This window comes from Pseudomonas sp. CFII64 (genome assembly GCF_000416235.1).
Taxonomy (GTDB): Bacteria; Pseudomonadota; Gammaproteobacteria; order Pseudomonadales; family Pseudomonadaceae; genus Aquipseudomonas.
On sequence record NZ_ATLO01000035.1, the window covers coordinates 167385 to 225055 of the forward strand.

The window sequence follows — 57671 nt, forward strand, 5'->3', positions numbered from 1 at the left end:
TGGGCAGGGCGGTAAACGCCAGGCCGACGGCGCGGCGAAACAGCGAGGCATTGTGGTGGGTCGGGCTGACCAGCAACAGACGACTGAGCAAGAAGGCCATCAAGCCGTAACAGGTCAGGACCACGCCAATACCCAGCACATCGTCGGCCAGGGAAGCGGGTTGATGCTCGGCGACGGCGACCACCGCCACCAGCGCCAGCACCACCAGGCCCAGACGGCGAACCCAGCGTTGCAGGAATTCGACCTGCGCCTTTTCCCAGCGGAAATGCAGTTGCGCCACGCCGCCCGGCGCCAATATGCGGTAGGCCGTGTAGAACACCAGCCACGCCAGGGCGATTTGCAGCAAGGCCGCGCCCAGATTGGTGTTTTGCCCGCGTGCATCGATCTGCAGCGCATAACCACACAGCGCCAAAGCGAGAGCCAGCGGCATGGCCAGCAGCACATTGATCAGGATCGCCAGCGGCGTTTGCCACTGACTGTCACGCTTGAAGTGGCCGATGTCGGCGTGCAGCCGGTTGAGCTTGTGGTAGAGCGCCTTGCGTTTCCACGTCAGTACGCCGATCAACAGCAGCAGGGGCAGGAACAGCAGCGGGCGCTGGGTCAAGCCATCACTCAGCTCGCTGATACTCGATGCCCAGGGCAGGGTCGTGACCTGCTTTTCCAGGCGCGGCCAGATCCCTTGAAACCACTCCACGTCCAGCGGCTTGTTGCTGGGGATCCAGAACATCTGCTCGTCCAGCGTCTCGCGCAGGCTCATGGCGGTGCTGACCAGCTGCTTCTGATTGAGCTGCAGCGTGATGGACTCGTTAAGCAACGAACTCAGCTCGCGGTTCAGGCGTTCGAGCAGATCGCTGCGGGTAACGGCCATGTCCAGCAGGGTTTTGCGCAGTTGCGGGGTGATTTCCTCGGGCGGCTGCGTGGCCAGCAGCTTCTCGACGTAGGCCGCCGGACTGCTCATCTGCTCGCGCTGCTGATTGACCTCGAACTGATAGAGGCGAATGTCGGCGATTTCGTCAGCCAGGCCTTTGTCCAGTTGCAGGTGTGGCAGTGCCTGTTTCTGTTTGTAGAGGATTTTCGACAGCAGCAGGCTGCCGCGCAGCACGTTGATCTGTTCGTCCAGCGCCTGATCGCTTTGGGTCAGGTTATCCAGTTGTTGCTTGGTCTTGAGGTTTTGCTGCGTCAACTCATTGAGGCGGTCGGTGCCGCGCAGCAAATAGTCGGAAAGCTTGAGGTTGGCGGCGCTTTCGGTGGCCAGCAGGCTGCTGCTGCCAGCTTTTTCCGCTGCCAGGGATTGCTGCGTCACGGTCTGTTGCGACTGAGCGCGGCGCTTGTCGTTGATCAGGGTTTGCAGCTCCTGGATTTCCTGCTCCTGACGCGCGACTTTTTCGGTCAGCAAGTCATGCTGGCTGTTGCCCAGATCCTGCAATTGGCTGTTGCCCGCCAGTTCCTGGCGACGCAGTACCGTCAGTGCATTGATCGCCGCCAGCTCGGCATTGAGCTGGTTGCGCTGTTCGGTGCTGAGGCTTTTGCCGTTGTCCTTGCCCATTTTCAAGAGCGTGTTGATTTGCTGGATGCGCGTCTGGTTGGTGCTGATTTCCGCCTGGGCGCGCTCGGGACGGGTCTGGGCGGTGATCACCAGACTGCTGGCGTCATTCAGGGCTTTTTGCAGGTCGCTTTGCTGGGTGCTGCGTTGACTCAGCAATTGTTCGAGCTGCGGCACGTCCAGATTGTTATAGCGCTGCGCCACCGGGATGACTTTGCTGGCTTTCAGGCGCACCAGTTCACGCTGGTTTTCGCCGGTCTGCTTGGGCGCTTCGGCCAGTTGCTGCTTGAGCGACGTCAGCTTCTGCTCGCTCTCGCGCTTGTTGGACAGGAACGTCAGGGTCTGCTCGAGCACCTGTCGCAAGGCTTTTTGATCAGCGTCCGGCAGTTTGCGGTCGGCGATTTTGTCCAGGCTTTGCTGCACCGCTTCGCTGGTGGGCGGGTCGGCAGCCAGAACTGGGAATGAAGACAGGCACAGGCCGAGCAGAATGGCAGCAAAGAAATTACGCAGGGGCAACATAGACACCGGTCGAGCTGATCGAATAGAAGGGCAGTTTAGAGGAACAACCCGGGACCCGGGCGGCTTCCTTCCGGGAATCTGACGCCGACTTTGAGGATCTTGTTCCCCTCCATCACCGCAACAGTCCAAATAGTTCCATTCCATTCAATCTGGTCACCGACCACCGGCTCGCCGCGATTCTTCTGCACGATGAATTTGCTCAGCGGCATGTTCGAGTCCAGGCCGTCCAGCTTCAGACCATACAAAGCCGCCACCGCGCCCAGCTGGGCGTCGCCTTCGAGGACAAAGTCGCCGAAGAAACGCAGATCCAGACCCCGTTGTGGCGCCTGGCTGAACAGTTTGCCCAGCGCAGCCAGGTTATGTTCATGGCCGATTACGCAGAGCAGATCGTCCACTTCCAGCGTGGTACTACCCGACGGATGGAGCAGTTGCTGGCTGCGAAACAGCGCCGCAATACGCGTGCCTTCCGGCATTTTCAGTTCCCGCAGCGCGGCACCGATACACCATTTTTCTGCGCCGAGACGATAAACGAACAGCTCCCACTCGCTGGTCGGGTGAACCTCCAGCGGCGCACGGGAAATCGGCGCGGGTTCTGGTGGCACCGTGACTTTCAATAATTTGGCCATCCACGGCAGGCTGGTGCCTTGCAGCAACAAAGAGACGAGCACGATGAAGAACGCCAGATTGAAGTACAGCTGCGCATTGGGCAGGTTCGCCATCAGCGGGAACACCGCGAGAATGATCGGTACCGCGCCACGCAAGCCGACCCAGGCGATAAAGGCTTTTTCGCGACCATGAAAGGCCTTGAACGGCAACAGACCGACCATCACCGACAACGGCCGCGCCACCAGAATCATCCACAGCGCCAGACCCAGCGCCGGGACTGCGATGGGCAGCAAGTCGTGGGGCGTGACCAGCAAACCCAGCACCAGGAACATGCCGATCTGCGCCAGCCAGGCCATGCCGTCGAGCATGTGCAGAATGCCGTGGCGGCTGCGGATCGGGCGGTTGCCCATGACCAGGCCGCACAGATACACCGCCAGGAAGCCGCTGCCGTGAATGGCGTTGGTCAAGGCAAACACCGCCAGGCCGCCGGCAATCACCAGGATCGGATACAGGCCGTTGGCCAGATTGATCCGGTTGACCAGTTGCAGCATCAACCAGCCGCCGCCCAGGCCGATGATGCCGCCGATACCGAATTCGCGAAGCAGGTGCGTCAGCAGGCTCCATTCCAGGCTGGTCTGGCCGCTGGCGAGCATGCCGATCAGCGTGACGGTAAGAAACACCGCCATCGGGTCGTTACTGCCGGATTCGATTTCCAGGCTGGCGGTGACCCGCTCGTTCAGGCCTTTGCCGCCCAGCAGGGAAAAGACTGCGGCGGCGTCGGTCGAGCCGACGATGGCGCCGATCAGCAGGCCCTGAATCATGTTCAGGTTGAATAACCATGCGGCCATCATGCCGGTCAAGCCGGTGGTGATCAGCACGCCAACCGTGGCCAGCGACAACGCCGGCCAGAGCGCGACCCGGAAACTGGACACCCGCGTACGCAGCCCGCCGTCGAGCAGGATCACGGCCAGGGCGAGGTTGCCCACCAGATACGCCGTGGCGTAATTGTCGAAAATGATGCCGCCGCCGTCGACGCCCGCGACCATGCCCACGGCCAGGATGATCACCAGAATCGGGATGCCCAGGCGTGACGACAGCGAGCTGACCAGGATGCTTGCCCCAACCAGCAACGCGCCGATCAAGAACACGCTGTTGATGGTCGCAGCATCCAAGGGCGGTACTCCAGACAAAATATGACGATAAAAAAAATGAGGGCGCGAAATGACCATGCAGTCCGCGTGCCAAGGATTCTAACCTGTTGAAATGGCTGGCTGTCAAAAAAGGTTACAACATTAAAGCGCAGTAAATATATAGGGGCCCGCATCCGCGGTTTTTTGATCACGTGCATGACTTCTCCATTAGCAAGGAACGAAGTCATGCCTGCGATTGACACCTCCACCTCGACTGCGACTGTCGAGAATCCAGCGCTCAACGATGAGTTGCGCCTGAAGAAAATTGCCCGGCAGTACATTCAGGACTACCCGGATGCCCACGGTCTGGCGTATGCGACCGCGCTGCATATCTTGAAAAAACATACGAACAAACGCCTGAATCCCACCCAGGTCTACTGGCATCGCTTCAGCGGCGCCATGAGCAGCAGCCGAACCTTCACCGGTTGGGAGCATTCAGGGGTGCCCACCGAGTCCATGACGCTGGTCGAACTGGTCATGCATCGGTTCAGTGCCCGGGATCAGGACGCCAACGATGACTTGCAGGTCTATGGCGGCTTCTACACCGACGGCCCGCAGCATGGGGTCTATAACGAGCGCAACGAAGTGGCGATGCTGCCGCAAGTCGTCTTGCGGGATTTCTGGGCGCTGGATTTGAGCGCGGTGTATCAGCGCAAGATCAAGCAGTTCTGGACCGCCCACGGTGAAAATTTCCGAACCCTGAGCAAGGCGCATTTCCTCGGCGCAGCGGGGCAGGCGCAGCGCGGTGGCGCGTTGTCGGACGCCGACTATCTGACGGTCATCCGCGCCGTTGCCGAAACGCTGCCTCCGGTCATGACCTTGTGCGCCCTGCAGTCACGGGTTGCGCCACAACCCGGCATCAGCTTGCGCAGCTTCGATATTGGCCAATACGTCGCCCACGACGTGGTACGAATCGTCGACAGCAGCGGTGGGCAGATTCTCTACGTGCCGGGCGAAGTCCCGGCCTTTCATCGGTTTGCCAACGATGACCAATTGCGCGCCTGGGTGCTGGAGCGTTGTGCAACCGAGGCATCACGAACGGCTTTTACCTTGCATTTTTTCTCCTCGCAGACCGCCAAGGATCAGGATGGCGGCACCTTCGACCGCTGGATCGGGCAGTTGCAACGCAATGAATGGTCTGACGAAAAGGTCATCAATCGTCTGGATAAGGTCATCGCCGGCGATGTGTTCGAGCACTTGCGCGAACAGGCGCTACACAACATGCACGAGCAGGCGCAATTTCTGACATCCAATGCCAGCCTGCGCAAACAGATATGGATCGGCTATCTGAACGCCTTCATTCGGGTGTTTGGTGCCGTCGCGCCGCTGGGCTGGCCGGTTGCGCTCACGCTGGTGGGCGCAGGGCTCGCCAATGTCGGCTTGAACATCGATCAAGCCGTAAATGGCAATACGCCACGGCTGCGCAAGGCGGGTGTGCTCGGTGCTGTATTCAACTCGGTGTTTGTTGCCTTCAACTTGCCGATTCCGGGCGCAATCGGCGCCGAGGCGTCTGTCGAAGACTGGCTGCCGGTGCTCGACAGCGGCGAATCGTTGGCAAATCTGGAGGGCAACCTGATTTTGCCCGCTGCGGCTCCCAAGGCGATGGGGCGCTTGCAAGGCGTGCACGTGCTGGCCGATGGCGAAACCTGGATCGAGATGCGCGGCGTGCCTTATCGGGTGCTTTATAAAGAAGAGCTGCACAGCTGGGCCGTTGTCGATCCGCAAAACCCCTTCGCCTTCCAGGGCACTCAACCTGTACGGCTCAACGCGCGTGGCGAATGGGAGCTGCTGGCACCGCCGAAACTGAAAGCTGGCGCACCGATGCAGGAAATAGCGGGTTCGTCGTCAGCCGCAAGTGTTTGCGACACATCGTTTGCCAGGACAGAATCGCCGTTCTGGGACACTTACATGCGTTTCGACCTGAAGGAGGAGGAGCGTTTGTCCGAGGTGGCCCTTGCCCGGCAAAAATCCGTAGTGGACGAAAGCGTAAGAGAATATGGGCCTGACTCAGGCTCGGACACAGACTCGGACCTGGACGCCGATGAGTTCGTCACCACCAACGAAGCAGGCGACAGAATCCTCATCGACGCCTGGGGCGACGAACACCGGCTGTTCAAGATTGGCGACGAATACGTCGGCGGACGTGTTGCCGACTACACGCAATACGACGAGATGTTCAACGTCTACCTGCGCAATGGCCAGCCGCAATCCGGTAATCAGGCGCAGCTTATCGAAGAGCTTGTCGAAGACCTCGACAGCATCGGTTACAACAACGATGTGGACCTGTATCGCGGCGGCAGCGGCCATCGTGGCACCTCGGGGGTCACCTTTCGTTCCGGCCAGATAAAAGTTGGCGATATTCTGGTGAGCACCGATTTCACCTCATTCAGCGAAAACCCTTATCTGGCGCGGGTTTTTTCCAGCAGCCAGGCGGGTGAGCAGTCGCACCGGTTTATCCACGACATGGCTGCTGGCGCCGAGATCACCTTTGACGACACGTCCGTGGTCTTTGAGCTGGCGAAGAAAACCTACCAGAGTGCAACGCCTATCGCGCCCTTTTCCGGTGACTGGCAGGAGGCCGAATCCCTCTTCAAGCCCGGCACCTGGTTTCAGGTCGACCGCATCGAGGAAGTGGTGGGTGACCACTTCAAGTTCGTCAAGGTACTGCTGAAGGAAAAACACCGCGCGCTGGAGAAATCCGGTCAATGGGCAGGCAAGACCTTCCATTTGCGCACGGGCGAGCCGTTCAGTCGCGATGACTTCGCCGCCAAGCTCGGGCCGCAAGGCGAGGCGCTGATCGACTTGTTTTTCCCGTTGTGAGGTTCGCCGGATGAGCGTCTAGAACCATTCATCCTGCATCGCCAGACACGTGTCATCACGGGCTTCGAGAATTGCCAGCTCGTGATGGCAGCCGGGTACTTCCCACGTCAGGAAATACCGGGCGGCCTGCAGCTTGCCTTTATAGAAATCCGTATCCGCCGGGTTGCCTGCCGCCAGACCTTGCTCGGCGTGGATGGCTTGTTCCAGCCAACGCCAGCCGATCACCGCATGGCCGAAGGCCTTCAGATACAGCGCAGAATTGGCCAGCGTCGAAGTGACCTTGCCCTGGGCCAGATCAGTCAGTAAACCCAGCGTCACCGTTTGCAGGTGCGCCACCAATTGCTCCAGCGGTGCGCGCAATGCAGTCAGGCTTGCGTGGGATTTGGCCCGTTCACAGGTGTCGGCAATCAGGCGGATCAATTGCTTGAGCCCGGCGCCACCGTTTTGCGCCAGCTTGCGGCCCAGCAAGTCCAGAGACTGAATGCCGTGAGTGCCCTCGTGAATCGGATTCAAACGATTGTCGCGGTAATACTGCTCCACCGGATATTCGCGAGTGTAGCCATGGCCGCCGAGAATCTGGATCGCCAGTTCGTTGGCTTTCAGGCAAAACTCCGAAGGCCAGGATTTGACGATGGGCGTCAGCAGGTCGAGCAGTTCCTGAGCCTTGCTGCGAACCTCTTCGGTTTCGCCGGTGGTGGTGTCATCGAATAAACGCGCGGCATACAAACCCAGATCGAACGCGCCTTCGACGTAGGCTTTCTGGGTCAGCAACATGCGCCGCACATCGGCATGCTCAATGATCGCCACCGGCGCGCTGTCCGGGCTTTTGTTGTCCGGCAAGCGACCTTGCGGGCGTTGCCGCGCGTAATCCAGGGAATACAGATAACCCGCGTAGCCGAGCATGACCGCACCCATGCCGACGCCGATGCGTGCTTCGTTCATCATCTGGAACATGTAGCTCAAGCCCCGATGCGGCTTGCCCACCAGATAGCCGACACACGCGCCGTTATCGCCGAAGTTGAGCGCCGTGGACGTCGTGCCGCGCCAGCCCATCTTGTGAAACAGGCCGGCCAGCAGCACATCGTTGCGCGGGCCAAGGCTGGCATCGTCATTGACCAGAAACTTGGGCACGATGAACAGCGAAATACCTCTCACCCCGGCAGGCGCATCCGGCAACCTGGCCAGCACCATGTGCACGATATTCTCGGCCAGACCGTGATCGCCGCCGGAGATAAAAATCTTGTTGCCCCGCAGGCGATACGTGCCCTCCTCGGCAGGCTCGGCGCGGGTGCGAATGTCCGACAGCGACGACCCGGCATGAGGTTCGGTCAGCGCCATGGTGCCGAAGAACCGGCCTTCGATCATAGGCTGTAAAAAATGTTGTTTCTGTTCATCGCTGCCAAAGCTTTCAATGAGATTGGCCGCGCCCATGGTCAGGAACGGATACGCCGTGGATCCAGCATTCGCGGCCTGAAAATGCGCAAAGCAGGCTTGCGACAGCAGCGTCGGCAACTGCATGCCGCCCGCCTCGAAACTGCGCGTGGCATTGAGAAATCCCGCATCGAGAAACGCATCGACCGCCGGTTTGACCTCAGGAATCAGCACCGCCTCGCCATTTTCATAACGCGGCTCGTTTTCATCAGCCTTCCGGTTGTGCGGCGCGAAATACCTCTCGGCAATCGTCCGCGCCGTGCCAATGGCCGCATCGAATGTCTCACGATTGTGCTCGGCAAACCGTTCCCGCCGGGTCAAAGCCTCGGCGTCGAGCACTTCATACAGCTCGAAAGCCAGATTGCGCGAACAGAGCAGCGTCTCGGACATGGTGACAAACCTTGTGTGGGGATGCGTCGAGTCTAGGATTGAAGGGCGGGGGTGAACAGGAAGATTGATTTGGGTGATGGTGGGGAAAAGGTTGTAGGTGAGCCCCGTAGGACCGGCTTTAGCCGGGAGGGGGTAGGCAACCCAGCGCGTTTGTATCGTCAGAAATACCGCCCTCCCGGCTGAAGCCGGTCCTACGGATTCATTTCAGCGTAGGAGGGGACTCGTCCCCGAAGGCGGTCGTCCAGGCGGCGTTAACATTGCGGTTTTTTTCGTCAGGGCAATCGCTTTCGGGGACGAGTCCCCTCCTACAGGTCATTCGATTTACCGCGCTTCAACACTCACCAGCGATCGATCCAGCTCGGTACGGGCCATTTCAATCAGGTGCACAGCCGAAAACGCCAGGTCGCGTTTCGGGCCATTGAGGCTGTCGCCGGTTTCGTAGGCAGTTGCAGCGGCGCAGCGCAGCAGATCGCTGATGTGGAGAAGGGATTGTTCCAGAGATGTTTCGGATGATGCCTTGTTCATTTTTTGGCTCCTTGGATTTAGCGGAGCCACCGGAGATTCGCTGCTAACCGAATGAAAGGTGGCGGCTTTGTCGCGGGTTAGCAGACCAGGTATCCAAGGCAACCCAGCGCACTCGAAAGTGCCCCGCGCAAAGCCGCCATAGAGCGGCACTTGCGAGCCTTGGATGTTGGACAGGCTGCTAAACCCGATCACTGATGTTCAGCGACCGACCCAGCCTAGAGCCTCGAAATCCCCGGCGCAAGCGGTCAGGATTCTCTCGGAAAGTTCACGCAGAAGAAAGGGAAAAGACACCGGCAGGGCGGTGTAGGAAAGGGTGTTTTGTTAGCTGAGGTAACGATTTTCTCGGGTCGGGCGCGAATCCCGTAGGAACGAGGCTTGCCCGCGAAGAGGCCGTTACATCGCTGCATCTCTGCCGGATGAACAATTGCTTTCGCGGGCAAGCCTCGCTCCAACGGAGCCAGGATCGCCCTTATTGCAAACGCTTTACCCGATGGTCATCAAGCTAGCATTACCACCCGCCGCAGCGGTGTTGACGCTCAATGCGCGTTCGATCACCAGACGCTCCAGTGCCACGTTGGTTTCGCCGTGGGACAGGCCGTTGACGCCGATGATTGCGCCGGCACGTTGCGCCACTTGCTGGCAAACCGAGCGCAGTTGATCGGAATCGCCGTGGTGCAGAACCGCGTCGATGATCACCTCGTCCTTGGTCCAGTCGGCAACCAGCTTGATCCGCGCTTGCACGTCTTTGGGCAGGCGCGTGCGCAAGGTTTTGCTCAGCTCGTTGTCCGGCAGGATCGCGGTGCTGCCAACGGCCAGAACCGCAGCCAGTTGGGTCAGCAAATCGCTTTCTGCTTCCGCCAGGCACAACACGTGTTCCCGAGGCAGGATGCTGTAGCTGTTGCGCTCGCCGGTCGGGCCGGTCAGCAGGCGGGTGATGCCGCTTTGCGATTGCTCGGCAAACTGGCTGCACAGCGCATCCAGCTCTGGCTGTTGATTGCTGGATGCCCAGGTTTTCAGGGCCTGCAACGGTTTGCTCAAGGCTTCGCGCATCCGCGTGTCCGGTGCTGTCAGGGCATCGCCGCGCACGAAGGATTGCTCGATGGCGTCCACCGGGCGTGTCGACAGCAGGCGATACAGATACAGCGGACCGCCAGCTTTCGGACCGGTGCCGGACAAGCCTTCGCCGCCGAACGGCTGCACGCCGACCACGGCACCGACGATGTTGCGGTTGACGTACACGTTACCGGCGTTGACGTTGTCGATGACCTTGGCGATCGTCTCGTCGATACGCGTGTGCACGCCGAGGGTCAGGCCGTAGCCGGAAGCGTTGATCTGGCCGATCAGTTGATCAAGCTCTTTACGCTTGTAGCGCACCACGTGCAGCACCGGGCCGAAGATCTCCCGTTGCAGTTCGTCGAAGCTTTCCAGCTCGATCAGGGTTGGCATCACGTAGGTGCCGCGCTTGATTTCGGCGCTGTCGGCGATGGCGACCTGATAGACCGTGCGGCCTTTGTCGCGCATGGCCTGGATGTGTTTTTCGATCCCCGCCTTGGCTTCGGCATCGATTACCGGGCCGATGTCCACGGATAGGCGTTCCGGGTTGCCAAGGCGGCATTCAGCCATGGCCCCTTTGAGCATTTCGATGACGCGATCTGCGGAATCTTCCTGCAAGCACAGCACGCGCAGGGCGGAGCAGCGTTGCCCGGCGCTGTCGAAGGCCGAGGACACCACGTCGATGACCACTTGCTCAGTCAGCGCCGAGGAATCGACGATCATCGCGTTCTGGCCACCGGTTTCGGCGATCAGCGGGATCGGGCGACCTTGTGAATCCAGACGACCGGCGACGTTGCGTTGCAGCAGACGCGCCACTTCGGTGGAGCCGGTGAACATCACGCCTTTGACCCGATCATCGCCGACCAGACGAGCGCCGACGGTTTCGCCGCGACCCGGCAACAGCTGCACGACGCCTTCAGGAATCCCGGCTTCGAGCAGGATGCGCACGGCTTGTGCGGCCACCAGCGGGGTTTGTTCAGCCGGTTTGGCCAGCACCGGGTTACCGGCGGCCAGCGCGGCAGCAACCTGACCGCTGAAAATCGCCAGCGGGAAGTTCCACGGGCTGATGCAAACCACCGGACCCAGCGGACGGTGCGCGTCATTGGAGAAATCGTTACGGGCCTGCACGGCGTAGTAGCGCAGGAAATCCACCGCTTCGCGGACTTCGGCGATGGCGTTGGCGAAGGTCTTGCCGGCTTCACGGGCCAGCAGGCCCATCAGTGGCTGAATCTCGCCTTCCATCAAGTCGGCGGCGCGTTCCAGAATCGCCGCACGTTCGGCTGGCGGCGTGGCTTGCCAGATCGGACCGGCGCTCAGCGCGCAGTGCAACGCGGTGTCGACATCTTCCAGGCTGGCTTCCTGCACATGGCCGACCACATCACGCAAGTCGGACGGGTTCAGCACGGGAGCCGCAGCGCCTTCGCTGGCCGGGCTGCCCAGCATCGGGCCGGCTTTCCAGTCGTTGTGAGCGGTCGCCAGCAACGCCGAGGACAGCGAACCCAGGCGGTGTTCGTTGGCCAGATCGATGCCGCTGGAGTTGGCGCGTTCGGCGCCGTACAAGTCACGCGGCAGCGGGATACGCGGGTGTGGCAGGCCGAAACCGCCTTCCTGCGTCGCCATCTGCTCGATCTGGTTCACTGGATCGGCCACAAGCTCTTGAATAGAGATGGATTGATCGGCAATGCGGTTGACGAACGAGGTATTGGCGCCGTTTTCCAGCAGACGACGCACCAGATACGCCAGCAGCGTTTCGTGGGTGCCGACCGGTGCGTACACGCGACACGGACGGTTCAGCTTGCCATCGGAGACTTTGCCTACAACCTGCTCGTAAAGCGGTTCGCCCATGCCGTGGAGGCACTGGAATTCGTATTGGCCGGGGTAATAGTTCTGACCGGCAATGTGGTAAATGGCCGACAAGGTGTGGGCGTTGTGCGTGGCGAACTGCGGGTAGATGACTTCCGGCACCGAGAGCAGTTTGCGCGCACAGGCAATGTAGGAAACGTCGGTGTACACCTTGCGGGTGTAGACCGGATAGCCTTCCAGGCCTTCAACCTGGGCGCGTTTGATTTCGCTGTCCCAGTACGCGCCTTTCACCAGACGAATCATCAGGCGATGGCGGCTGCGACGGGCCAGGTCAATCACGTAGTCGATCACATACGGGCAACGCTTCTGATAGGCCTGGATCACGAAACCGATGCCGTTCCAGCCGGTCAGCTGCGGCTCGAAGCACAGGCGCTCAAGCAGATCCAGCGACAGCTCAAGGCGGTCGGCTTCTTCGGCGTCGATGTTCAAGCCGATGTCATATTGCTTGGCCAGCAGGGTCAGCGACAGCAGGCGCGGGTACAACTCTTCCATCACACGCTCGTACTGCGCGCGGCTGTAACGCGGGTGCAGTGCCGACAACTTGATGGAAATGCCGGGGCCTTCATAAATCCCACGGCCATGGGACGCTTTGCCGATGGAGTGGATCGCCTGCTCGTAGGACGCCAGGTATTTCTGCGCGTCGTGTTCGGTCAGCGCCGCTTCGCCGAGCATGTCGTAGGAATAACGGAAGCCCTTGGCTTCGAACTTGCTGGCGTTGGCCAGCGCTTCAGCGATGGTTTCGCCGGTCACGAACTGCTCGCCCATCAAACGCATGGCCATGTCCACGCCTTTGCGGATCATCGGCTCGCCGCTCTTGCCGATGATGCGGCTCAGGGAGGACGTCAGGCCCGTTTCATTGTGAGTGGCGACCAGTTTGCCGGTCAGCAGCAAGCCCCAGGTGGCGGCGTTGACGAACAGCGACGGGCTGTTGCCCAGGTGCGGATGCCAGTTGCCGGTGCTGATCTTGTCGCGGATCAGCGCGTCGCGGGTGCCTTTGTCCGGGATGCGCAACAACGCTTCGGCCAGGCACATCAGCGCCACACCTTCCTGGGAAGACAGGGAAAATTCCTGCAACAGTCCTTGAACAATGCCTGCACGGCCGCCGGCGCTTTTCTGATTGCGCAGTTTTTCAGCAATAGACGCTGCCAGCTTGTTGGTCGCTTCGGCCATCGACACCGGCAGACGCGCCTGCTCGATGAGCATTGGCACGACTTCCTGCTCAGGGCGGCGATAAGCCGAGGTGATCGCGGCACGCAGGACAGATTGCGGCAGGATGCTTTCAGCGAATTCGAGGAAGCATTGATGCGCTGCGTCGACCGGCAGCTCGCCATGGTCGTCGCCGTCTTTACTGATCAAACCGTTGAGTTCAGAAAGGGTTGCACCACCTTCGAGCTTTTCCAGGTAATTGAAAATCGCCTGCTTGATCAACCAGTGCGGTGTACGGTCGATGGAGTGGGCGGCGGCTTTCAATCGCTCGCGGGTCGGGTCGTCGAGTTTGACACCCAGAGTGGTGGTCGCCATGTGCTGTCCTCATTTTCGCCACTTTGGGTGTGGCCGTGGTTGTCGGACAAGATTAGCGATGCAATGGCTGAGGTGCAACCGGGTGCAACCCTTTTTCCATTGATTATTTGTTCGTTCGTCAGTAAATGAATTTCACGAGCCTTCAGGTGCGCAATGCCGGGGCTTTTAATTCGATAAAACCCACTGACCGCGCCAAATTGGGGCGCGAAAGGCGAGATTTGCCAACTGGTCGAAAAGGTGCAACTTATTCGAAAATAAGGGTTGCACCTTATTCCCGTTCTTGAATAGCATTCATTCCCCCAGTGCAACCGCGCTGGAAGCCTCACGAACGGACTGCTTTTTATACGAAACGCAGTCAGTACAGCCGTCTGCAATCAATGTCCTGAAGCGGGTGCATTGATCACGAGATCAGTCGGCGTCTATAAAAACAATGCCAGGGCAGAATTCAATGAGTGTCAGCAATCCCACCCTCATCACCTTCGTGATCTACATCGCGGCGATGGTATTGATCGGCCTTATGGCTTATCGCTCCACCAATAACCTCTCGGATTACATCCTCGGTGGCCGCAGCCTGGGCAGTTTCGTTACGGCACTGTCGGCTGGCGCATCGGACATGAGCGGCTGGTTGCTCATGGGCTTGCCCGGCGCCATCTATATGTCCGGCCTGTCGGAAAGCTGGATCGCCATTGGCCTGATCGTCGGGGCTTATCTGAACTGGTTGTTCGTGGCTGGCCGTCTGCGCGTGCAGACCGAGCACAACGGCGATGCCTTGACCCTGCCGGACTACTTCACCAGCCGATTTGAAGACACCAGCGGCCTGCTGCGTATCATCGCGGCGGTGGTGATCCTGGTGTTCTTCACTATTTATTGTGCTTCCGGGATTGTGGCTGGCGCGCGGTTGTTCGAAAGCACTTTCGGCATGTCCTACGAGACCGCCTTGTGGGCCGGTGCTGCTGCGACGATTGCCTACACCTTTGTGGGTGGTTTCCTGGCCGTAAGCTGGACTGACACCGTTCAGGCAACCCTGATGATCTTCGCCTTGATTCTCACGCCGATCATCGTGCTGCTGGCCACCGGCGGCATCGACGCAACCTTCCTGGCGATCGAAGCCAAGGACCCGGGCGCGTTCGACATGTTCAAGAACACCACCTTCATCGGCATCATTTCCCTGATGGGCTGGGGCCTTGGCTACTTCGGTCAGCCGCACATCCTGGCGCGTTTCATGGCTGCCGATTCGGTGAAGTCCATCGCCAGCGCCCGTCGTATCTCCATGACCTGGATGATCCTGTGCCTGGGCGGCACCGTCGCGGCCGGTTTCTTCGGTATCGCTTACTTCTCGGCCCATCCGGAAGTTGCCGGTCCCGTGACTGAAAACCCGGAGCGGGTATTCATCGAACTGGCCAAGCTGCTGTTCAACCCGTGGATCACCGGCGTGCTGCTGTCGGCGATCCTTGCTGCCGTCATGAGCACTCTGAGCTGCCAGTTGCTGGTGTGCTCCAGCGCCCTGACCGAAGACTTCTATAAAGCCTTCCTGCGCAAAAAAGCTTCCCAGACCGAACTGGTCTGGGTCGGCCGCGCCATGGTGCTGCTGATTGCAGTGATCGCGATTCTGCTGGCGGCCAATCCGGAAAACCGCGTACTGGGTCTGGTGAGCTACGCCTGGGCAGGCTTCGGCGCTGCGTTTGGTCCGGTGGTGCTGATCTCGGTACTGTGGAAAGGCATGACCCGCAACGGTGCGCTGGCCGGGATTCTGGTGGGTGCCATTACCGTGATCGTCTGGAAGAACTTCAGCATCTGGGGTCTGTACGAAATCATCCCCGGCTTCCTCTTCGCCAGCATCGCCATCGTCGTCTTCAGCCTGCTGGGCAAAGGCCCGTCGGTTGGCATGCAGACGCGTTTTGAGCTGGCCGAGAAAGAATTTCAGGATGCAACGCGTTAATCCGCTGACGTAAAAACGGTAGGAGCCAACAAGTTGGCTCCTACCGAATCTGATTTCCCCCCGCCTCCACCCCGCCATTTTCAGACTCGTCCTACATTCGCGCCGTGATCTTTTCAATAAACTTGCCAACCATCAGGAAGGACTCGTTTATAGAAAGGAACTTATCGAGTGAACCTCAATCGTTACGATATCTGGGACGTCAGCCACGCTGCTGCTCGACTGACAGCCCAGGCTTCTACGCTCGGCGCAATTCTTCAGGGAGCGCCAACAGCTGTTTTCCCGACTGGACGCCAAACTTGCCCCGTGATCAAGGCAGGCGTCGGCTTCGCCGATCACCCGGACATCAAAACCGCCTTGGGCATTTCCAGTCGCAAGGACTTTCCAAGATGAACGCTGAATCACTCTACGAATTCTTCCTGTGGGCAAGTCTCGTCAGTACGGTGGGCCTCTTGCTCTGTCTGGGTATCAGCTATGGCTTTGGGTACTTTAAACAGGAAAAACTGTTCGAGTACCTGAAAAACAGCCATGCTGTGACGGGACAACTATATTATTCAACGTCTTTCGGCGGTGAAAAAATGGCAATGGTGAATCAAGTCATACATGTCGTGGCCAGATCTCGTCATTACCTTCATAAGGGCACAGCCAACCCTAAAGATATTAAAAATTTCCCGGCCAAGTTGAAGTTGTTATTTGTCGTCCTGTATTGGGTCCGCGTCGGCTCGTTTTGGTTATGGCTTGTGGCGTTCGTAGCGCTGCACCTCAGTTGGTTCGCTCCCAGCCAGCAGAGACCCGCCTGTTATTGCCAGATTAATGAGAAGACCGGCGAGATCGATTACGAAATCGTTCGATAAACCTGCAGGCGCTGCTGACTTTGTAGGACCGGATTCATCCGGGAAGAGCCCAGTGCAGCCAACTCACTCTTCAGAGTTGTCACTGGCCTCTTCGCGGGCAAGCCTCGCTTCAACGAGGGTTGTATGGGTTGATCAAGTCTTGTTGTGATCAATATCCAGGTTATAGAAGGTCGCCTTGCCGCCTTCATTGCTATAGCCGGAATGATCCTGCGTATATACCCCCGCCTTGAAGTACAGCGGCTTGTCACGCCAGGTGGCGCTGATCGGGGTGCTCCAGTTCATGTTTCTGGCGCTGACGCTTAGCTGGCCGCCGGGGCTGAGGTGGATGACGTATTTGAATTTCTCATTGAGCGGCACGCCTTCGGCGATCTGGACGACGCGGCTTTTCTTGTCGTCAAAGCGGTTGCGCACCTTGGCGACGATGTTTCCCGATCCGCTGCTGTCCTTGTACTGATACTCGACCTTCAGCATCGGCTCGGTGCTGTTATAGGCGTGGATCTGGCCGATGACGATTTTGCCGGAGGACGGAACCTGATTGACTTCCAGGGTGGCGTTCAAATAGTTGTCGGCGTCGGGATACAGCCAGTTGTGCAGCGACCCGTCCGACCAGGTTTCGCGCAGTTCACTGCGGGGGTAGATGGCGTTGGCGGTGCGTGCTCCGGTGACCGGCGCCCAGAAGAAAATCGAGCCGGAACCCGAGTTGAAATACTTGCCGTCGTAGCCTTTGACCAGCTGCGCGGTTTCGATGGTCTTCGGCGGCGAGCCTACCGGGATGCTCAGATTCCAAGAAGAAAGATCAATCATTTTTCAGTCGTCCACTATGTCTCATTGCCAGCACCAAGCGTCTAGCTCGCGGCTTTGGGGGTATTGGTTATACGGTCTGAAAAACTGTTTGTTAATGGAATTTTGTCGAGCCTCTGACGTCAAAGTGCCGCCATTTTCGCCGCACGGCTGACAGGGTAAGGGTTACAGCGCCCTACCGTTAGTCGGGTGGTGTTCAGTTTGTTGGTGGCATTTGGCTAGCTCGCTTCTGGTTTTTCCCGGACGGGTCTAGAGTGAAAGCCATTCGGATAAGGGTGTCACCCGATTCCCAGGCGTCAGGCCACAAAAAGAGAAGCAGCATGGAATGCGCGCAACCCAAGCCAAGTGATGGCTGTTCGGTTTTGTTAGTCGTCGATGACTATCCGGAAAATCTGGTAACGATGCGCGCCGTCCTCAATCGTCAGGATTGGTGCATTGTTACTGCGAGTTCCGGGATAGAAGCGCTGACGGTTCTCCTCGAAAGAGAGGTGGATCTGGTGCTGCTCGACGTTCAGATGCCTGGTATGGACGGATACGAAGTGGCGCGCCTGATGCGCGGCAGCCATCGAACGCGCTTGACGCCGATTATCTTTCTTACCGCCACCGAGCATTCACGGGACGCCGTCCACAAAGGCTATGCCAGCGGCGCGGTGGATTACCTGTTCAAACCCTTCGATCCCAACGTCCTCAAGCCCAAAGTGCAGGCATTGCTGGAGCAACAGCAGAATCGCCGCGCCCTGCAAAAGCTGTCGCTGGAGCTGGAGGAGGCCAGGGCGTTCAATGCCTCGGTGCTGGACAATATCGACGAAGGCATCCTGGTCATTGATGAGAAGGGGGTGATCAATTTTGCCAACCCGGCGATTTGTGGCTTGCTCGGCGCCGAAGCCGAGCAGCTGTGCGGAACGTCGCTGCTCGACTACCTGACCGAGCCGAGGGTGGTGGACTGGCACGAGTCGGGCTTTTATCGCCACTATCGCAGCGGCGAGTCCTATCGATTGCATGACGCAAGCCTGCGCACGACTTCCGGTTGCCAGCTGCCAGTGGCACTGTCATGCGCGCCATTGCCGGTGGAGCGTAAAGCCATGGTATTGAGCATTCGGGATATGTCAGTGGTGCGCGATCTGTATCGCCAGTTGGAGCAGCAGGCGGTCACCGATACCTTGACCGGGCTGCTCAATCGCCGTGGTTTTTACCAGACTGTCGAAAGCATGCTGTTGCGCAACGAGCAGGCCGGCAAGTTTCTGGTGCTGCTTTACCTCGATCTGGATGGCTTCAAGCGCATCAACGATTCCCTTGGCCACGATGCTGGCGATCAGGTGCTGCTCTGGGTTTCCCAGCAACTCAAGGAATGCATGCGCCCGTATGACGTACTGGCGCGCATGGGCGGCGACGAGTTTACCGTGGTCATCGACGGCCTGGACTTCCCTGAGCATGCCGCCAAAGTCGCGGAAAAACTGATTGAGCGCGTCTCGCTGCGCCGCCAGGTCGACGGCCTGGACATTACCCTGGGCGCCAGCATCGGCATCGCCACCTTCCCGGATTGCGGCGCCAATCTGGACGGTCTGCTGCGGGCCGCGGATATCGCCATGTATGAAGCCAAGCGCGCCGGGCGTCAGCAATACCGTTTCTTCGACCAGGAAATGAACGGCCGCGCCCGCTCGCGACTGATGCTGGAGGAAAGCGTACGCACGGCCATTGATGGCAAAGATTTTTCCATGGTCTATCAGCCGCAGGTCTTCATCGACGGTGGCCGCCTGCGGGGCTTCGAGGCGTTGTTGCGCTGGCAGCATCCCAGTGCCGGGGACGTACCGCCGGGGCTGTTTATTCCCTTGCTGGAAGAAACCCGTTTGATCACCAAACTCGGTGGCTGGATTTTCGAGCAGGGCGCGGCGCAGCGTAAGCGCTGGAACGAAGTCTTCGATGCCAATCTGGTGCTGAGCGTCAGCGTCAGTTCCACGCAGTTCAGCATGCCCAACCTGGCGTCTGAGTTGCATCGGGCAATGCAGCGTTTTGATCTGAAGCCGGGTCAGCTTGAGGTCGAGATTACCGAAAGCTCCCTGGTGCATAACCTGAATCACAGTCGCATGCAGATCCAGTTGCTGCATGATATTGGCGTTCGCGTGGCGCTGGATGACTTCGGGGTTGGCGAGTGTTCGCTGTCGCATTTGCGCAATCTGGACATCGACACCTTGAAGATTGATCGCAATTTCATCGCCAGCATGCTGGGCTCGGTTCGCGACCTGGCCGTTGCCAGGAGCATCATCGAGTTGTGTCGCAATCTGGATGTGCTGGTGATTGCCGAAGGCGTGGAAACCATCGAGCAATACCAATGGCTCAAAGACAATGGCTGCCAGTTGATTCAAGGGTTTCTGGTGGCGCATCCGATGATCGCCGAAGACGCGTTGCGCTTCCCGCAGCCGTTTGACTGGCAAGGGCTAAAACGCCGTTGAGTTCTGTACACTGCTGCCTTTGTCTTCTGCCTTAGAGATCAACAGCACCGCTCATGACAGCTTCAGCTCCGCTTAAATACCTTCAGGCTTATCCGCCCGCTCTTCAGGAGCAGGTGCGCCAGCTCATTGCCCAGGAAAAACTCGGCGATTATCTCCAGCAGCGTTATCCCGAGCGCCATGCGATCCAGAGCGACAAGGCGCTTTACGCCTACGCCCAGGCGATCAAGCAAGAGCATCTGCGCAATGCGCCGAACATCGACAAAGTGCTGTTCGACAATCGCCTGGACCTGACCCATCGCGCACTGGGCCTGCATTCGACGATTTCACGCATTCAGGGCGGCAAGCTCAAGGCCAAGAAAGAAATCCGCGTCGCCGCGCTGTTCAAGGACGCCGCGCCGGAGTTTCTGAAAATGATCGTCGTGCATGAACTGGCACACTTCAAGGAATCGGATCACAACAAGGCGTTCTATCAGCTGTGCGAACACATGCAGCCGGGGTATCACCAGTTGGAGTTCGATCTGCGGATTTACCTGACGTGGCGGGATATGTCGTAGGAGCGGCTTTAGCCGGGACCCCTCGCGGCTAAAGCCGCTCCTACGGTTGATTTTTATAGAACACGGAGTCAGACCATGGACGTCAGCAAGACCAAAAGCAGTTTCTACCGCCGGCTTTACGTGGCGTATCTGATCGACAGCCAGCTCGCCAGCAGCGTGCCAGCGTTGACCGAGATCACCGGCATGCCGCGTCGCACCGCGCAGGACACCATTGCAGCGCTGGCCGATCTGGATATTCAGTGCGAGTTCGAGCAGCAGGATGGCGCGCGCAATCACGCCGGGCATTACCGGATTCGTGACTGGGGCGCCATCGACCGCGACTGGATCACCCGGCACCTGGGGCAGATCAAAGCGGTGCTCGGTTATCCCTGACGGCGGCTGTTACTCCAGATCGCGACGCATGCCGACGTGCGGGATTTCATCTTCCAGATACACCTCACCGACCGGTTCGAAGCCGTAGCGGCTGTAATAACCTTGCAGGTGAGCTTGCGCGGACAGATAGATCGGCTGATCGGGCCATTTCTTCTCGGCGTTTTCCAGCGCTTGCTCCATCAATTCGTGACCAATGCCCCGGCTACGAATCGAAGGCGCGGTCACGACCCGGCCGATGGTCACGTCACCGCCTTGCTGTATCGGGTCGAGCAGGCGCAGATACGCCACCAGCTTGTCCTCGCGCCAGGCCATCAAGTGGCAGGTATCGCCCATCAGGTCCAGCCCGTCCACGTCCAGATACACGCATTGCTGCTCGACCACGAACACCTCGGCGCGCAATTGCAGGATCGCGTACAGCTGTTCTTTGCTGAGGTCGGTGTGATGTTTGCAGATCCATTTGATAGACATGTGGCTGACTCGAAGAAGAAACCTGACGCGAATACTAAACGCATCCGCGGGGTTGCCCAATAAAGTTACCCAAAAAACCTCCAGCCCCCGCCTTATCACGCTTTTTTTGCAAGATATCCGCGCAGAATATTCATTGAACAACCGCACAAATGCAGCATTCATATCGGTTGTGAAAAGGCCTGAATCAGTCTTCAATACAGGCAACTCGCCATTAGTCGTGCGACGCTACCCGAACGCACATTTGACGTGATTGCCTCGCCTATCTCAGGAAAATGAGCATGCCGTGTTTGCTTCGAGCAGTGGGGTTGCTGGGATGGTTGCTGGTGGCGCAGGCCGGCGCGGGAGAAAAGCTTCGTCTGGTGGCCGATCTCTGGCCACCGTTCACGGACAACACCTTGCTCAATGGCGGGCTGGCGACCGATCTGGTCAGTACCGCGCTCAAACGCGCCGGGTATGACACCGAGTGCCAGCAGGTGCCATGGGCGCGGGCGTTGAACGGCGTGGGTGAAGGGCGCTATGACGTACTGGTCAATGCGTGGTTCAACCAGGAACGCACCAAGCTAGGCCTGTTCTCCTCCGAATATTTGCTCAACCGGGTGCGTTTTCTAAAGCGCAGCCGATCCAGCGTCGAGTACCGGGAACTGTATCAACTCTACGAACGGCCCATTGCCGTGGTGCGCGGCTATACCTATTCAGCGGAATTCGACAGCGACGAGATGCTGGAAAAGGTTCCGGTCAACGATTTTTCCATGGCCGTGCGCATGGTGGTTGCCGGACGTGTCGATCTGGCTGTAGAAGACGAATTTGTCGCCCGCTTCTATCTGTCTCAGGAATCCAGAGCCGTACGTGACGCGATTGAGTTCCTGCCCAAGTCATTGAGCGAGAACAGCCTGCATATTCTGGTCAGCCTGAAAAATCCGCATCGGGAAGAGATCGTCGCCAACTTCAATCGCGAGATTGCCGCGATGAAAGCTGACGGCAGTTACGATGCGTTATTCAGGCAGCATGGCTTGTAGCTTCTTCCGGGGCTTTGATCAGGTGCGCGGCCAGGGTTCGCAACGGTCCCAATTGGCGACAGATCAACGCCAGCTGGGTTTGCACCAGACGCTGGCTCTCATCCAGTTCGTCGGGCATCTGCTCCAGTTCAGCCGCCAGGTGTTCTTCCGCGTCGCTTTGAATCGCGACCGGTTTCTTCTCGGCCAGGCTTTGCGCGATTTCATCGATACTGGCGGCCAGCGTCGCGCCCGCACCTTCGATCAGGTGCTCGCGGACTTCGCTCGGTAGTTGAGTCTCCCGATGCGCGCCCAACCCTGACAAATAACTCAGCAAGGTGTGCGAAAGCACCAGGAAGCGGAACCCGACATCCGCTTCCTTACGGAAATGCCCCGGTTCCATGAGCATGTTGGCCAGCGTGGTGGACAGCGCCGCGTCGGCATTGTGCGCGTTGCGGCGAGCGAGGCGATAAGCCAGGTCGTCGCTTTTGCCATGGGCGTATTGCTGCATGATCTGGCGCAAGTAAATGCTGTTGCAGGTGAGGGTATTGGCCAGCACCTTGTTCAAGCGCCGCCCTTGCCAGTCCGGCAGGAACAGGAACACCGCCAGCCCGGCAATCAGGCTGCCGAGCAAGGTATCGAACAAGCGCGGCAGGAACAGCCCGTAGCCGTCGCCCACCTGATTGAAACAGAACAGCACCATCACCGTAATCGCGGCGGTGGACAAGGTGTAGCGCGTGGTGCGGTTGACGAAGAACACCACGCCGGCCAGCACCGCGCACATCGATTGCAGAATCGGGCTGGTGATCAGATCGAACAGCGCCCAGCCGATCGTCAGGCCGATGGCGGTGCCGATAATCCGCTGCCCCAGCTTGCGGCGGGTCGCGCCGTAACTGGGCTGGCAAACGAAAACCGTGGTCAGGATGATCCAGTAGCCCTGGGACGGGTGAATCAGGTGAACCATGGCGTAACCGACCGTCAACGCCAGCGGCAGGCGCAAGGCGTGACGAAACAGCAGTGACGTCGGTGTCAGCTGCAGGCGCAGGCGATTCCAGGCATCCTTGAAGTTGCGCGGCGAGCGATCCAGCAGCGAACTGTCGGTGGCATCGGCCACGGCGTCCGGATTGCTGGCGTCTTTGATGAGGCGATCAAGCGTGCCAAGGTTGGCGGCCAGGGCGCGCAAGGAGCGCAACAGCCCGCGCCAGGCCGGATTGCTCTGGATGCGCAGGTGTTCCAGCGAGGCCTGTAAATCTTCCATGGCATACGCGAAGCTGTCGTCATACACGAACGGCTGGCGCAGCTGGATGGATTCGGACAGTGCCTGGCAGGCCACGCCTTGTTGCCGCAGCAGGCGCTGACAGCGAAACAGCACGTCGCTGTGGAAGAACGCTTCGGCCAGCGAGTTGTACGGGTAATGCGATGAGCTGGCGCGCTCGTGAATGTCCTGAGCGATGAAATACAGCTTCAGGTAGCGACTGACCTTCGAACCAGGTCGGCCATTGCCTACCCGATGCAGGATGATTTCCTTGGTGGCATTCAGTGCTGCCACCACGCGGCCGTTCTGCTGCGCCAGTTCCAGGCGTCGGGCTTCGACATCCAGCTGGCGGATCGGCTCGAACAGGCTTGATTTGAGCTTCAGGTATTGCCCCAGCTCGCGAAACAGGCGGGCCAGCGCCTGTTGCACCGGCTGATTGGAAAACAGCATCTGCCACAACACCGACAGCAACCCGTACCAGGCCGCGCCTGCCACCAGCAGCATCGGCTCATGCCAGAAATCCAGCACTTCGCCGCCGCGCTGGTCGACGCCGATCATGGTGTACACCGACAGAATCAGCGTGCCGTAAGCGATGGCGCTGTAGCGCTCGCCCAAGGCGCCGAGCATCGTCAGGCAAAACGCCGCCAGGGCGAACGAGCAGACAAACAGAATCGGGTAGGGAAACAGCAGTTCCACGGCCAGCGCGGCGATGCTGAAACACACCAGCGTCACCGCCAGGGCATTGAGGCGGCCTTGCCAGCTGTCATCGGTTTCGGCCAGCGCGCTGGCGATAATCCCCAGAAACAACGGGATCAACAAGCCCATTTCGTTCTGGTACCAGCACAGCGCCATGCTGCCGGTCAGCGCGATGAAGACGCGAACGCTGTAACTGAATTTATCCAGCGCCCACAGACGACGGAACGTGTGACGAAGAGATTTCGATGCCATAGAAGAGCTGACGGCCTTGTTCGCGATTGATCGATCCTGCACCCGGATATGTACAGGCCTGAGTGAGGTCTGTACATATCGATAAGCAAAATTGTAGGACCGGCTTTAGCCGGGAAGGCTGTTTTCCAGGCGCTGCAGATGCATCGGATGTACTGGCCTCTTCCCGGCTAAAGCCGGTCCCACATAGGCACATATACGGTGTTCGCTGGACGCAAAATTTCTACAGACTCGCGCTCAACTATCGCTTCATCAAGCCCGAACACGCCGCTTTATACGCCTCATGCTGATATTTGTTCAGCGAGGCGGGCAGGGCGAAGTCGTGTTTCTTGTTTTGCGCATTGATGGTTTGCGGCGACATCAGCGTCACTTCGCAATCAGATAGCAGCTGAAAGATCGTTTCGATCTTGAAGGTGGTCGGGCCGCCCGCGAACTCGCCTTTCTTGCTGCGCTTCTTGATCACGATATGACTGATGCCGTTCTCGCGCACAAAGCTGGCAATCTGCGTCGCGAAGGCTTTGACGTTGACTGACTCGTCGTCGTCTTCCAGAGCAATCTTCTTGGTCGCCAGCGGCAAATGTTCGATGCCGCCATGCTGCAGGGTCGCGAGGGCGAAAATAGCCTCGCTGCCTTTGATTTCCACGCCGCAAATAATCATGAGAAAGCCTTAACTACAAAGTCCGAAATTTATAAGGCCGACACGATAGCCCATCGAAAAACGTCATTCCTGGGCAATCGACTCCAGGTATTCCGACCGCTCATCGCTCATGCGCGCCAAGCAGTCATTCTCGGCGATGGTGAACGCCTTGCTACCAGCAGCGGCCGGGAAGACTTCCACGGCGCAGTCAGCGTCGCGCAGTTTTTGCCAGGCTTGCTGGGCGGTCTTGAGCTTGCCGGTGAAATAGTCGAATTGCGCCTTGTTGGCACCGAATTGGGTCTGCACCCGCTGCAACAGGTTCTGGAAGTTCTCGGTGAGCAGCTGCTCGGCGGTTTCGCGGCTGTATTTCGAGCACTCCAGGGTCTGCTTGTCCTCATCGACGCCGTCGCAAGGCGTGGCATCGGGGTTTGTAGCAGCGTGAGCGCCAGTAATGCCGGTCGCCAGAAGCGCCAAAGTCAGGAAAACCGTTTTCATCGAGTCGCTCCGATTCATTGATGCGTTGAATTCTGGCCCATGCGCGAGGCAAAGAACAGGTTTGCGACACAGACGGCAGCGGCGTCCTGTCGCCCATTGTCGTTTCTTGACGCTTTCGGCAAACCCCCTGTCGTTTTTGCACCCGGCTCGCCTGACCCTCCGGCATATGCTGGCCCCAATAGCGCCGACATACGTTTCGGCGCGCAAGCACCTAATAAGGGGACAGCCTGATGAGCCCAGCCGAACTGCACGCCGACAGCATCGTTATTGACGGGCTGATCATTGCCAAGTGGAACCGTGAGCTGTTTGAAGACATGCGCAAGGGCGGCCTGACCATGGCCAACTGCACAGTCTCGGTATGGGAAGGTTTCCAGGCCACCATCAACAGCATCTGCACCAGCCAGAAACTGATGCGCGAGAACAGCGACCTGGTCATGCCGGTGCGCACCACTGCCGACATCCGCAAGGCCAAGGAACAGGGCAAGACCGGCATCCTGTTCGGCTTCCAGAATGCCCATGCGTATGAAGACCAGATCGGCTACGTCGAGATCTTCAAGCAGCTGGGCGTCGGTATCGTGCAAATGTGCTACAACACCCAGAACCTGGTCGGCACCGGTTGCTATGAACGTGATGGCGGACTGTCCGGTTTCGGTCGTGAAATCGTCGCCGAAATGAACCGCGTCGGCGTCATGTGCGACCTGTCCCACGTGGGCTCCAAGACCTCCGAAGAAGTCATCCTCGAATCGAAAAAACCGGTCTGCTATTCGCACTGCCTGCCGTCCGGCCTGAAAGAACACCCGCGCAACAAGTCTGACGAAGAGCTGAAGTTCATTGCCGATCACGGCGGTTTCGTCGGCGTGACCATGTTCGCGCCGTTCCTCGCCAAAGGCATCGACTCCACCATCGACGACTACGCCGAAGCCATCGAATACGTGATGAACATCGTCGGCGAAGACTCCATCGGCATCGGCACCGACTTCACCCAGGGCCATGGCCAGGACTTCTTCGAATACCTGACTCACGACAAGGGCTACGCGCGCCGCCTGACCAGTTTCGGCAAGATCATCAACCCGCTGGGCATCCGCACCGTGGGCGAGTTCCCGAACCTGACCGAAACCCTGCTCAGACGCGGCCATCCCGAGCGCGTGGTGCGCAAGATCATGGGCGAAAACTGGGTCAACGTATTGAAAGACGTCTGGGGCGAATAACCCACCGACGCCAGACCGCAACCCTCGATGAATTGAATATCCCACTGCCATTTTCGCAGTGGGCGACCCCCGAATTTCTGGAGTTTGACCCCATGGCTAAAATCGCCCCGCAACTGCCTATCGAAGTCGACAGCGAAACCGGTGTCTGGACCTCCGACGCATTGCCGATGCTCTACGTGCCGCGCCACTTTTTCGTCAACAACCACATGGGCATCGAAGAAGTGCTGGGCGCTGATGCCTACGCCGACATTCTCTACAAGGCCGGCTACAAATCCGCTTGGCACTGGTGTGAAAAAGAAGCCGAATGCCACGGCCTGGAAGGCGTTGCGGTGTTCGAGCATTACATGAAGCGGCTGTCGCAGCGCGGCTGGGGCCTGTTCAAGATCCAGGACATCGACCTGGAAAAAGGCACCGCCAGCATCAAGCTTGAGCACTCGTGCTTCGTGTACGTCTACGGCAAGGTCGGTCGCAAGGTCGATTACATGTTCACCGGCTGGTTCGCCGGTGCCATGGACCAGATCCTCGCCGCCAAGGGCAGTTCGATCCGCACCGTGGCCGAGCAGGTCTACGGCGGTTCGGAAGAAGGTCACGACGACGGCCTGTTTATCGTCAAGCCGTTGTAAGTCGAGGTACGCAAAATGGCTTTCGAAGCGATGTTCCAGCCGATTCAAATCGGTAAATTGACTATCCGCAACCGCGTATTGAGCACGGCCCATGCCGAGGTCTACGCGACCGATGGCGGCATGACCACTGACCGCTACGTGAAGTACTACGAAGAGAAAGCCAAGGGCGGCATCGGCCTGGCGATCTGCGGCGGCTCGTCAAGCGTCGCTATCGATAGCCCGCAAGGCTGGTGGAAATCGGTCAACCTGGCGACCGACAAGATCATCCCGCACTTCCAGAATCTCGCTGACGCCATGCACAAGCACGGCGCCAAGATCATGATCCAGATTACCCACATGGGCCGCCGTTCCCGTTGGGATGGCGATCACTGGCCGACCTTGCTGTCGCCGTCGGGCATCCGCGAGCCGGTGCACCGCGCGACCTGCAAGACCATCGAGCCGGAAGAAATCTGGCGCGTGATCGGCAACTACGCCAGCGCTGCGGCGCGGGCCAAGGCCGGTGGCCTGGATGGCGTCGAGCTGTCCGCCGTGCACCAGCACATGATCGACCAGTTCTGGAGCCCGCGCGTCAACAAGCGTACCGATGAGTGGGGCGGCAGCTTCGAAAACCGCATGCGCTTTGGTCTGGAAGTGATCAAGGCCGTGCGCAAGGAAGTCGGCCCCGATTTCTGCGTTGGCCTGCGTCTGTGCGGCGACGAGTTCCATCCCGATGGCTTGAGCCACGAAGACATGAAGGAAATCGCCAAGTACTACGACGATACCGGCATGATCGATTTCATTGGCGTCGTGGGCTCGGGTTGCGACACCCACAACACCCTGGCCAACGTTATCCCGAACATGAGTTATCCACCGGAGCCGTTCCTGCATCTGGCGGCCGGTATCAAGGAAGTGGTCAAGTCGCCGGTGCTGCACGCGCAGAACATCAAGGATCCGAATCAGGCCACGCGGATTCTCGAAGGCGGCTACGTGGACATGGTCGGCATGACCCGCGCGCACATTGCCGACCCGCACCTGATCGCCAAGATCAAGATGGGCCAGATCGATCAGATCAAGCAATGTGTCGGCGCCAACTACTGCATCGACCGCCAGTACCAAGGCCTGGACGTGCTGTGCATCCAGAACGCCGCGACGTCCCGTGAATACATGGGCGTGCCGCACATCATCGAGAAATCCACCGGCGTCAAACGCAAGGTTGTGGTGGTCGGTGCCGGTCCGGCGGGCATGGAAGCCGCACGGGTTTCCGCCGAGCGCGGCCATGACGTGACGCTGTTCGAGAAGAAGGAATTCATCGGCGGGCAGATCACCACCGCCTCGAAAGCGCCGCAACGTGACCAGATCGCCGGCATCACCCGCTGGTTCCAGCTGGAACTGGCACGCCTGAAAGTCGATTTGCGTCTGGGCACGGCTGCCGACGCGGCGACCATCCTCGATCTGCGCCCGGATATCGTGGTGCTGGCGGTGGGCGGTCATCCGTTTCTGGAGCAGAACGAACACTGGGGCGCGGCTGAAGGCCTGGTGGTCAGCAGTTGGGACATCCTCGACGGCAAGGTGGCACCGGGCAAGAACGTGCTGGTCTACGACACCATTTGCGAGTTTACCGGCATGTCCGCCGCCGATTTCCTGGCCGATAAAGGCTGCCAGGTCGAGATCGTCACCGACGACATCAAGCCGGGCGTTGCCATCGGCGGTACGTCATTCCCGACGTACTACCGCAGCATGTATCCCAAGGAAGTGATCATGACCGGCGACATGATGCTGGAAAAGGTCTACCGCGAAGGCGACAAGCTGGTGGCGGTGCTGGAGAACGAATACACCGGTGCCAAAGAGGAGCGGGTGGTGGATCAGGTGGTCGTCGAAAACGGCGTGCGGCCTGACGAAGAAATCTACTACGCCCTCAAGGAAGCCTCGCGCAACAAAGGCCAGATCGACATCGAAGCCTTGTTCGCCATCCAGCCGCAGCCCTGTTTGAGCGAGCCGGGTGACGGGTATCTGCTGTTCCGCATCGGCGATTGCGTGGCGCAGCGTAATACCCATGCCGCGATCTATGACGGCTTGCGTCTCTGCAAGGATTTCTAACGGCAGCCGCAAGCTACAAGCCTCAAGCTGCAAGTAAAAGCACAGCGGTTGCAGCTGCTCTTTCTTGTGGCTTGAAGCTTGCGGCTTGAAGCTTGAGGGCACCTCAATGTTAAACACTCTTCTCCCCATCCTGCTGTTCGCCGCCCTGGGCCTTGCTGTCCTCGGCGCGGTGCGGCGGGTAAGAATGTGGCGCAATGGCCGAGCCTCGGCAGTCGATCTGCTCGGCGGTCTGCTGGCCATGCCCAAACGCTACATGGTCGATCTGCACCATGTGGTGGCTCGCGATAAATACATCGCCAACACTCACGTGGCCACGGCTGGCGGCGCGGTGGCGTCCATTGCGCTGGCGATTCTGGTGCATGGTTTCGGCCTGCAGAACCGCATTCTCGGCTTTGCCCTGTTGATCGCATCGGCGGTGATGTTCGGCGGCGCGATCTTCATGTTTCTGCGGCGGCTCAACCCACCCGCGCGCCTGTCCAAAGGCCCGTGGATGCGCTTGCCGAAAAGCCTGCTGGCGTTCTCGGCGAGTTTCTTCCTGCTGACCTTGCCGGTGGCGGGTATTCTTCCGCAAAATTTCGGCGGTTGGGTGCTGGCGGCGATTCTGGGCGTCGGCGTGTTGTGGGGCGTGTGCGAATTGTTCCTCGGCATGACCTGGGGCGGACCGATGAAGCACGCCTTCGCGGGCGCGCTGCACCTGGCCTGGCACCGTCGCGCCGAGCGCTTTGGCGGTGGTCGTTCAACCGGCCTCAAACCGCTGGACCTGAATGACAAGACCGCGCCGCTGGGCGTGGAAAAACCCAAGGATTTCACCTGGAACCAACTGCTCGGTTTTGACGCCTGCGTGCAGTGCGGCAAGTGCGAAGCCGCTTGCCCCGCCTTCGCCGCCGGCCAGCCGCTAAACCCGAAAAAGCTCATTCAAGACATGGTCGTCGGTCTGGCGGGCGGCACCGATGCGAACTTCGCCGGCAGTGCTTATCCGGGCAAGAAGATCGGCGAGCACAGCGGCAATCCTCATCAACCCATCGTCGATGGTCTGGTGGACGCCGAAACTTTATGGTCCTGCACCACGTGCCGGGCTTGCGTTGAAGAATGCCCGATGATGATCGAGCACGTGGACGCCATCGTCGACATGCGCCGCCATCTGACTCTGGAAAAAGGCGCGACGCCGAACAAGGGCGCCGAAGTGCTGGAAAACCTGATCGCCACCGACAATCCCGGCGGTTTCGCGCCGGGCGGACGGATGAACTGGGCGGCGGATTTGAACCTGAATCTGCTCGCCGACAAGAAGTCCGTCGACGTGCTGTTCTGGGTCGGCGACGGCGCGTTCGACATGCGTAACCAGCGCACTTTGCGCGCCTTCGTCAAAGTCCTCAAGGCCGCCAAAGTCGACTTCGCGGTACTTGGCCTGGAAGAACGCGACAGCGGCGACGTGGCTCGCCGCCTGGGTGATGAAGCCACATTCCAGATGCTCGCCAAACGTAATATCCAGACCTTGGCCAAGTACAGCTTCAAGCGCATCGTCACCTGCGATCCGCACAGTTTCCACGTGTTGAAAAACGAGTACGGCGCGTTCGATGGCAACTACCTCGTGCAGCACCACAGCACTTACATGGCGGAACTGATCGGCGATGGCGCACTGAATCTGGGCCAGCACAAAGGCACCAGCGTGACCTATCACGATCCTTGTTATCTGGGCCGCTACAACGGCGAGTACGAAGCGCCGCGTGATGTGCTGCGCGCGCTGGGCATCGAGATCAAGGAAATGCAGCGTTCCGGTTTTCGCTCGCGCTGCTGCGGCGGGGGCGGCGGTGCGCCGATCACCGACATTCCCGGCAAGCAGCGGATTCCCGACATGCGCATGGAAGACATCCGCGAAACCGGCGCCGAACTGGTGGCCGTCGGTTGCCCGCAATGCACGGCGATGCTTGAAGGCGTGGTCGAACCCCGTCCGCTGATCAAGGACATTGCCGAACTGGTCGCTGATGCGCTGTTGGAAGACGTTATCCCCAACAAACCCGCGCCGATCAAACGTGAACCTGCGGAGGTGCATTGATGAGCGACATTATCCGCCGCGACCCTCGTGCTGAATGGATCGCCCGCAACCGCTTGCATCCCTTGCACGCGGCCATGCAGCCGAGCCAAAGCAGCTGGATGGGCCCCAACGGCCTGATGCGCAAGAATGTGCACGGCATTGGTTTCATCGGACCCAACGGCATCAAACGCATTGACCGCAGCGGCGCGCAGCAAGGCGGCGTGGTCAAACGCTCAGCGGCTGCCGAAGTGCAATTGCCGCTGCATCAAGTCGTCGAACCGGCCTTCTATATAAGTGTGGTGCCGGACATGGTCGGCGGACGCCTGAGTGCCCATGACCGCGATCTGCTCGGGCTCGCCCATCAATTGGCCGGGCAGACCGGCGCGGTGCTGGCCGTGGTATTCGGCGAGCACAAGGAAAACACTTTCGGCACGGCGGGCGTTGATCGCTTGCTGGTGCTTGATGGCGTTGAGTTCAGCGGTTATGCCCCGGAGCAACGAGTTCAAGGTCTGCGGGCTGTGGATAACCAGTTCAGCCCACGGCATTGGTTGCTGCCGGACAGTCGCAGCGGTGGCGGTGAGCTGGGTCGTCGATTCGCCGCCAGCCTGGGCGAACGGCCGGCGACGCGGGTCTGGCAAGTCACCGATAACCAGTGCATCGGCCGTGCCGGTGCGGGTCGCGAGGACCTGGCCAGGCCATTGGCGCGACTGATTCTGGCCGGTGTCGAATGCGCCGAGCCGGTCAGCGAAACCCGTCATGAAGCCCTGCCGGTGGAGTTATCCACAGCCGTGGCGCGCAGCCTGTCGCGTATTGAAGATCTGGGCGCGGTCGCGGTTGATCCGGCGGTCATTCCCATGGCCGAGGCCGAGTTCATCTTCTCCGGCGGCAACGGCGTCAAGGATTGGGACCTGTTTCACGAGACGGCTGCGGCCCTCGGCGCGACCGAAGGTGCTTCGCGGGTCGCGGTGGACGACGGCTTCATGGCTCGTGATCGGCAGGTCGGCGCCAGCGGTACCTGGGTGACTGCGCGGGTGTACGTCGCGGTCGGTATTTCCGGCGCGATCCAGCATCTGCAAGGGATAGGCGCGTGCGACAAGGTCGTGGCGATCAATCTCGACCCAGGTTGCGACATGATCAAGCGTGCGGATTTGTCGGTAATCGGCGAAAGCGCGGAGATTCTCAAAGCGCTGATCGAAGCGGTCGAAATATGGCGCAATGGAGCAAAACGAGATGCGGCCTGAGCCTATTGCTGCAACCAACAGCAGCCTGCCTGTGGATAAAACCAGTTTGCACGTGATCAGCCTGGTGTCCATCGGCGCGCACCCGACTTCCGGTCGCGCCCGTCGCGCCGAACAGGACGCCCGCGCCGTCGAGCTGGGTTTGCAACTGGCCGGCAATAACCTGCACGTGCTGCACGCCGGCAATGCCGAAGAACCTGCTTTGCGCGCTTATCTGGGCATGGGCCTGGATGAACTGCATGTGCTGGAACAACCGGAAAATGCCGACGCGCTGCCTGCGCTGACGGATTACATCCGCGAGTCCGGGGTGCAGATGGTGCTCACCGGCAGCCAGGCGGAAACCGGCGAAGGCTCGGGCATGCTGCCGTTCCTGCTGGCGGAAAATCTCGGCTGGCCGCTGGTGGTCGGTATGGCGGAAGTGGAGTCGGTCAGCAATGGTGTCGCGCAGGTGCTGCAAGCCTTGCCTCGCGGCCAACGTCGACGCTTGAAAGTGCGTCTGCCGTTTCTGGCAACCGTGGATAACGCCGCGCCCAAACCCCGGCAAAGCGCTTACGGCCCGGCGCAACGCGGCGGCCTGGACGTTGAGCACGTCGAGATCGTGACGGATGAGCTGCTTATCGATTCATCCCTGCAACCGGCCAAGCCCCGGCCCAAACGCCTGAAAGTGATCAAGGCCAAAAGCGGCGCGGATCGCATGAAAGCCGCAACGGCCAAAGCCAGCGGTGGCGGCGGGCAAGTCCTCAAAGGCGTCACCCCCCAGGAAGGCGCCGAAGCGATTCTCAAATTGTTGGTTGAAGAGGGTGTGGTCAGGTAATTGGTAAGGACACTGTAGGACCGGCTTTAGCCGGGAGGAGGCCATTTGAGTCGCAGCAGCTCCGTCGCCAGAACGATTGCCCTCCCGGCTAAAGCCGGTCCTGCGGAGCCAACCGACAAGCGCCAATTGCCAGCATTCCCTGGCTCTGACACAATCGCGAATAATTCTCGTTAGTTAATGCAATTCTTCGGGGTCGTTCGTGTCATCAGCCCAAAGCACTCAAAGTGAGATCGTTGGCGCGTTGTATCGCGACCACCGTGGCTGGCTGTTGGCCTGGCTGCGGCGCAATGTTGCCTGCCCGCAGCGTGCGGAGGATCTGAGTCAGGACACCTTCGTTCGGCTGCTGGGCCGCGACGAGCTGAGAACGCCCAATGAGCCTCGGGCTTTTCTGGTGGCGGTCGCCAAGGGCCTGCTGTTCGACTACTTCCGCCGCGCAGCGCTCGAACAGGCCTACCTCAACGAACTGATGCTGATCCCCGAAGCCGAGCAGCCGTCGCTGGAAGCACAACACCTGATCCTCGAAGACCTCAAGGCCATCGACCGTTTGCTCGGCAAGCTGTCGAGCAAGGCGCGGGCGGCGTTTCTGTATAACCGTCTGGACGGCCTGACCCACGGCGAGATCGCCGAACGGCTGGGGGTTTCCGTGCCACGGGTACGGCAATATCTGGCCCAAGGCATTCGCCAATGTTACGTGGCGTTGTACGGCCAACCCTTATGAACAGCGTCAACTCTCGCCCGGTGGCCTCCCATGTTCTGGATGCCGCCATTGCCTGGCAGCTGTGTCTGGATCGCGGCAACGGCAGCGCGGCCGAGCGCGAAGCCTTTACTCAATGGATAACGGCACACGAAGAACACGCCCGCGCCTGGATGCAGCTGGGTCTGCTCGATCAGCATTTTGCAGTCCAGAACGGTCCTGCACGCAACGCCTTGCTGCAATCCCACGGCACCGCGCGGCGTCAACTGCGCAAGCTGGGTGGCGGATTGGCCAGTGTGCTACTGGCCTGCGGCCTGGCCTTGTTCGTTGGCGATCGTTATCTCCCGCTGGACTACTGGCTTGCTGACCAACGCACCGCCACCGGCGAACAACGCAGTGTGCGGCTGGCCGACAACACCGTGATCCGGCTCAACACCCACAGCGCCATCGACGTGCGTTTCGATGCGCAGCAGCGCCGGGTGGTCCTGCAGGACGGCGAAATCCTTGTAGAGACCGGCAACCACGACGACCCGCGCCCCTTCATCGTCGAAACCCGCGATGGCCGGATGCGCGCGCTGGGCACGCGGTTTCTGGTCCGCCGGGAAAACGACGGCACGCTGCTGAGCGTGTTGCAATCAGCGGTCGCCGCCCAGGCTCCGCATGACCCGCGCGAGCAGATACTGCGCGAAGGTCAGCAAATGTTCATGAGCCGTGACGGCCTCGGCCCGATGCTGGCCCTCAAACCCGGCGCGGATGCCTGGACGCGGGGCATGCTGGTGGTGGAAAACGCGCGTCTGGCCGATCTGGTGGCTGAACTGGGCCGCTACCGGGCGGGATATCTGGGCGTTGCGCCGCAAGTGGCCGACTTGCGCATCACCGGCAGTTTCCCGCTGAACAACACCGATCTGGCGCTCAAGGCATTGATGCCCGCGTTGCCGGTGCAGATCGTGCAGCACACGCATTGGTGGGTGACAGTCACGGGCAAAGACCCTAAAAGCGATCAGGCGGTGCCTGTAAAACTTTGAAACACTAATCTTAATCACAATTATTTTCGATTGGCCCTATCACTTTTTGAATTTCGTCCGGCACATAGACATTGAGAACCGTTTCCATCCAGGAGCCGAATATGTCCCGCACGCTTGAAACCCTTTTGCGACCCAGCCTGTTGGCCGTGGCGATTGCCCTGACCACTCCGCTGACCAGCACCCATTTGATCGCCGCAGAACAGGCATCGAGCGTGCGCGCTTACAACCTGCCAGCCGGGCCGCTGTCCTCGGCGCTGAATCAGATCGCCAGTCAGGCTGGCTTGACGCTGGCGGTGGACCCGTCTCTGGCATCCGGGCGTACTTCGTCGCCGGTTCAGGGCCAGTTCGATGCTTCCGGCGCGTTGCGTCAGGCGCTGCGCGGCACCGGTCTGCAACTGGTGCAGAGCTCTGTCGGCAGCTACAGCCTGATGGCCGCGCCGGAAGGCACCGTGGCGTTGCCGGAAACCACCATTCAAGGCCAGGGCGTCGCCGGCGAAACGGCGTTGGGGCCGGTGGCCGGTTATGCCGCGACCCGCACGGCGTCGGGCAGCAAGACCGATACGCCGATTCTCGAAGCGCCGCGTTCGATTTCCGTGGCGACCCGCGAGCAAATGGCAGATCGCGCCGTGCAAAACCTCGACGACGCCGTGCGCTACATGCCCGGTGTCACCGCCAGCAGTTACGGCAGCGACAGCCGCGCCGAGTGGCTGAAGATCCGCGGTTTCGAACCGACGCAAGTACTCGATGGCCTGCCGTTGCCCAAAGGCGTGTACGTCATGCCCAAGCTGGAAACCTGGGATCTGGAGCGCGTCTCGGTTCTGCGCGGTCCGGCTTCGTCGGTCTATGGCCAGACCCCGCCCGGCGGCATGCTCGATATGGTCAGCCGCCGTCCCGAGGCCGTCGCCAGTCACGAGATCCAGGCGCAGGTCGGCAGCTACAACCGCAAGCAGATCAGTTTCGACAGCACCGGCCCGATTGATGACGCGGGCGTGTTCGAATATCGGGTCAGCGGCGTGGTGCGTGACAGCGGCACGTCCGTCGAGCACATCGACGACAAGCGCTACAACCTGGCGCCGAGCCTGACCTGGAACATCGATCCGGACACCAAGCTGACCTTCCTCAGCCAGTTCAACCGCGACGATACCGGCATCACCAGCCAGTTCCTGCCGCTGGAAGGCACCAAGCTGTCGACTCCGGCCGGCGAAGTGAAATACCACAAGAACCTTGGCGATCCAGAGTGGGAGTTCTACGACAAAACCTATTACGCGCTGGGCTACGCCTTCGAACATCGCCTCAATGACGTGTGGCAGTTCAAGCAGAACCTGCGTTACACCAAGAGCGACCTGGCGTTCCAGGGCATCACGGCCGGTGGTTTCTACGGTTCGGTTGCCGCCGATGGCACCTTGTCGCGTGGCGCCAACGTGGTCAACGAAGACATCAGCCAGTTTGCCGTGGACAACAACTTCCAGGCCGACTTCGATACCGGCGTGCTCAAGCACACGCTGTTGATCGGCCTGGATCACCAACGCATCAACCACAACTACAAATGGTTGTTCGGCAGCGCGCCGACCAGCAACATCATCAATCCGGTCTATGGCCAGGACTTCAGCAACGTCGCTTATAGCGCTTTCCAGAACTACGGCCAGAAAACCCGCGACACCGGCCTGTATCTGCAAGACCAGATCGCTCTGGATAATTGGCGTCTGACCCTGGGCGGTCGTCAGGACTGGCTGGATACCGACACCGACTTCCACGAGACCGGTATCAAGGACACCCGCAGCGATAACGCTTTCAGTGGCAACGCAGCGCTGAGCTATGTGTTCGATTCCGGCTTCGCGCCGTACATTTCCTACGCCGAGTCGTTCCAGGCCGAGCAGGGCGGCAACACCGCCACCAGCGAAGCCTACGAACCGAGCACCGGCAAGCAATACGAGCTGGGCATCAAGTATCAACCGCCGGGCAGCAGCATGTTGTTCACGGCAGCACTGTACGACCTGACCCGCAAGAACATCGTGCTCAGCGATACCTTTGGCACCAGCCGTCCATTGGGTGAAGCGCAGGTGCGTGGCGTCGAGCTGGAAGCGGTGGGCAACGTCAACGAGAACCTCAAGTTGACCGCGTCCTACACCTACGCCAACAGCAAGATGACCAAGGTCGGCGATCCTTTGGACAAGAATCGTCCATTGCCGCTGACCCCGGAAAACCAGGCGTCAATCTGGGCTGATTACACCTGGCATACGGGCGTGCTCGATGGTTTCGGCCTGGGCTTCGGCGCGCGTTACATCGGCGAAACCGACAACGTGGCGCTGGGCAGCCTGGCGTTTGTCCGCGACAAGTCCGACGGCCATACCGATTCCTATACCGTGTACGATGCCGCCGTGCATTACGACCTGGGTCGCCTGAATAATTCGCTCAAAGGCGTCAGCGTCGCGGTCAACGCCAACAACGTATTCGACAAGGAATACCTGTCGACCTGTGATGGCTTCTATTGCTACTACGGCGACCGGCGCAACGTGCTGGCCAGCGTCAATTACAAATGGTGAATTAACGGATTCGCCAGTGAAGACAAGGGCCTGCGCACACGCGCCGGCCTTTTGCATTTGGAATCAAACATATGAAAAGCCAAACCGTGCGCCGCTGGTCGTTCATTCATACCTGGACCAGCCTGATCTGCACCCTGTTCCTGCTGATGCTGGCGGTGACCGGGTTGCCGTTGATTTTTCACCATGAAATCGATCACCTGCTGGGCAACGAGCCGGAATTCAAGGAGATGCCGGCCGACACGCCGCATCTGAATCTGGAAAAGCTGGTCGAAGCCGCCGAAGCGTATCGACCGGGCGACGTCATGCAATATTTCGGCTGGGACGAGGACAACGCCAACGGCGTCTGGGCGATCATGGCCAAGACAGCGGGCACCGAGCCCAATTCTTCGCACTCCTTCATGATGGATTCGCGCACCGGCCAAGCCTACGAAATACCGTCGGCCAACGGCGGGTTCATGATGGTCATGCTGCGCCTGCACGTGGACATGTACGCCGGGCTGACCGGCAAATTGCTGCTGGCGTTCATGGGTTTCCTGTTCGTGCTGGCAATTATTTCCGGGACGGTGCTGTATGCGCCGTTCATGCGCAAACTCAAGTTCGCCACCGTGCGCGCGGACAAATCCACGCGCATGCGCTGGCTCGACCTGCATAACCTGATCGGTGTCGTGACCCTGACCTGGGCGCTTGTCGTGGGTGTTACCGGCGTGATCAGCGCCTGCGCCGACCTGTTGATTTCGTCGTGGCGCAACGACAGTCTGGCGGCGATGATCGCCCCTTATAAAGATGCGCCCGCGCTGACCCAGCGCGCGCCGGCGACCAACCTGCTGAGCATCGCCGAAGCCGCCGCGCCGGGCATGGAAGCGGATTTCATTGCCTTCCCCGGCACACGCTTTTCCAGCGAGCACCATTACGCGGTGTTCCTCAAGGGCAACACGCATTTGACCAAGCACCTGGCCACGCCGGTGTTGATCGACGCGAAAACCCTGGACGTCACCGCCGTGGTCGAGCGGCCCTGGTACATGGACGCGCTGGGCATGTCGCAGCCGCTGCACTTCGGTGATTACGGCGGCATGCCGATGAAGATTCTCTGGGCGGCGCTGGATGTGCTGACCATTATCGTCCTCGGCAGCGGCGTTTATCTGTGGTGGGTGCGACGCAAGGCGGCGCGGCCGGTCAGCGTCCCGCAAGCGGAAGCCGTGCAATGAAGCGTTCGACCATGCGCCATGTGTTCGCCATGCCGTTGCTGATCGGCCTCTTGATCGCGTTCGGGCTGTTCGCTGCGTTGCTCGGCGACGGCTGGTGGGACACGCTGGCCTGGCTGGGAATGGGCATTGCGGCAATCCTGAGCGTTCGCGGTTTGCTGGTGCGCAGGACCTGAAACCAGCCATTGCGGACGGGCGGGGTGCTGGCTAGTCTAGACAGCCGTCTCATTCGAGGAACACCCATGTCCGCGCCGACCATGACGTTGTACACCAACGCAGCTTCACCCTTCGCCCGCAAGGTTATGGTCCTGCTGCATGAAACCGGTCAGCTGGATCGGGTGGCGCTGTTGCCGGTGCCCTTGACGCCGGTTAATCCGATTGCCGAGCTGAACCTTGATAACCCGGCGGGCAAGATTCCGGCCCTGCGGCTGGCCGACGGCAATGTATTCCACGACAGTCGGGTGATTCTCGATTATCTGGACCAGCAGCACGTCGGCAATCCACTGATCCCTCGGGAAGGCTCCGCGCGCTGGCGGCGTCTGACCCTGGCGTCTCTGGCCGATGCGCTGCTGGATGCCGCACTGCTGATCCGTTATGAAACCGCCTTGCGTCCCGTCGAGAAACATTGGGATTTGTGGCTCGACAACCAGCAGCAGAAAATCGACCGCGCCCTGAGTTATTTCGAGCAGGACGCCATCACCGAACTCAGTTCAGCCTTCGATGTGGCGTCCATCAGCGTCGCGGCGGCCCTGGGTTATCTGGACTTCCGCCAGCCCAACCTCGGCTGGCGCAGCAGCTATCCGCGCCTGGCCAGTTGGTATGGCGAAGTCAGTCAACGGCCTTCGATGTTGGCGACCCAGCCCAGCGTCTGATTGAGCGGCCGTCTGCGGATCGCTGAATCACAGCGGTCGGCGGCGGTGCAGGAAACAGACTGGCAATTCTGAGCACCAGGTTTCTCGCCTGGGCCTGATCTTCGCGCAATCCGAGCCAGTTACTCATGGGCGGCCTCGATGTCGAACTCCAGTGGTTTGGCGGGTTTGTTTGGCGTGAGGCCGTACCAGTCGAGTTTGCGGGTCAGGACCATGAACACGCCGAGCAGACCAAACAGCAGCAGCGAACCCATCAACAGCGCGTAGTCTTCGGCACTCAACAGGCCGTAAAGCAAGCCGTAAAGCGCCGCCAGCCCCAGGGCGAAACCCAATCCGTGGCGCACGCTGCGCAGCACGTGACACACATAAAAACCGATCAACAACACGCAAGCGCTGGCCGAGAGCAGATATGCCAAGGCAAAGCCCAGGTGTTCGGACAACGACAGCAGCATCAGATAAAACAACGCCAGCGCCGCGCCAACCAACGCATATTGGATCGGATGCACCGCCAGGTTCTTGAGCACTTCGAACAGGAAAAATCCGGCGAACGTCAGCGCGATGAACAGCAGCGCATATTTGATCGCGCGGTCGCTTTTCAGGTATTGATCCACCGGATCGATGAAACTCACGCCCAAGGTACGCTGGTTGAAGTCGTCGCATTGCGCCGCTTGCAGGCAACGACTCAGCGCTTCTTCAAGGTTGGTGGAGAAGAACGAAGCCTGCCAGCTGGCGTTGAAACCTTCGGCAGAAATCTCCCGTCGGGTCGGCAGGTAGTTGCCGATAAAGCTCGGGTGCGGCCAGTCGGCGGACAACTGCACCGTGCTGGACTTGCCCACCGGCAGCACGCGCAACGATTCGGTGCCTTGCAGTTTCAAGTCGAAGGCGAAGTTGAGTTGTCTGGCGAGTTTGCCATCCAGAACCGGCAAGCTGGCGCTGACGCCTTCGCCGAGCCATTGCAGGCGCGAGCCGGGAACAAAGTCCAGTTGCTGATCGTCGAGCTGCAATTTCAGGGCATTTTCGATGCCGCGAATATCGCTGATCCCGACCGACAGGAATGGCGCGTCAAATTGATAGTCAGCGAAGTCCTCGGTAATTCCGAAAAATTCCGGCACGGCGAAATGGCCGCTGACCCGATTATCGGCATGGAACAGTCGCGCCTCGTAAATCCCCCGGGAACGCAGTTCGGTCTGCACCTTGCCGTCCAGTTCAAAGCGGTCGGGCAAGAAATGCAGATCGCCGCGCTCCTGGGCGGTTTCCTGAAAGCGTTCGTTGGTCTTGGGGTCGGTCTTCCAGACGCGCACGGTCTTGCGAAACGGCACCACCAGAATCGGCCCGGCCAACTGCTGACTGAAGCTGGAACTGCGCGCGATATCCCGCAAGACGTCGTCGCGCTGTGCCTGCCGGTCGCCGATCAGCCCGCCGATCATCAACAACGGAATCAACAGCAGAACGATCAGCAGCGCGATCATTCCCAGTTTTATAGCCAGACTTCGATTCATGGGTCTCTCCCTGTTTTGATGGGGAGATTCTGCGAGCGCTGTGTGGAGGGTTGATGAGGGGTTTGTGGGGATTGTGTGGAGATCGCGATCTTCAGCGCTTGCACCGGCCCTTTCGGGGACAAGTCCCCTCCTACCAGACTGTGTATGGCTCGGTAGGACCGGACTTGTCCGGGAAGGCGTCGGGTTTACCAACGCAGATCCCGTTAAAACAGCACTGTCACCAGAACGCCACCCTCAACATTGCCGATGCGCAGCTCGCCGCCGTGCAGCTGCACCACTTCTTCGACGAAGTTAAGTCCCAAACCGGTGCTTTTGCGGCCGCTGTCCGGGCGGGGCAGGGAGTAGAAGCGCTCGCTCAGGCGCGGCAGGGCGTAGTCGGGGATCGGGGCGGCGCTGTTGAACAGGCTGAACTGAATCCCGCTCGCACTTCGTTCGGCGCTGAAGCGTAAAAGTCCGCCTTGAGGCGTGAAGTCCAGTGCGTTTTCCAACAGATTGGCAAGCGCCTGGCGTAACAGAAAACGCTCGCCGATCAGTTGCAGATCGTTGGCGATGTTTTTTTCAATTCGCAGATTTAACCGCTCGATGCGTACGCTTTGCACGTTGAGCAGTTCATCGATCAGTTCGCCCAGCGCCACGGCGACCCGTTCTTCCAGGCCCTGACGCTGCTCGACCATCGCCAGATTCAGCAGGCGTTCGATCAACTGCTGCATGCGCGCGCTTTCGCCTTCGATGTTGCCGATAAAACGCTGGCGCTGGTCGGCGGGCATGTCGTCCTGCAACAGCTCGGCAGCGCCACGAATCGCCGCGAGCGGGCTTTTCAATTCGTGGGTCAGGGTGTGCACATAGCGCTCGACGTAAGCTTTGCCCTCCAGCTGCGTGCGCATGTGTTCCACAGCCGTGGATAGCTGTTCGAATTCGCCGCCACGATAATGCGGCAACTCGGCGCGCCGTCCTTCGCTGACCGCTTGGGCGTAATCGGTCAGGCGGCGCAACGCCGAGCTGAGCCACCAGGAAAACAGCGCGCCCAGCAGCAGCCCCAGCGCCATCAAGCCGCCGCCGTACCACAGCAAGCGCCGCTCGGCGCGGTCCACATAAGGCTGCAGCGAACTGTTCGGTTTGGCCACCGTGACCACGCCGATGATCGCGCCGTTATCGCGAATCGGCGCGCCGACATGCATCACCGACGAGTTCGGATCGTTGGCGTCGCTGCGGGTCGAGCGCGCGCCGTATTCGCCGCGCAAGGTCAGCAACACATCGTTCCAGCGCGAGTAATCCTGGCCGACCGCTTCACCACTGGAATCGAGCAGCACGATGCCTTTGGCGTCGGTGACGTAGATGCGGTTGTTGACCTGATTCTTCGGCAAACCCCAGATGGTTGCGGCGGGCTGGCGCAAGCCATAGGCCCGGAGCGCGTCAGGGAAGCGGCTCTGGCTCAAGGTGCCGGACTTGACGTCGTCATGCAGGATTTCCGCCAGCAGGTTGGCCGTGTCCACCAGGGTTTCTTCGGTGGACTGGCGCACGCCGGGGCGCACTTCTTTCATCACGGTGCTGAGCACGAAGTAACCGGTCAGGCCGATGAACACCGCGTACACCAGAAAAATCCGCAGGCTGAGGGACATCAGCTGTGTCCAGGGCTGAAGCTGTAGCCGAGGCCGCGATGGGTCTGGATCGGCTCGGCGTCGGCGGCGATCAGGCGCAGTTTGGCGCGCAGGCTTTTGATGTGGCTGTCGATGCTGCGCTCGTAACCGGCATCGGCGGCCACGCCCACTGCGTCGAGTAATTGCTCGCGGCTGAACACCCGTTCGGGTTGCTCCAGTAAACAGTGCAGCAACCGAAACTCATGGCGAGTCAGGCTCAGCGGCTGGCCGCGATAGCTGATCTGCACGCGTTCGGCGTCAACCTGAAACAACTCGCTCAATGCGGCGGCGACCGGGCGCGGCAGCATGCGCTTGAGAATCGCCCGAACCCGCGCCGTCACTTCCCGCGGGCTGAACGGCTTCACCACGTAATCGTCAGCGCCGATCTCCAGCCCGACCACCCGGTCGATCTCACCATTGCGCGCGCTGAGGAACATCACCGGCACTTCGCTGAACCGCCGCAGTTGCTTGCAGGCTTCGAAGCCGCTGATATCCGGCAAGCCGATGTCGAGGATGATCAGGTCCGCCGGCGTGCGCCGTTGATGCTCCACCGCCGCCTGACCGAGGCCCAGCCAGGACGTGGTGAAGCCGTCACTTTGCAGGGCGTAGATCAGGGTGTCGGCAATCGCCGCTTCGTCTTCGACAATCAAAATATGCGGCATGGCATCCGAGCACTTGAGGTGAGGACGAAACGGTGCCGGGATCAGCGGCGAACGTCAATCAGCAATCGGGTTTGTCAGCGGTATAGCGTCGCGCCGGATTGACTGCCGCGCCGAACTCGCGCAGGGCCTTGGCGCCGATCAATAGGGGATAGTTGAAATGGCTGCGATCCACCAGATTGACTTCGACGGTGCGTTTTTTATCGCCCAGGCACAGCTCCAGGTCGACTACCGGGCGCTTGGTCGGGTCGATGGCTTCGTCGTCGTCCTCGCCATCGGAGCGACCTTTGATCTTGCTGATGCGCGAGACCTTGTGCTCGTACACCTTGTTGCTGGCGTCCTTGGTGGCCAGACGGAAACGCACCCAGTCATCGCCGTCGCGCTGGAACAGTTCGATGTCCTTGGCTGATAACGACGCGGTCAGCGCGCCGGTGTCCATCTTGGCCTGAAAGGTTTCGCCGAACTCCGCGACCTTGATGTATTCGTAACGACCGTACAGCGTCGGCTCGGCGGCCATGACCGGCAAGGCCAGCACAGACAAAAGCGCCAGGATTGATTTCACGTGGGTGGTACCTTTTCTCGGTTGGAATACGGCTACCTGTTGGAGCGAGGCTTGCCCGCGAATCAGACGCCTCGGTGAAACAGGTATACCCGGTTATCGTTCTTCGCGAGCAAGCTCGCTCCCACAATAGCTGCGTTTTTAGACATCAGGACTCAACTTCGTTCGCTGCCCGCAGCTTAACCGTAACCTCGTGAAACATTTGTCGACGACCAATGGATTTGGCGTTGACCCCCGGGCTCTTTATGATGGCTGCCCGAAAAATTGTAAGAGTTTTTTATGCGCCGTCTGCTCACCGGCTGTTTTGTCACGCTGCTGTTGCTGCTTAACACGCTGGTCATGATCGGCCCGCTACTGATTTTTGCTCTGCTCAAGCTGATCTTTCAGGGGCACATGCGTGATCGCATGTCCTCGGCGGTGATGTGGATGGCCGAGACCTGGGCCGAGATCGACAAGCTGATTTTCGCCTTGTGCATCCCGACGCGCTGGGAAGTGCGCGGCGATGAAAATCTGCGCGGCGACACGTCGTATCTGGTCATCGGCAACCATCAGTCCTGGGTGGATATCCCGGCGTTGATTCAAGCATTGAACCGGCGCACGCCCTTCTTCAAGTTCTTCCTGAAAAAGGAATTGATCTGGGTCCCGCTGCTGGGCCTGGCCTGGTGGGCGCTGGATTACCCGTTCATGAAGCGCTACAGCAAGGCGTTCCTCGCCAAACACCCTGAGCTCAAAGGCCATGATCTGGAGATCACGCGTCAGGCCTGCGATCTGTTCAAGCGTCAGCCGGTCACCGTGGTCAACTATCTGGAAGGGACGCGCTTTACCACGGCGAAAAACGCGCAGCAGAACTCGCCGTATTCGCACTTGCTCAAACCCAAGGCGGGCGGCGTGGCGTTCGTTCTGGCGGCGATGGGTGAACAGCTGGATGCGATTCTGGACGTGACCGTGGTTTACCCGAGCGAGCGGATTCCGGGCTTCTGGGATTTACTCTGCGGGCAAGTGCCGCGCGTGATCATCGACATTCAGACCCGGGAACTTGATCCCGCGTTATGGCAAGGCGATTACGAGAACGATCCGCTGTTTCGCGAAAAAGTGCAGGGCTGGGTCAACCAGCTGTGGCTGGACAAAGATGCGCGCATCACCCTGTTGCGGGGCGATGCGCTGGCAGACTGAATCAGCTGCCGGTGCCCCACAGACTGCCGAGGCTTTGCAGTGCTGAGCCACCGGCGCCTTGCTGGCCGAGGTATTGCAGAATCAGCGGAGCAAACTGGCTGACCATCGAGCTGTCCATGCCCAGCGCGGAGTACGCCTTGTTCACGTCGCCCATGCTCTGCACATTGCCCAACGCGCTATTGAGGATGGAGCTGCTGGCGTTGTCGCCCGAGCCGCCTAACAGCGCGCCTAGCCCATTGAGGTTGCCCAGACTGCTCAGGGCGTTGTTTCCGGCCAGCTGATCCAGGCCCGGCACCGCTTTGCTCAACTGGCTGTAATCGTTGCCCGCGAGTTTGTTCTTCGCCAGGCCCAAGAGCGCGCCCGTACCGCCGACGGCTTGTTCCGGGGTGACATTCAGATTGCTGCCCAGCAAATTCAGCAAACCCGCAGCTTCGGGTGCGGCGGTCGCTTTCTGATTGCCGCTGCTGGCGTTGGAAACGGCATTGGCTGCGTCGTTCAGGTTGAAGGCGAACACCGGACTTGCGGCCAGAGCCATCAACGTTGCCAGTGCTACACCGCGTGAAATCTTCATCGAAACAACCCCTCAAACGGAAAAATCCGGCAAGCCGGTAAAAACACGTGTTTGACCGAGCACAGCGGGGGAATGTTCCTTGCGTTCGTCTGATGCCAGACCGGCAGCATGGCGCAGCCAATCCAGGAAGCAGGTCACAGGCTCGAACAACTATGTAATACCTCGTTCGTACCCAGGCCCGGCAGGGTTAGCCTTCAACCCTGCATGGAGCAATCGACAATGGCCCCCAACCCGTCACCCTTCCAGCCGTGCAGCGACTGGATGACCGTTGCAGACAATGACGCTCAGATACTGGAAATCCTGCGAATGCCGCGTCAGGGCTACTGCACCTTGTTCGAGGAAATCCAGGCGCTGGGCGCGGCCAGCCCCTACCCGCATTGTGCGCACGACACCGAGCTGGTGGAGAGTGTGCAGACATTGCTGTTTGACGATGCGCTGCAAAGTCCGGAGAGCGATTCAGCGCGCCTTGAGCGATCCGCCGATTTACTGCCGTATCCAGGTGCTACCCACGCAGTCCCGGCCAAGCCCATCTCTGTTAGACAGCACCAACAGATGGCGCGAACGGCGCTTGAAATTGTCAGGCGCAACCAACGCCAACCCCCTGTGCGCGTAACGACGCCCCAGATAGACCGCACCAAAAGCGACTACGCCAGGTTAGTGAATCAAATGCGTGCGCGGCGGCGGGATATCGCCTCGGGTACGCTCGCTACCGATAGAACCGTGGTAGACGTGGATGGGCAATCTCCGCTTTTTGCCATCGCCGCCGCTTTCGGTGCGCTCTTGAGGCGTTTCCATACGCTTGTCCAGTTCGCACAGGATCCCGGGCGAGCTGTCGGGAAGGATCAAAATGATCCTCTGGGCCGTCTGAACACGAGCCGTCTGCGCAATCGGCTCACTGTTTACAACGCGAGGCAGCTGGACTTCAGCAAGCCGTTCATGTGCATGCTGCATATCCTGCCGGGCACCGGGCAGCATGTTTATGTCATGAAAATCCACGGCATCTGCCGCGGCGGCAAGGCCGTCAGTTGCACACTGCCGGACGGAGAATTGAGAGCGCTTTTGCTCACCCACGCGTTCGACAATCTTGCTCCGCTGCTGACGCAGGCGTCGGTCAACGACTACCTGCTGATCCGCGAGGATGGAGCGCTTTCGCTGCGTTGCCTGCTCGCCTATTACGGTGTTGTCGTTCCTGGGACGGCGAGACGGCAAGGTCTGGACAAGGCCATTGCCGATCTGATGCCCAAAGAATCCCGTGGGCAACGTGTCGATGTCAGTCCGGCGCTGCCTTTCACCATTGCCGAGCAACCGCGCTTTGTCCTGGATACGTCCAAAATCTATACATTTCGCCAGCGCACGGTCGAAGCCAGCGCCAATCACGATTACAGCGTGATCGGCGAAGAGATTAAAAAGGAGAGTCAGTGGCACCTTGAGCGATATCGCCGTTTGCTCGCCAGCTACACACATTTCGGCGCCTCACAGGAGAACAACGAAAAGGCACTTTTGGCACTGCTGCAAGAAGCCGGTGGCGTCACCCTCAAACTGTTCGTTGAAGACAGCGACGGTCAGGCAGATACCTACCGCGAACAACACACCGCCAACCCGTGGAATGCTGCAGACCTTTCTGACTACTTCAGCAAAGCCGAAGAACAGCTGGCGTTGTACATGGAGAACACACTTAAATATGTCGAGGGTGAAGGCGCGATTTATATCGAAGCATTGAGCGTCGAATTGATCGTGCCCAATATCGTCCTTCGCAGCCATGATTTACGCGAGCTGGACATTGCAGCCTTCGATATTCGCACTAGGCAGCCGCCATTTTTGTATCTGGATCCGTTGGCCAAAGGGTCTTACGAAATCATCGCTGAGCATTTTGCGCAGGTGACCGGTGAATTGCGCGATGCCAATTGGGATATCTCCCAATGCAAGACATTGACGCGGGCGGCACAGCATCTGCTGCGGCATTATCGTGAGGACCTGCCCGGGTTGCCGCTTGCGCAGCGCGATGCGGCGTACCTCAATCGCCTGAAAGAAGTGGTCAATGTCTATTACGGCGTGGTTGCGCAAAGTCTGGAGCATCAACAACAGCTGAAAGTGGTCTTGCAACCGACCCAGCCTGAATTCGTCTCCCGGGCAATATGCCGTTATCTGGCGCTGGATGAGCGCCACTGGGCCATGATCGCGCAAACGCACTTCACTATTCGCTATGCCGCCGGCTGGAAAAATACCGGTACATGGGTGCGCTTTGAAAAGTCCCTTGGCTATCGCAGCTTGCTCAGCGTGGTTTACGACGAACAACTGCGCCGGGAGGTTGCCCTGGCCGATGACTGCGAAGCGGTGTTGCGAGGGCTGGCGCAGGCCATCGCTGACCGCACGGGATATGCCGACCCGGTGGATAGCCTGAAGGAACGACTCGCGGGGCTGTTCGATGCCAATATCGCGTTCGTCAACAACGGCGACCTGCCCGCCGAATTGACCCAGCCTGCACAGGCTTTCGTTCGGCACGTCGAAGCCTATACGCTCAAGGCGATCGACGAGTTCAGGGCGCTGGAAGCCGAAAGGCTTGTCCTGACCTCCGGCAACGCCGCCGAACGGCTTGAGCAGCAACGGGTGCTCGCCTCGGCAGGGTCCGACCAGGCGTTCTACTGCATTGAACTGCTGACTCCCCTGGAACAGCGCAGGCTTGAAGTCAGCGTTGCAGCCTTTGCGGCATTCCTGAGGGCAAGGGCCAACAACGACGATATCCAGGCTATGTCGACCGCTGCGCAGCATGTCCTGCAAGTGGTGCGTCAGGTCGGCGGGCTGATTCCGGTTGTGGGTAACTTCATCAACCTGGGGTTCGATATCTACGAAGGAAATACCGAGGGCATTGCGCTGGATACGGTGAATATTTTCGCTGAACTGGTGTTGCTCAAATTCCGCGTCATGCCGCCCAGAGTGCTTGGCACGCTGATGCTGCAGGGCACCAACCTGTGGACGATGTGGCAGCAGATCCAGGCCCTCAATGCGTCGATCAAGGCGAATGATTTTCCCGAGTCGGTGAGCAACTTCGGTTTCCTGTTGCTGGGCATGCATTCGGCCCTGCACTGCGGCGCTTCGGTGATTCAAGGTTTCAAGGTGGCTGTTGCGTATCGCAATCAGGAGTCTGCGCTGGAGATGCCGAACCCTGCGCTGCAGGAGCAGGAACCGCGCGGTCCCGAACCAGAGTCCGGCCCCGAATATCACACCGAGGAGCCGGTTGCCGGACACGACGAGCCCCGCGTGCCGGACGCTGAGTCACATACCCGGTCTGGCCAGTCGGCCAACAGCCAGTACTGGGCGATCAACGATGACGGGCATATTTCCGAGCGCCCGACGGGCAGGAAAGTTACCGGCCTGGACTGGAATGGCAATGCGATTGTCGAGGGCGGGGCGCGCGCGTTGCTGCTGGGCGGCCCTCATGAACAGACATACATGCTCAATGGCCAGGCGCATCGCACGGTCAGAGGTGGCGCAGGGCCGGAGTTAAGACCGCTTCACGCGCTGGACATCGAGGCTGGGCAATGGCGAAAGTCGACGCAGGCTCATAACGGCGTGGCGCAGTTTTCTCGCTTTGCTCATACCGATGCGTTTCCGAGCCGGTTCAGTGGCCGCCCCGAGCGCCTTCAGGCCCCGGCCAATGCCGTGAGTTGGTACGACAACTGTATCGCCACCCTGGAGACGGTTTCGACGCAGGTCTTGGCGCTCGACGGCCAGCGATCCCGCCAGGACGTAGCCATCGGTGTCATCGAGCATAAATACATCACCGAACGCGATGGCCATATCGAAGTGCTGGAACAGGCTGGCAGCGCCGGTGGTAAAACGAGTTTCATCCGCGCCGACGGCACTCGTCTGGAGGCCAGCGTCGCGTTGCCCGCCACGCCGCGCTACCAGGCCGAAATTCAGGTCAGAATTGTCGCTGCCCAAGGCATGTTCGTCACAGTTGAGATCAGCGAAACCCTGCAAGGCCTGGTCGGCAGGAAGACAGTCGCGGGTGTGCTCGCGACGCGTACCCAGGGAGGAGGGCAGGAGCTGATTATCGAAGCCGACCGGGGCGTGCATTATCGCGGCACGCTGGCGGCGGCTAACTTCCTGGCGCTGGCACCCGGAGAAACCTCGACCGAGCAGCAGCCGGTTGCGCTGAAAATGGACAGGATCAGCCCTCACGCCGACCCAAAACGTGCCTCCCCACAGCTATGGCACAGCGAGATCGAGTACCGAAACGGCCTGGCCCATGATGACTTTGCCCTGGAGTTGTTTTATGGCGCGAAGGCAGCCAACGAAGCCTTCGCGCGTAATCCCCAATGGGTCGTGAGCAACCTGGAGGCTGTTGGCAAGATCAAGACGGGCTTGCCACCGGCCATCACTACCGTTGAAAACCCGTTCTACGTGCTCGACACCCTTGAGGAACAGGCGATTCTGTTCGCCCCGCGCAACCAGGCGGCGCTGGCTAATACGTTGTTGGGCAGAACCATCGAGTGGGGCGCAGCGTCGCAGCCTCATGCCTTGGGCCTGGGCGAGAAGGTGCTGCGCCAATTGCGTCTGCATGAGCCTTTGATGGCGCTGAACGAATCCATCGCGCCTCTTGCTCGCGACCGGAGCGCCTTGGTCGAACGTCTGAAACGGGCCTTGGGGTCGGCCAATCTGTTGATCGCCGAAGCAGAAGGGTTGAACGGACAAAAAGTCTACTTCGCCCATTCGAGTGCCGAACATCTCAGCGTCCAGTTCGGCCGCCTGGACGATGAGCTTCATGTGAGCAGTTCGGGCTCAATCATCGATCACATCGAGGCCCACTACCCCGATCCCTCTGCGCTCAAAAACCTGGTGATTCTGTCCGTTGAGCACGTCTCGGAAGCCGATGCGCGGCGCATCTTCGTTTCTTCACAACGAGGTTATCACTACAGCTCGGTGACCAGCCTGGAGCCGCCCATCGACAAGCCGCACCTGACGACGGCGCAATTACAGCTGCACATTGACGATGCCCACTACCCGCACCACACCAGAAACATGACGATTGCCAGCGCTGTAGTCGATTTGTCCACTGCCACGCCAGTGACTACCGGGCCGCGCCAGGGCAGCTATAACTGCGGCGGCAAGGAATACGTGCAACTTGATAACGGTAGGCTGTATCGGGCTGTGTGGGACAACCGGCACAGTGTCTTTGTCCTGGTGCCGCCTGAGGGCAAGGTGCTGGCTAACACCTGGGCTTATCCCTGGGTCCGGCACACCGCAGGGCGCGAATTCACGCTGATCAACCGGCCCGGCCTCAAAGGCGGCAGTTGGCGCCCGGAGGTGTTCGGTGACATCCGCTGCAGGAATTACGAGCGCTCGACCACCCGCAGTGGGCGACTGACAGCCGCGCAGCGCAGGAACAACAATGAATTGCAGGTCCACCACCAGGACCTGCATTTAACGCAGAACCAAACGCTGCAAAATGGAAAGCTCAACGTTCCGGATACCTTGTTCAGCCAGAGCGCGCCTGGGCCGGATGGCTACGTGACGCTCAAATCCAGAGTCGAGGTGCCGGAAAGCTGCATCTCCAGCACCGAGTATCTGGTGTCGAGATACGCAGGTGGGAAGTCTGGATTCGATTACGAAGGCGAGCGCTCAGGCCAGGCGACTGCCCTCGATCCTAATGTGGAGATAGTCGCACGGCATGACGGGCGGGAGGTGTCGTTGAACATCTCGACCACGACGCTGGATAGCTGGATCGCCAGGCAGGGTCATTCCGACTATTTCATCGAGGGACAGGCATTTCCTGACATCGGACAAGGCATCGGTTTTATCGAGCGGCACGCGGGCGCGGGTACGTCTTCGGACTATGAATTCCACTTCATGTTCGTCGTCGGCAAGCTTGTGGATCAGCAAGGAACGGTCACTGGCGTACTCGCCACGGACTTGTCCGAGCCATCGCGCAGCAGCGCGGGCGGGGTATCGACAACCCGGCTCCCGGCCAGCCATAACTGGAATGTTCGGTCTTACTCGTCGGTTGAGCAGATGCGCGGCGCGCCAGGGCCCGACAGCAATGCGTATCCCCAGGATCAGTACTATTCGGTGCTGGTACGGCCAGTGCGATCTTGATGCTGCCAGACCGACTGCCCCTTGCTAGGCACAGACCAAAAGGGCGACATAAGTCGCCCTCTTTCTGGTTGTAGCGGCTTACGCCGCGCTGAACAACTTATGCGGATCAATCACAAACTTCTTCGGCACGCCGGCATCGAACTCGCCGTAACCGCGTGGTGCGTCGTCGAGGCTGATGACTTCGACACCGACGATGTCGGCGATCTTGATGCGGTCCCACATGATGGCTTGCATCAGCTGGCGGTTGTACTTCATGACCGGGGTCTGGCCGGTGTGGAAGCTGTGGGATTTGGCCCAGCCCAGGCCGAAGCGGATGCTCAGACTGCCCATTTTTGCGGCGGCGTCCACTGCGCCCGGATCTTCGGTGACGTACAGGCCGGGAATACCGATCTTGCCAGCGACGCGCACTACGCCCATCAACGAGTTGAGGACGGTCGCCGGAGCTTCATGATGCACGCCTGAGTGGCCATGGCCGCGGGCTTCAAAGCCTACGGCGTCAACCGCGCAATCCACTTCCGGTTCGCCCAGCAGCGCGGCGATCTGTTCGTGCAGTGGCGTGTCCTGGGACAGGTCGGCAATTTCGAAACCCTGCGCCTTGGCGTGAACCAGACGGGCCGGATTCACGTCGCCGATGATCACCACTGCCGCGCCCAGCAGACGCGCCGATGCAGCTGCGGCCAGGCCGACCGGGCCCGCACCTGCGATGTATACCGTGCTGCCCGGTCCTACGCCGGCAGTCACGGCACCGTGATAACCGGTCGGCAGAATGTCGGACAGGCAAGTCAGGTCACGAATTTTTTCCATGGCCCGGTCACGGTCAGGCAGCTTGAGCAGGTTGAAGTCGGCATACGGCACCAGCACGTACTCCGCCTGACCACCGGTCCAGTCGCCCATATCGACGTAACCATAAGCGCCGCCGGGACGCGCCGGGTTGACCGACAGGCAGACACCGGTGTGTTGTTCCTTGCATGAACGGCACAGGCCGCACGCCACGTTGAACGGAACCGACACCAGGTCACCGATTTTCAGGTTCTCGACGCCGGTGCCTTTTTCGATCACTTCACCCGTGATTTCATGCCCCAGCACCAGGCCGGTCTGTGCGGTTGTGCGGCCGCGCACCATGTGTTGGTCCGAGCCGCAAATGTTGGTAGAGACCACGCGCAGGATGACGCCATGCTCGATCTTGCGACCGCGCGGGTCCTGCATTTTTGGATAGTCAATTTTCTGTACTTCGACCTTGCCAGCGCCGAGATACACCACACCACGATTGCCAGACATGCTTTCACCTCGATTTTGTTGTTATGTCGCGGGGAAATGCGTTGCTTTGTCGGTATTGCAGCAACGCACTGATTGCTCTGGGGTGCTTGCTTGATAGTGATATTTGCGATCCCGTAGGACCGGCTTTAGCCGGGAGGACGTCCTCCCGGCTAAAGCCGGTCCTACAGAGGATTGCGTTTACAGCACCACTGTCCTGTTCGCATTCAAAAACACGCGTCTTTCAATGTGATAACCCACCGCCCGGGCCAATGTCTGGCCTTCGATATCCCGGCCTTTGGCGATCAGGTCTTCGGGGTAATGGCTGTGGTCAACCGCTTCGACGCCTTGGGCAATGATCGGGCCTTCGTCCAGATCGTTGTTGATGTAATGCGCCGTTGCCCCGACCAGTTTCACGCCCTTGTTGTAGGCCTGATGGTACGGTTTGGCGCCCTTGAAACCCGGTAGCAGCGAGTGATGAATATTGATCGCCTTGCCGTCCAGTTTGCGGCACAGGTCAGGCGACAGCACTTGCATGTAGCGGGCAAGAATCACCAGCTCCGCGCCGGACTCTTCGATCACCTGCCAGACTTTGCTTTCCTGTGCCGGCTTGTCGTTCGGGTCCAGGGGGAAATGGTAGTACGGAATTTCATGCCAGCGCGCCAACGGTTCCAGATCCGGATGGTTGGACACCACCGCGACCACGTCCATGGACAACTGGCCGATGCGTTGGCGGTAAAGCAGGTCGTTCAGGCAATGATCGGCTTTGGAAACCATGATCACCACTTTCGGGCGATAATTCGGCGCGGTCAGTTCGAAGATCATGCCGAAGGCCTGCCCACGTTCGACTAACCCGGCGCGGAAGCCCTGTTCATCAAAACCGTCGGGCTGACGGAATTCGACGCGAATGAAAAAGCGGCTGGAGAGCCGGTCATCGAAGGAGTGGTGCTCGGTGACGTAGCAGCCCTGCTCGAACAGATAGCGGGTCACCGCGTCCACCGTGCCCAGTACGCTTGGGCAGTCGGCGGTCAGAATCCATGTGTCGGGGGCGCGGCTCATTGGTTAATCCTTGTTGGAAATGTGTCGTCGCTGCTCGCGGCTAAAGCCGCTCCTACGGGGCATGCATATCGCCCGTAGGAGCGGCTTTAGCCGCGAGCATTATCAGGCCTGAATGCTCAAGCCATACTCGGCACTGGCATCCTGCAGCCACATCCACCAGTAATCGGCGAAGCTGCGGCGGATCAGCAATTCCCAGGTTTCCTCGCCGGTGCGGCGGATGACCAGTTGCGATTTGGCGAACACGGTGCCGACGGCTTTACCCACCGGGAAGTTGTCCGGGTGCACGTCGTAGCTGGTGGACTTCATCAGCACTTCGCGGACTTTCGAGCCGGTCAGTTCAAGGATCGACTGGCCGCCGCTGACGTTGACGATAGCGATGTGCAGACCGGTCAGCGCTGCGCGCAGCTTCTGCTCAGCCTCGAATTCTTCACCGCTGGGCACGATCAGCAGCCATTCGTCCGGGCCGAGCCATTGCAGCGAGCTTTCGTCGTTAATGGCGACGGTCAAGGCCTTGGGCAGTTCCATGCCGGTGGCGGTCGCCATGCCCGCGGCGAACGCCGGGTCATGTGCATCGCCACGAATCGTCAGGTGGCCGAGCAGTTTCTTCTCGCGCAGGAGCACGCCAGGGTTGGCGCGGCCTTTACCGACCAGCTTGTTGAGGTCGGCATGAAACAACGGTGACTCGGCTTTTTCGCCGGTCGTTGGCCGCTGCTGGTAAACGTTGGCTGTGGTCATAGAGCACCTGTTCCTGAATTCTGTTGTCTCATTGGGCGTAACTTCGGCGGTCTCGCTGTCTCGCTGTCTCGCGGCTGAAGCCGCTCCTACGGAATCCGTTCGCCGTAGGAGCGGCTTTAGCCGCGAGAGGAGATGCAGTCACTCCACGTTCTGCTGCTCACCCTTCGGATCGAAGAACACCGAAGATACGATTTCGGCTTCGATGAAGCTGCCATCGGCCAACGGTGCGAACACGCGTTCGCCCATGCGCTTGAGGCCGCCTTTGACCACACCCATGGCGAACGAGTAACCCAGCGAGGACACCGCGTAGCTTGATGTCACGTGACCAACCATCTTCATCGGGATCGCTTGCTTGGTGTCGAACACCAACTGCGCGCCTTCGGGCAGCCACTTGGCCGGATCAACCGGTTTGAGGCCCACCAGTTGCTTGCGCTCTTCACGCACGCAATCTTCGCGGTTCATGCCACGCCAGCCGATCCACGAGAACGGCTTGGTGCGACCGACACACCAGCCCATGTTCAGGTCGTCCGGGGTCATCGAGCCGTCAGTGTCCTGACCGACGATGATGAACCCCTTCTCGGCGCGCAGCACGTGCATGGTTTCGGTGCCGTACGGCGTCAGGTTGTACTTCTTGCCGGCTTCGACGATTTTTTCCAGCACACCCATGGCGTAGTCGGCCTGGACGTTGACTTCGTACGACAGCTCGCCGGTAAACGAGATGCGGAACACCCGCGCCGGAACGCCGCCCACCAGGCCTTCTTTCCAGGTCATGAACGGGAATGCTTCACGGCCCAGATCGATGTCGGTCACTTCGCTGAGCAGCTTGCGGCTGTTCGGCCCGGACAAGGTCATGGTCGCCCAATGGTCGGTCACGGAAGTGAAGTACACCTTCAGGTCAGGCCATTCGGTCTGTTGATAGATTTCCAGCCATTGCAGCACGCGTGCCGCGCCGCCAGTGGTGGTGGTCATGATGAAATGGTTATCGGCGACACAGGCGGTTACGCCGTCGTCGAAGACCATGCCGTCTTCTTTGCACATCAGGCCGTAACGCGCCTTGCCCACGTCGAGCTTGGTCCAGGCGTTGCTGTAGATGCGGTTGAGAAACTCGCGGGCATCCGGGCCTTGAATGTCGATCTTGCCGAGGGTCGAGGCATCCAGCAGGCCGACGCTGTCGCGCACGGCTTTGCATTCGCGGCCAACGGCGGCATGGATGTCTTCACCTTTTTTCGGGAAGTACCAAGGGCGTTTCCACTGGCCGACATCTTCAAACTCGGCGCCGTTCCTGACGTGCCAGGCGTGCAGCGCGGTGAAGCGTACCGGCTCGAAAATGTGCCCGCAGTGACGACCGGCCACAGCGCCGAAAGTCACCGGCGTGTAGTTCGGGCGGAACATGGTGGTGCCCATTTCGGGAATGGTCACGTTCAGCGAACGAGCCGCGATGGCCAGACCGTTGACGTTGCCCAGCTTGCCCTGATCGGTGCCGAAGCCCAGCGCAGTGTAGCGTTTGACGTGCTCGACCGACTCGAAACCTTCGCGGGTCGCCAGCTCGATACCGGCAGCGGTGACGTCGTTCTGCAGGTCGACGAATTGCTTCGGCGCGCGGGTAGTGGATTTGTCGTGCGGGACCTGGAACAGCGCCAGAGTCGGCTCTTCAGCGCGGCTCAAGGCTTTTGGCAGTACGCCTTCGACGGCTTTGAAACCGGCTTCGCTGGCGGCGCGTACGCCCCCTTCGAAACCATCGGCCAGCGCGTCGCCGAGGGCGTAAACCCCATTCACGCCGCCAACGCAGACGCGTTTCTGTGGTGCTTCACCCGGTACGAAACCGAGGATGTCTTCACGCCAGACCGGTTTGCCGCCCAAGTGGGAAGCGAGGTGGACGATAGGGCTGTAGCCGCCGGAACTGCCGATCAAATCGCAATCGAGCCATTCACCAGGGCTGGTGACGCGATGAGCTTTGACGTCGATGGCGGCAATCCGTGCCGCAGTCACGTGTTTGCTGCCCCGTGCTTCAATCACGGCGCTGCCGGTCAGGATGCGAATGCCCTTGGCGCGCGCTTCTTCAACCAGCGCGCCGCGTGGGTTGTGCCGTGCATCGGCAATCGCCACCACTTGCAGGCTGGCGTCGAGCCAATCCAGAGCGACGCGATACGCGTGATCGTTGTTGGTCGACAGCACCAGTTTCTTGCCTGGCGCCACGCCATAACGGCGTACGTAGGTGGAAATTGCGCCCGCCAGCATGTTGCCCGGCACGTCGTTGTTGCCGTAGACCAGTGGACGCTCGTGAGTGCCTGCTGCCAGCACGACACGTTTGGCCCGCACGCGGTGCATGCGCTGACGCACCTGACCGATGGGCGCGCGGTCGCCGAGGTGATCGGTGAGGCGTTCGTGAATGGTCAGGAAGTTATGGTCGTGGTAGCCGTTGACCGTGGCGCGTGGCAGCAGCACCACGTTCTTCAGGCCTTTGAGCTCAGCGATAACCGTCGCGACCCATTCAGCGGCAGGCTTGCCGTCGAGGCTTTCGCGGGAGTCGAGCAGGCTGCCGCCGAACTCTTCCTGTTCATCGGCCAGAATCACCCGTGCGCCGCTGCGTGCAGCGGCCAGTGCCGCAGCCAGACCCGCAGGGCCAGCGCCAACAATCAGCACGTCGCAATGATGGTTCATGGCGTCGTAGGTGTCCGGATCGTTTTCAGTCGGCGAACGACCGAGACCGGCGGCTTTACGAATGTACTTCTCGTAAGTCATCCAGAACGATTGCGGATACATGAAGGTTTTGTAGTAGAAGCCCGGCGGCATCAGCTTGCCGCCGACCTTGCCGAGAATGCCCATCACGTCATTGTTGACGCTGGGCCAGCCGTTGGTGCTGGTGGCTACGAGACCGGAATACA

At 59.9% G+C, this 57671-nt stretch carries 41 protein-coding genes (2 of these 41 cut by a window edge); 22 read left to right on the forward strand and 19 right to left on the reverse strand.

What is annotated here, in order from left to right:
• Both mscK and CFII64_RS16095 read right to left on the reverse strand, forming a co-directional pair.
• Positions 1-2062, reverse strand: the 5' portion of a protein-coding gene (gene mscK, locus CFII64_RS16090; protein ID WP_020291863.1) for a mechanosensitive channel MscK. 1346 nt of this gene lie to the left of the window's left edge; 2062 of the gene's 3408 nt are visible here — the first part of the coding sequence; its start codon is at positions 2060-2062; its stop codon lies beyond the left edge, outside the window.
• Between the two features lie 35 nt (positions 2063-2097).
• A complete protein-coding gene (locus CFII64_RS16095; RefSeq protein WP_020291864.1) occupies positions 2098-3840 on the reverse strand; it encodes a potassium/proton antiporter in 1743 nt (580 codons plus the stop codon).
• A gap of 204 nt (positions 3841-4044) precedes the next feature.
• Here CFII64_RS16095 and CFII64_RS16100 point away from each other — a divergent pair, with 204 nt between their 5' ends.
• Entirely contained in the window at positions 4045-6678 is a 2634-nt protein-coding gene (locus CFII64_RS16100; protein ID WP_020291865.1) for a dermonecrotic toxin domain-containing protein, read from the forward strand.
• 18 nt (positions 6679-6696) lie between these two features.
• On the opposite strand, the gene CFII64_RS16105 is transcribed toward CFII64_RS16100, so the two are convergent.
• From CFII64_RS16105 to putA, 3 genes are all read right to left on the reverse strand, one after another.
• Entirely contained in the window at positions 6697-8499 is a 1803-nt protein-coding gene (locus CFII64_RS16105; RefSeq protein ID WP_020291866.1) for an acyl-CoA dehydrogenase, read from the reverse strand.
• A 321-nt stretch (positions 8500-8820) separates the two neighbouring features.
• On the reverse strand, positions 8821-9024 hold the full coding sequence (locus CFII64_RS16110) for a DUF6124 family protein (RefSeq protein ID WP_020291867.1): 204 nt from the start codon (positions 9022-9024) through the stop codon (positions 8821-8823).
• Positions 9025-9507: 483 nt separating this feature from the next.
• The gene (gene putA / locus CFII64_RS16115) at positions 9508-13461 is read right to left on the reverse strand and encodes a trifunctional transcriptional regulator/proline dehydrogenase/L-glutamate gamma-semialdehyde dehydrogenase (RefSeq protein WP_020291868.1); all 3954 of its coding nucleotides are present in this window, start codon (positions 13459-13461) and stop codon (positions 9508-9510) included.
• Positions 13462-13909: 448 nt separating this feature from the next.
• Between putA and putP the strand changes: the two genes are divergently transcribed.
• From putP to CFII64_RS16130, 3 genes are all read left to right on the forward strand, one after another.
• Positions 13910-15400: a sodium/proline symporter PutP gene (gene putP, locus CFII64_RS16120; protein ID WP_020291869.1), complete on the forward strand. Its 1491-nt coding sequence runs from the start codon at positions 13910-13912 to the stop codon at positions 15398-15400.
• A 168-nt stretch (positions 15401-15568) separates the two neighbouring features.
• Complete coding sequence (locus CFII64_RS16125) at positions 15569-15790, forward strand: hypothetical protein (RefSeq protein ID WP_020291870.1); 222 nt, start codon at positions 15569-15571, stop codon at positions 15788-15790.
• Positions 15787-16251: a hypothetical protein gene (locus CFII64_RS16130; protein WP_020291871.1), complete on the forward strand. Its 465-nt coding sequence runs from the start codon at positions 15787-15789 to the stop codon at positions 16249-16251. The genes CFII64_RS16125 and CFII64_RS16130 overlap by 4 nt, the downstream gene beginning before the upstream one ends.
• Before the next feature lie 132 nt (positions 16252-16383).
• Here CFII64_RS16130 and CFII64_RS16135 read toward each other — a convergent pair whose 3' ends face one another.
• Entirely contained in the window at positions 16384-17055 is a 672-nt protein-coding gene (locus CFII64_RS16135; protein ID WP_020291872.1) for a polysaccharide lyase family 7 protein, read from the reverse strand.
• A gap of 317 nt (positions 17056-17372) precedes the next feature.
• On the opposite strand from CFII64_RS16135, the gene CFII64_RS16140 reads away from it, so the two are divergent.
• From CFII64_RS16140 to CFII64_RS16150, 3 genes are all read left to right on the forward strand, one after another.
• Positions 17373-19502, forward strand: a complete 2130-nt coding sequence (locus CFII64_RS16140) for a bifunctional diguanylate cyclase/phosphodiesterase (protein WP_020291873.1) — start codon at positions 17373-17375, stop codon at positions 19500-19502.
• A 53-nt stretch (positions 19503-19555) separates the two neighbouring features.
• A complete protein-coding gene (locus tag CFII64_RS16145; RefSeq protein WP_044901428.1) occupies positions 19556-20056 on the forward strand; it encodes a M48 family metallopeptidase in 501 nt (166 codons plus the stop codon).
• Positions 20057-20131: 75 nt separating this feature from the next.
• A complete protein-coding gene (locus CFII64_RS16150) occupies positions 20132-20428 on the forward strand; it encodes a helix-turn-helix domain-containing protein (protein WP_020291875.1) in 297 nt (98 codons plus the stop codon).
• Between the two features lie 9 nt (positions 20429-20437).
• Here CFII64_RS16150 and CFII64_RS16155 read toward each other — a convergent pair whose 3' ends face one another.
• Positions 20438-20896 (reverse strand): GNAT family N-acetyltransferase, encoded by a 459-nt coding sequence (locus tag CFII64_RS16155; protein WP_020291876.1) that lies wholly within the window; start codon positions 20894-20896, stop codon positions 20438-20440.
• 278 nt (positions 20897-21174) lie between these two features.
• Between CFII64_RS16155 and CFII64_RS16160 the strand changes: the two genes are divergently transcribed.
• Complete coding sequence (locus tag CFII64_RS16160) at positions 21175-21912, forward strand: ABC transporter substrate-binding protein (protein WP_020291877.1); 738 nt, start codon at positions 21175-21177, stop codon at positions 21910-21912.
• Here the strand turns inward: CFII64_RS16160 and yccS are convergent.
• The 3 genes from yccS to CFII64_RS16175 form a co-directional block, all read right to left on the reverse strand.
• A complete protein-coding gene (yccS, locus tag CFII64_RS16165) occupies positions 21893-24091 on the reverse strand; it encodes a YccS family putative transporter (RefSeq protein ID WP_020291878.1) in 2199 nt (732 codons plus the stop codon). The two genes, CFII64_RS16160 and yccS, sit on opposite strands and share 20 nt — an antisense overlap.
• A 238-nt stretch (positions 24092-24329) precedes the next feature.
• Positions 24330-24746 (reverse strand): DUF3010 family protein, encoded by a 417-nt coding sequence (locus CFII64_RS16170; protein ID WP_020291879.1) that lies wholly within the window; start codon positions 24744-24746, stop codon positions 24330-24332.
• A gap of 63 nt (positions 24747-24809) precedes the next feature.
• Complete coding sequence (locus CFII64_RS16175; RefSeq protein ID WP_020291880.1) at positions 24810-25220, reverse strand: lysozyme inhibitor LprI family protein; 411 nt, start codon at positions 25218-25220, stop codon at positions 24810-24812.
• Positions 25221-25450: 230 nt separating this feature from the next.
• On the opposite strand from CFII64_RS16175, the gene CFII64_RS16180 reads away from it, so the two are divergent.
• From CFII64_RS16180 to CFII64_RS16230, 12 genes are all read left to right on the forward strand, one after another.
• Positions 25451-26428, forward strand: a complete 978-nt coding sequence (locus CFII64_RS16180; protein WP_020291881.1) for a dipeptidase — start codon at positions 25451-25453, stop codon at positions 26426-26428.
• A gap of 92 nt (positions 26429-26520) precedes the next feature.
• Positions 26521-27051 (forward strand): DUF5943 domain-containing protein, encoded by a 531-nt coding sequence (locus tag CFII64_RS16185; RefSeq protein ID WP_020291882.1) that lies wholly within the window; start codon positions 26521-26523, stop codon positions 27049-27051.
• Positions 27052-27066: 15 nt separating this feature from the next.
• Positions 27067-29127, forward strand: a complete 2061-nt coding sequence (gene dgcA / locus CFII64_RS16190; RefSeq protein WP_020291883.1) for a dimethylglycine demethylation protein DgcA — start codon at positions 27067-27069, stop codon at positions 29125-29127.
• Between the two features lie 106 nt (positions 29128-29233).
• Positions 29234-31180 (forward strand): dimethylglycine demethylation protein DgcB, encoded by a 1947-nt coding sequence (dgcB, locus tag CFII64_RS16195; protein ID WP_020291884.1) that lies wholly within the window; start codon positions 29234-29236, stop codon positions 31178-31180.
• The gene (locus CFII64_RS16200) at positions 31180-32400 is read left to right on the forward strand and encodes an electron transfer flavoprotein subunit alpha/FixB family protein (protein WP_020291885.1); all 1221 of its coding nucleotides are present in this window, start codon (positions 31180-31182) and stop codon (positions 32398-32400) included. Before dgcB ends, CFII64_RS16200 begins: the two co-directional genes overlap by 1 nt.
• Positions 32390-33211: a putative electron transfer flavoprotein, beta subunit gene (locus CFII64_RS16205; RefSeq protein ID WP_020291886.1), complete on the forward strand. Its 822-nt coding sequence runs from the start codon at positions 32390-32392 to the stop codon at positions 33209-33211. Before CFII64_RS16200 ends, CFII64_RS16205 begins: the two co-directional genes overlap by 11 nt.
• 199 nt (positions 33212-33410) lie before the next feature.
• Complete coding sequence (locus tag CFII64_RS16210) at positions 33411-33929, forward strand: RNA polymerase sigma factor (protein WP_020291887.1); 519 nt, start codon at positions 33411-33413, stop codon at positions 33927-33929.
• Positions 33926-34930, forward strand: coding sequence for a FecR domain-containing protein (locus tag CFII64_RS16215; RefSeq protein ID WP_020291888.1), 1005 nt, complete (start codon positions 33926-33928; stop codon positions 34928-34930). The genes CFII64_RS16210 and CFII64_RS16215 overlap by 4 nt, the downstream gene beginning before the upstream one ends.
• A gap of 101 nt (positions 34931-35031) precedes the next feature.
• Entirely contained in the window at positions 35032-37473 is a 2442-nt protein-coding gene (locus tag CFII64_RS16220) for a TonB-dependent siderophore receptor (RefSeq protein WP_020291889.1), read from the forward strand.
• Between the two features lie 71 nt (positions 37474-37544).
• Positions 37545-38678 carry a PepSY domain-containing protein gene (locus CFII64_RS16225; RefSeq protein ID WP_020291890.1) on the forward strand — a complete coding sequence of 378 codons (1134 nt, stop codon included), beginning with the start codon at positions 37545-37547 and terminating at the stop codon, positions 38676-38678.
• Positions 38675-38851, forward strand: coding sequence for a hypothetical protein (locus tag CFII64_RS29810; protein WP_020291891.1), 177 nt, complete (start codon positions 38675-38677; stop codon positions 38849-38851). The genes CFII64_RS16225 and CFII64_RS29810 overlap by 4 nt, the downstream gene beginning before the upstream one ends.
• A 66-nt stretch (positions 38852-38917) precedes the next feature.
• Positions 38918-39547, forward strand: a complete 630-nt coding sequence (locus tag CFII64_RS16230) for a glutathione S-transferase family protein (RefSeq protein WP_020291892.1) — start codon at positions 38918-38920, stop codon at positions 39545-39547.
• Positions 39548-39666: 119 nt separating this feature from the next.
• On the opposite strand, the gene creD is transcribed toward CFII64_RS16230, so the two are convergent.
• The 4 genes from creD to CFII64_RS16250 all read right to left on the reverse strand — a co-directional run bounded on the left by creD (position 39667) and on the right by CFII64_RS16250 (position 43901).
• Positions 39667-41043 carry a cell envelope integrity protein CreD gene (gene creD / locus CFII64_RS16235; protein ID WP_020291893.1) on the reverse strand — a complete coding sequence of 459 codons (1377 nt, stop codon included), beginning with the start codon at positions 41041-41043 and terminating at the stop codon, positions 39667-39669.
• Between the two features lie 203 nt (positions 41044-41246).
• Positions 41247-42662: a two-component system sensor histidine kinase CreC gene (creC, locus tag CFII64_RS16240; RefSeq protein ID WP_020291894.1), complete on the reverse strand. Its 1416-nt coding sequence runs from the start codon at positions 42660-42662 to the stop codon at positions 41247-41249.
• A complete protein-coding gene (creB, locus tag CFII64_RS16245; protein WP_020291895.1) occupies positions 42662-43342 on the reverse strand; it encodes a two-component system response regulator CreB in 681 nt (226 codons plus the stop codon). The genes creC and creB overlap by 1 nt, the downstream gene beginning before the upstream one ends.
• A gap of 58 nt (positions 43343-43400) precedes the next feature.
• Positions 43401-43901 (reverse strand): ATP-dependent zinc protease, encoded by a 501-nt coding sequence (locus CFII64_RS16250; protein ID WP_020291896.1) that lies wholly within the window; start codon positions 43899-43901, stop codon positions 43401-43403.
• Between the two features lie 276 nt (positions 43902-44177).
• On the opposite strand from CFII64_RS16250, the gene CFII64_RS16255 reads away from it, so the two are divergent.
• Positions 44178-45071, forward strand: a complete 894-nt coding sequence (locus CFII64_RS16255; protein WP_020291897.1) for an acyltransferase — start codon at positions 44178-44180, stop codon at positions 45069-45071.
• A 1-nt stretch (position 45072) separates the two neighbouring features.
• Here CFII64_RS16255 and CFII64_RS16260 read toward each other — a convergent pair whose 3' ends face one another.
• Complete coding sequence (locus CFII64_RS16260) at positions 45073-45642, reverse strand: DUF2780 domain-containing protein (protein ID WP_020291898.1); 570 nt, start codon at positions 45640-45642, stop codon at positions 45073-45075.
• Between the two features lie 219 nt (positions 45643-45861).
• On the opposite strand from CFII64_RS16260, the gene CFII64_RS16265 reads away from it, so the two are divergent.
• On the forward strand, positions 45862-51738 hold the full coding sequence (locus tag CFII64_RS16265) for a hypothetical protein (RefSeq protein ID WP_020291900.1): 5877 nt from the start codon (positions 45862-45864) through the stop codon (positions 51736-51738).
• A 78-nt stretch (positions 51739-51816) separates the two neighbouring features.
• Here the strand turns inward: CFII64_RS16265 and fdhA are convergent, their stop codons facing one another.
• The 4 genes from fdhA to CFII64_RS16285 all read right to left on the reverse strand — a co-directional run.
• A complete protein-coding gene (fdhA, locus tag CFII64_RS16270) occupies positions 51817-53016 on the reverse strand; it encodes a formaldehyde dehydrogenase, glutathione-independent (protein ID WP_020291901.1) in 1200 nt (399 codons plus the stop codon).
• Between the two features lie 177 nt (positions 53017-53193).
• A complete protein-coding gene (purU, locus tag CFII64_RS16275) occupies positions 53194-54051 on the reverse strand; it encodes a formyltetrahydrofolate deformylase (RefSeq protein WP_020291902.1) in 858 nt (285 codons plus the stop codon).
• A gap of 102 nt (positions 54052-54153) precedes the next feature.
• On the reverse strand, positions 54154-54786 hold the full coding sequence (locus tag CFII64_RS16280) for a sarcosine oxidase subunit gamma (protein ID WP_020291903.1): 633 nt from the start codon (positions 54784-54786) through the stop codon (positions 54154-54156).
• Positions 54787-54924: 138 nt separating this feature from the next.
• On the reverse strand, positions 54925-57671 hold the 3' portion of the coding sequence (locus tag CFII64_RS16285; protein ID WP_020291904.1) for a sarcosine oxidase subunit alpha. The gene runs 274 nt beyond the window's last position; 2747 of the gene's 3021 nt are visible here — the last part of the coding sequence; its start codon lies beyond the right edge, outside the window — the gene reads right to left on this strand; the stop codon is at positions 54925-54927.

Bases quoted from the DNA above. Each gene is read 5' to 3' on its own strand.
- CFII64_RS16100 (WP_020291865.1), top strand. From the start codon at position 4,045: ATGCCTGCGATTGACACCTCCACCTCGACTGCGACTGTCGAGAATCCA.
- CFII64_RS16105 (WP_020291866.1), bottom strand. From the start codon at position 8,499: ATGTCCGAGACGCTGCTCTGTTCGCGCAATCTGGCTTTCGAGCTGTAT.
- CFII64_RS16110 (WP_020291867.1), bottom strand. From the start codon at position 9,024: ATGAACAAGGCATCATCCGAAACATCTCTGGAACAATCCCTTCTCCAC.
- putA (WP_020291868.1), bottom strand. From the start codon at position 13,461: ATGGCGACCACCACTCTGGGTGTCAAACTCGACGACCCGACCCGCGAG.
- putP (WP_020291869.1), top strand. From the start codon at position 13,910: ATGAGTGTCAGCAATCCCACCCTCATCACCTTCGTGATCTACATCGCG.
- CFII64_RS16130 (WP_020291871.1), top strand. From the start codon at position 15,787: ATGAACGCTGAATCACTCTACGAATTCTTCCTGTGGGCAAGTCTCGTC.
- CFII64_RS16135 (WP_020291872.1), bottom strand. From the start codon at position 17,055: ATGATTGATCTTTCTTCTTGGAATCTGAGCATCCCGGTAGGCTCGCCG.
- CFII64_RS16140 (WP_020291873.1), top strand. From the start codon at position 17,373: ATGGAATGCGCGCAACCCAAGCCAAGTGATGGCTGTTCGGTTTTGTTA.
- CFII64_RS16145 (WP_044901428.1), top strand. From the start codon at position 19,556: ATGACAGCTTCAGCTCCGCTTAAATACCTTCAGGCTTATCCGCCCGCT.
- CFII64_RS16150 (WP_020291875.1), top strand. From the start codon at position 20,132: ATGGACGTCAGCAAGACCAAAAGCAGTTTCTACCGCCGGCTTTACGTG.
- CFII64_RS16155 (WP_020291876.1), bottom strand. From the start codon at position 20,896: ATGTCTATCAAATGGATCTGCAAACATCACACCGACCTCAGCAAAGAA.
- CFII64_RS16160 (WP_020291877.1), top strand. From the start codon at position 21,175: ATGCCGTGTTTGCTTCGAGCAGTGGGGTTGCTGGGATGGTTGCTGGTG.
- yccS (WP_020291878.1), bottom strand. From the start codon at position 24,091: ATGGCATCGAAATCTCTTCGTCACACGTTCCGTCGTCTGTGGGCGCTG.
- CFII64_RS16170 (WP_020291879.1), bottom strand. From the start codon at position 24,746: ATGATTATTTGCGGCGTGGAAATCAAAGGCAGCGAGGCTATTTTCGCC.
- CFII64_RS16175 (WP_020291880.1), bottom strand. From the start codon at position 25,220: ATGAAAACGGTTTTCCTGACTTTGGCGCTTCTGGCGACCGGCATTACT.
- CFII64_RS16180 (WP_020291881.1), top strand. From the start codon at position 25,451: ATGAGCCCAGCCGAACTGCACGCCGACAGCATCGTTATTGACGGGCTG.
- CFII64_RS16185 (WP_020291882.1), top strand. From the start codon at position 26,521: ATGGCTAAAATCGCCCCGCAACTGCCTATCGAAGTCGACAGCGAAACC.
- dgcA (WP_020291883.1), top strand. From the start codon at position 27,067: ATGGCTTTCGAAGCGATGTTCCAGCCGATTCAAATCGGTAAATTGACT.
- dgcB (WP_020291884.1), top strand. From the start codon at position 29,234: ATGTTAAACACTCTTCTCCCCATCCTGCTGTTCGCCGCCCTGGGCCTT.
- CFII64_RS16200 (WP_020291885.1), top strand. From the start codon at position 31,180: ATGAGCGACATTATCCGCCGCGACCCTCGTGCTGAATGGATCGCCCGC.
- CFII64_RS16205 (WP_020291886.1), top strand. From the start codon at position 32,390: ATGCGGCCTGAGCCTATTGCTGCAACCAACAGCAGCCTGCCTGTGGAT.
- CFII64_RS16215 (WP_020291888.1), top strand. From the start codon at position 33,926: ATGAACAGCGTCAACTCTCGCCCGGTGGCCTCCCATGTTCTGGATGCC.
- CFII64_RS16220 (WP_020291889.1), top strand. From the start codon at position 35,032: ATGTCCCGCACGCTTGAAACCCTTTTGCGACCCAGCCTGTTGGCCGTG.
- CFII64_RS16225 (WP_020291890.1), top strand. From the start codon at position 37,545: ATGAAAAGCCAAACCGTGCGCCGCTGGTCGTTCATTCATACCTGGACC.
- CFII64_RS29810 (WP_020291891.1), top strand. From the start codon at position 38,675: ATGAAGCGTTCGACCATGCGCCATGTGTTCGCCATGCCGTTGCTGATC.
- CFII64_RS16230 (WP_020291892.1), top strand. From the start codon at position 38,918: ATGTCCGCGCCGACCATGACGTTGTACACCAACGCAGCTTCACCCTTC.
- creD (WP_020291893.1), bottom strand. From the start codon at position 41,043: ATGAATCGAAGTCTGGCTATAAAACTGGGAATGATCGCGCTGCTGATC.
- creC (WP_020291894.1), bottom strand. From the start codon at position 42,662: ATGTCCCTCAGCCTGCGGATTTTTCTGGTGTACGCGGTGTTCATCGGC.
- creB (WP_020291895.1), bottom strand. From the start codon at position 43,342: ATGCCGCATATTTTGATTGTCGAAGACGAAGCGGCGATTGCCGACACC.
- CFII64_RS16255 (WP_020291897.1), top strand. From the start codon at position 44,178: ATGCGCCGTCTGCTCACCGGCTGTTTTGTCACGCTGCTGTTGCTGCTT.
- CFII64_RS16260 (WP_020291898.1), bottom strand. From the start codon at position 45,642: ATGAAGATTTCACGCGGTGTAGCACTGGCAACGTTGATGGCTCTGGCC.
- CFII64_RS16265 (WP_020291900.1), top strand. From the start codon at position 45,862: ATGGCCCCCAACCCGTCACCCTTCCAGCCGTGCAGCGACTGGATGACC.
- fdhA (WP_020291901.1), bottom strand. From the start codon at position 53,016: ATGTCTGGCAATCGTGGTGTGGTGTATCTCGGCGCTGGCAAGGTCGAA.
- purU (WP_020291902.1), bottom strand. From the start codon at position 54,051: ATGAGCCGCGCCCCCGACACATGGATTCTGACCGCCGACTGCCCAAGC.
- CFII64_RS16280 (WP_020291903.1), bottom strand. From the start codon at position 54,786: ATGACCACAGCCAACGTTTACCAGCAGCGGCCAACGACCGGCGAAAAA.